This is a genomic window from Abiotrophia sp. HMSC24B09 (genome assembly GCF_001815865.1).
Taxonomy (GTDB): domain Bacteria; phylum Bacillota; class Bacilli; order Lactobacillales; family Aerococcaceae; genus Abiotrophia.
In genome coordinates this window covers 1-56,613 of record NZ_KV822211.1, presented here as the reverse complement: position 1 = coordinate 56,613, position 56,613 = coordinate 1, and the positions used below count along the sequence as shown (strand labels likewise).

Here is a 56,613-nt window from a genome sequence, read left to right as displayed (position 1 = left end):
AGATCATGAGACTTGGTTAACGGAGATTAATGGCATTCAAGAGCAATTTGTGACCGCTATGGATGATGACTTTAATGCTTCTAATGGGATTACGGCTCTATTTGATTTGGTCAAGTCCCTGAATCGCTACCTGGACCTAGAATTAGTGAGCCAAGCTGTTCTGTCACTTTATGACAAAGTCCTACATGATTTATTAGCAGTATTTGGCTTGGATTTAGAAGATAAAAGCAATAGTATTGATCAGGAAATTGAGGCGCTGATTGAGGAACGCCGTCAAGCCCGGGCCAACAAGGATTTCGCCCGTAGCGATGCGATTCGTGATCAACTCAAGGAGCAAGGCATTCTCTTAGATGATACGCCTCAAGGTACGGTTTGGAAGCGAGTGAATCGATGAATCAAGTAGATCAATTAAATGGTGCTGCCCTGGCCTATATTGGGGATGCCATCTATGAGGTTTATGTCAGACAGCATGTCATCGCCTCTGGCTTGACCCAGCCCAATCGTCTGCATCGGGCAGCGACCCGATATGTAGAGGCCAAGGGCCAGGCTTATGCCATGCAGTGTCTGCGGGACCAAGAGACCTTAAATGAAGAGGAATTAACCATCTATAAGCGGGGGCGCAATCATAAGGCTAATACCAAAGCCAAGAATGCTAGCATTGGCGATTACCGCCAGGCAACAGGCTTTGAAGCCCTACTTGGCTGGCTTCATCTCTCCGGGCAAAGTCAGCGTTTGGAGGAGTTGATTGCCCAGTCTCTAGCCCTGATCGATCAGAGAGGACAATAGAATGAAATATGATACAAGTCGGTCGCGCAAATCAACTAGCAAGCGACAAACGCATAAAAAGAAATATGATGAAACAACAGACAAGAAAATAGAAAATAATCAAGAAGTATCTTCCCAAGAGGAAATTATCTTTGGCAAACACGCGGTAATGGAAACCCTTAAAAAAAATAAGGGGATAAATAAACTTTTTTATCAAAAAGGGCTGGCAGATTCTAAAATAAGTAGTATAATAGAATTAGTAAAAAACCACGGCGGAATTTTTCAAGAAGTTCCGAAAAGTAAACTGGATGAATTGACCCAAGGTGCTAATCACCAAGGGTTGGTTCTCACCGTGCCTCCTTTTGATTATCAGACCATAGAAGACTGCCTTGCCTTGGCCGAAAGCAAGGGCCAGCCTCCTTTCCTACTGATTCTTGATGGGATTGAAGATCCTCATAATTTGGGGTCCATTCTTCGCACGGCGGATGCTTTTGGTGTCCACGGAATCATCATTCCTAAGCGTCGCGCAGTCGGTTTAACAGGCATTGTTGCCAAGACATCCACAGGGGCTATCGAACATGTGCCCGTTGTTCGTGTTGCAAATATCGCTCAGACCATTGAACTGCTACAAAATCAAGGAATCTGGGTCTTCGCCACGGATATGGCGGGAGAAGATGTGCGCCAGTGGAATAGTCAAGGGCCTTTAGCGATTGTCATTGGGAATGAAGGTCAAGGGGTCTCTCCTCTTGTGAAGCAAAAAGCAGATGGCATTGTCACCATCCCAATGGTGGGACATGTCCAAAGTCTTAATGCTAGCGTGGCAGCAGGCGTATTGGTTTATGAAGTTGCCCGGCATCGGATGAATTAGGGGAATCACTAGATGAAAAGACAGGCCTACCTTTTGGTGGATGGCTACAATATGATTGGTGCGTGGCCACACCTGTCGCGTCTTCAAGTGGTTAATATCCAAGAAGCGCGGGATCGACTAATAGCTGAACTGGCCAGTTATGCCAGGGTGAGACAGGTCCAAGTGATTGTGGTCTTTGATGCCCAATTAGTACCTGGACGAGCGACAAGGCTTGAGCAGTCTGGAGTGCAAGTGGTTTTTACCGAGGAGAACGAAACGGCAGACTCGTATATTGAGAGGGGAGTAGGAGCCTATATCCATCCGTTGAACCGCGTAACGGTGGCGACGAGTGATATGGCTGAGCAATGGACTATTTTTCAACAGGGAGCCCTTCGTATGTCGGCTCAAGAATTATGGCTTGATTTGAAGTTAGCCAAGGAAGAAATGACTGCAGATGTCGAACGTTACTATAGTAGACGGCTCCGCCGGCACAGCCCGTGGAGCGCAAAACAATTGGCGAAACTCGATCAATTGCGCAAAACACTTTAAACATATGGGATAAACCTTTTCCTTCTCCCCTATAATAACCTTTATAGAGGAGGAAACACCCATGGATTTTCATCAGTACGAAGACACAGAGTTGCCAGCACTAGATCAAGCAGTTGCAGCACTCAAGGCAGATTTTGATGGCCAACAATTTGAACAATTGTTGCGCCAGTTCAGTCCTTTGATTAGAAGTTGTTATTTGATGAGTAAGTCTGCCTATCTTGATTATGCAGACTTCCAACAAGAAGCTAGAGTTACTTTGTGGAAGGCCATCTTCACTTATAATGGTGGAATTCCCTTCAAGAGTTACTTTAAAATTGTCCTTATCCGACATTTTAGCCATTTATATCGTTATGAATCGGCTCATAAACGTGTTCAAGCATCCGATTGTGTTTCTCTGGATGTGGATGACTATGTGAGAGAACAACTAGAGGCACATTTCGATCCTTTGAGTCCCCTAGCCCAAGGTCATGATGTGGCACCAGAAGATTGGTGTCTGGCACGTGAAGCCTCCGATGGTTATTTTTCAAGTTTGTCTGATTGGGAAAAAGAGGTTCTCTTAGCTTGCCTAGATGGCATGAGTGTCGAGGAGATGTCTCAGGTCAAGGGCAAGTCCCAACGTTCTTGTCAAAGTGCCCTAAGCCGCTGTCGTAAAAAACTAGAAGATTTCTGCAAGAGGCTTGACAAATAGCCGGGAACTGCCTATCATTAAAAGATGATATAGCATCAAAAGGAGGTAGTTGCCTTGGCTCAAAAGAAAGGTGCCTTAGCCTGTAGTGAATGTGGTCAACGTAATTACCACATGACACCCACGCAGATGGGACAGTCGCAACGCTTAGAAATCAAGAAATTCTGCAAGTATTGCAACAAGCATACCTTGCATAAAGAAACTAAATAGAAGGGTATTAGAGCATGGGATACATTAAGAACGTCGGAAAAGAAATGAAACGTGTGACTTGGCCAAGCTTAGGTGAAGTCAACAAATATACATGGACAGTCATCATTATGGTCGTTTTATTAGGCCTCTACTTTGGTGGCATCGACTTTGGCTTGTCCAACTTACTCAATTACTTCTACGCCCTCTAAGCGAGCGAGAGGTAGGCACTTAGATAGAAAAGCTCAATCCGCTTGGAGAATCTCTCTAGGCGGATTGATTTACTTTAGGGAAAAGGACGGTGGTGTCATGACACACGATGAACGCTTAGAACAACATATGTATGCTCTCTTAAGCCAACGAGGCGTGACTATTAAGGATATTGCCCACATTGTCTACGACTTACAAGTAGATTATGTGCCCCATATTACCATTGAGCAATGCCAAGCCCACGTTCAAGAAGTCCTCAAGAAACGCGAGGTTCAGCACGCAGTAGTCACTGGTATTGAGTTAGATATGGCGGTAGAAGCGGGCCACTTCTCGCCTATTTTGCGAGACATTATTGCCCGCGATGCGGGTCTTTATGGCATTGATGAGATTCTGGCCCTGTCCATTGTCAACGTCTACGGGTCGATTGGCCTGACCAACTTTGGCTATGTAGACAAAATGAAGACCGGCATCGTCAAAGAACTAGATTCCAAGACGCCTGGCCGGGTCAACACTTTCATTGATGACTTGGTAGGCGCCATTGCAGCCGCTGCTGCAGCTCGGATTGCTCACGCAGGTTTAGAGAGAAATCAAGACTAGCCACTAGGCCAAATGCCCAGGGAAATTCCTTGGGCCGGGTCTTGTCTCAGTGGCCGCCCTTATGTTATACTAAGGCTAACGATAGCGACCTACCCAATGTAGGTTTTTTATTTTGCCGGTTCAAATAAAAGGAGTAGACAGATGAGTAAAGAATGGTATGTATTACACACGTACTCAGGGTACGAAAACAAGGTCAAAGAAAATATCGAGATGCGGACGGAAAGCATGAACATGCAAGACCACATCTTCCGTATTGCGGTACCTGAAGAAGAAGTGGTTGAGAAGACCGATGGCGTAGAGAAGAAAAAAGTCGAAAAGACCTTCCCTGGCTATGTCCTAGTAGAGATGGAAATGTCTGATGAGGCTTGGTTTATTGTTCGTAATACACCAGGTGTAACTGGTTTTGTTGGTTCTCATGGTGCCGGCTCAAAACCATCCCCGCTCTTGCCAGAAGAAATTGCGGCTATCTTGGGTGATGCGCCAATGCCAAGTCAACGTGTAGAACTCAATGTTGAAGAAGGCGACTATGTGTCCATTATCGATGGGGCTTTCTCTGGCCTATCTGGTCAAATCGAGGAAATCGACCGTGATCATGACAAACTCAAAGTAGTGATTGAAATGTTTGGTCGTGAGACAGTGGCGGAATTAGACTTCGTGCAAGTTAAAAAAGAAGATATTTAATCAAGGTAGAGACTAGGAAATAAGCTTCCTAGTCTATTTTTTTGTGGGGTGAGTGATGAAGTCTTAACAAAATTGGCCAAATGCCCAGCTTAGACTCGTCAAAGAGCCTCACGTGTGCTATACTATCTCCCAATAAGGGCTTTTAATTCCATCCCGTGAGGTGGAGAAGGCTAAATCACTTTACCGAGCCCTTGGAATAAATTCAGAGGGCTCTTTGTCATGTCTTGGAGCCCGGAAAAGAGGTTATGATGGAACTACAAACGTCCAAAGTCCGCATGCTGCTTGATGTCGAGCAGAAGCCGCCTTTCCTACAAGGGCTCTTGTTGAGCGCCCAACACGTCTTTGCTATGTTTGGGGCGACCATTCTGGTGCCCCTGATTCTGGGGATGCCGGTTTCGGTGGCGCTCTTTGCCTCAGGGATTGGGACCCTCATCTACATGGTCTCAACCCAGTTCAAGGTGCCGGTCTACCTAGGGTCGTCCTTCGCCTTTATCCAGGCCATGGCCTTCGCCAATAGTCAGATGAATGGCGATGTCTCCGCTGCCCAAACTGGGGTGGTGCTAGTTGGACTAGTCTATGTTGGAATGGCCCTCTTGATTCGGGCAATTGGAACTACTTGGATTGATCGCTTATTGCCACCTATTGTGATTGGGCCCATGATTATGGTAATCGGTTTGGGCTTAGCCAACTCAGCGGTTAAGAATGCTGGTTTTGTGGAGGGGGGCGACATCAAACATATCCTGGTCGCCCTTGTTACCTTCTTAATCACGGCCTTCATTAATACCAAAGCCAAGGGTTTTCTCAAAATCATTCCTTTCCTCTTTGGGATTATTGGGGGCTACTTGGTGGCCGTTGTCTTTGGTTTGGTAGACTTTAAGCCAGTCCTAGAGGCAGCTTGGTTTGAAGTGCCACATCTCTATTTGCCATTTGAAACTGGGGGCTTCTTCAGTCGCTATCACCTCTACTTTGGGCCAGAGACCTGGGCGATTTTGCCGGTAGCGGTCGTGACCATTGCTGAACATATTGGGGACCATACAGTGTTGGGGCAAATCTGCGGCCGTAAGTTCTTGGAAAAACCAGGCCTCCATCGGACCTTGATTGGGGATGGGGTGGCGACTGCTGTGTCAGCCTTTATCGGTGGCCCGGCCAATACCACTTATGGCGAGAACACTGGGGTGGTAGGGATGACCCGTATCGCTTCCGTCTCTGTCATTCGTAATGCTGCTCTCTTTGCTATCGGGCTTAGCTTTATGGGCAAATTCACGGCCATCATCTCCACCATTCCTAAACCCGTATTAGGTGGTATGGCCATCCTACTCTATGGGGTTATTGCTTCTAACGGTTTGAAAGTGCTGATTGAGAAGCAAGTTGACTTCCACCAAGTCCGCAACTTGATTATCGCCAGTTCCATGTTGGTGCTAGGCTTGGGAGGCGCGGTTCTCAAATTGGGGCCGGTGACCTTATCTGGCACTGCCCTCTGCGCCTTGGCGGGCGTTCTGCTCAACTTAATCTTGCCACACGAAGAAAAATTCCAAGACCAGAAGGTTGAAGAATTACTTGGTGAAGCGTAAATAAGGAGCTCCCTTTCCAGGGGGCTTTTCTTGTGCGGAAAAAGCCAAGTATGAGCAGAATCTTGCAGAGCAAAAAAATCTCTCGAAATCAGGCCTTAAGGCATTGCATATTTGCTGGAGTATGCTATAATAGTACGGTGCGCAAAGTACGCACACTGAGTGGGAGGAGGCTTAGGCTTCCATGAACCACATCACGAACCAAAAATTAAGGAGGAATGTTTCGTGGCTAAAAAAGTCGTAAAACAAGTTAAATTACAAATCCCAGCCGGCAAAGCAAGCCCTGCTCCACCAGTAGGTCCAGCGCTCGGTCAAGCACAAGTAAACATCATGGGGTTCTGTAAAGAGTTCAACGCTCGTACACAAGATCAAGCAGGCTTGATTATTCCTGTTGTTATCTCTGTATACGAAGACCGTTCATTTACTTTCATCACCAAAACTCCACCAGCTCCAGTATTGTTACTGAAAGCTGCTAAAGTTGACAAAGGTTCAGGTGTACCTAACAAAACTAAGGTTGCCACTGTAACCAAAGATCAAGTACGAGAAATCGCAGAAACTAAAATGCCAGACTTAAATGCAGCCAATGTTGAAGCTGCAATGCGCATGGTTGAAGGTACTGCTCGCTCAATGGGGATTACAGTCCAAGACTAAGCACAATGTAGCTTCTCAACCCGAATTCTATCGGGTGTGGGAGGTCAAACCGTTATAACCACAACATAGGAGGAAGAAAAATGGCTAAAAAGAGCAAAAACTTACAAGCGGCTCTTGCAAAAGTAGACCGCAACAAAAAATACGAAGCTAACGAAGCTGTTACCTTAGCAAAAGAAATCGACTTCGCTAAGTTCGACGCTACCGTTGAAGTTTCTTACAACTTAAACATCGACGTTAAGAAAGCTGACCAACAAATCCGTGGCGCAATGGTATTGCCACACGGGACTGGTAAAACCAGCCGTGTAGTTGTAATCGCGCGTGGCGAAAAAGCTAAAGAAGCGGAAGCAGCAGGTGCTGACTTTGTTGGTGAAGCAGACTTAATCCAAAAGATTTCTGACGGTTGGTTAGAATTCGACGTGATGGTCGCTACCCCTGACATGATGGGTCAAGTGGGTCGCCTTGGTCGTGTCTTAGGGCCAAAAGGCTTGATGCCAAACCCTAAAACCGGGACTGTTACCATGGACGTAACCAAAGCCGTAAACGACATCAAAGCTGGTCAAGTAACTTACCGTGCTGACAAAGCTGGTATCGTGAACGTGCCAATCGGTAAAGTATCTTTTGAAGACAACAAATTGGTTGAAAACCTCAAGGCGCTTCACGAGCAAATCTTGCGTGTGAAACCAGCCGCTGCTAAAGGTACTTACATCAACAACTTGACTTTGAGCACTACTTTTGGTCCTGGGATCAAGTTGGATGTTACTTCTCTCTAATTTTTAGCGAGAAATCCGCGAAGAGGCTTGACATGATGGCCCTTCTTCGCTACAATAACATACGTTAATATAACGACCGAAGACAGTAAGTGGCGCAGGCCTTAATTTCTTACCGAGGAAGTTCCACGAATGGAAGCTATCTCTATGTCTAAGGTGACATAGAGATTTTTTATGGCAACATAAGAATCTCTATATCAAACTAGCGGAGGTGAAATTATGACAAAAGCAATTCTCTTGAAAAAGCAAGAAGAAGTTTCAAAAGTTGCTGAAGAACTCAAATCTGCAGCATCTGTAGTCGTTGTTGACTACTTAGGCTTAACCGTTGAACAAGTGACTAACTTACGTAAAGAGTTGCGTGATAACGGCGTGCAAATGAAGGTTGTGAAAAACACCATCTTACGTCGTGCTGCTGCTCAAGCTGAAATCGAAGGCTTGGATGCCCACTTTGTAGGCCCAACTGCTATCGTGTTCAGCGAATCAGAAGTTGTAGCGCCAGCGAAAGTTATCGCAGAATTCGCGAAGAAAGCTGAAAAGCTTGAAATCAAAGGTGGCTTAATCGAAGGGAAAGCAGCTTCAGCAGAAGACGTGAAGGCTCTTGCAGCTCTTCCAGACCGCGACGGCATGCTCTCTATGCTCCTTTCTGTACTGCAAGCCCCAGTACGCAACACTGCATTGGCTATTAAAGCTGTTGCAGAAGCAAAAGAAAGTGCAGCTTAATTACACAATACTAAACTTAATGGAGGAAATTAATCATGGCATTAAACATTGAAAACATTATTGCTGAAATCAAAGAAGCAACAATCATCGAATTAAACGATTTAGTAAAAGCAATCGAAGAAGAATTTGGCGTAACTGCAGCAGCTCCTGTAGCAGTAGCAGCAGGTCCAGCAGCAGCAGCTGAAGAGAAAACTGAATTTGACGTTGAATTAACTAACGCAGGTGCAGGTAAGATCAAAGTTATCAAGGTTGTCCGTGAAGCAACTGGCTTAGGCTTGAAAGAAGCTAAAGAATTAGTTGACGGCGCACCATCTGTAGTCAAGGAAGGCGCTTCTAAAGAAGACGCAGAAGCTTTGAAAGCTGCCTTGGAAGAAGTTGGCGCAACTGTAACCTTGAAGTAATTTTCAAGCTCAGAAATAAAGCTAGAAACTCCGTTTTATCGGAGTCTCTAGCTTTTTTGTTTTGTCCATAAATACGTTAATAAATATATTGCTTCTGGTTACATACGCTTAAGAGAGTTTATGAATTCAAAATGCCACCTTTACTATCCTTTTATGGATATTGACAAACGGGAGTTTTAAGGATAAAATGCAAAACAAGATATCGCACTGAATATATATGGGCCTTATTAGGAAAGGGCGGGGTGACAGATGAGGAAAATAAGTAAATTGTTTGTTGGAAAGTTTAATTTAGTTCTGGCTTGCATCCTATTTTCTATTTTACTTTCCTTCGATGGTATCGGGGGACCATACTTTTTAGGGCGCTTTACCGACTTTCTGACAGTGGGAGATTACGTTTCCGGGACTTGGACAACAGTGCAGTGGCTTGCTTTTCTCATGCTAATTGCCCTTTCGCAGGCCTTGCAGCGTTACTTCCTAGCTAAAATTCGGACCCAAGTTAGGATTGAGTTAAAAGCGCAAGAATTGACTAAGGCCAGTGCTAGACCGCGATTGGGCGCTGCCAGTGCCTATCTGGCTAGTATTACGACCGAGGTGACGCAGATTGATGAGCGGATAGTCGCTAGCCTCTTGACATTTGTCTACTGTCTTTTGCAGACGGCGGTTACTTTTAGCTTCTTAATGATGCTTGATGTACCAGTAGGGCTGATTTTTGTTGGGCTAGGATTTATACCTGTCTTGGTACCGCGCCTCAGCGCCAAGTGGCTCAAAGAGGCCACTGTAAACTGGCAAGGAGAAAACCAGCGTTTCGTCAATCAATTGGATGATTTTCTTAAAGGGCGTAAACTCCTAAGTCGTTTTCAGGCACTACTACCGGGACAAACGCGTGTTATGTCCCAATTGAATCATTCAGAGTCAGCCTATCTCCAAATGGAGCTCAAGCAACAAATAGCCAATACCTTGGTTAGTTTACTCTATGTTGGTGCCCTTTTGGTGGGTTTGCTACTAGGCATTCAATCTGTCATGGCAGGTCGTCTAACGGTGGGGGCGTTGATTACCATTTACATGGCGGCAGATCGGGTGATTTCTCCCCTAATGACCTGTATTCAACTTTATAATAATATGTCCGCAACACAGCCACTCCTAGACAAGATAATGCAACCAGTTCAAGTCGAAAAGTCGCACCTAGAGTTAGTGCGTGGTGAAAAGCAAGCATTGATTCAGGTGCAGGATGGGACAGTTGGTTATCCAAATCGTCCTTTGATTAAAGGCTTGAATCTCCAGTTGAACTTGGGAGAAAAAATCCTCCTGCAGGCTCCATCAGGTTCGGGTAAGTCAACCCTTATCCAGACTCTGATGGGCGAAATCCCACTGCTGGAAGGCAAAGTGAGTCTGAATCGAGATGCATTACCATCGGATGAAGGATCTTGGTTTGGTATGGTGGAACAAGCGCCTTTTGTTTTTAATCTGACTTTAGGAGAAAATTTAAGTTTAGGACTAGATTACAGGTCAGAGGAAATGGAAATGGCCTTACAAGCTGTAGGATTGGCGAAGTTTGCTGATCCAGAATCTTTGGCTAGAGTTTTGGGTGGTGACCAACAAATTTTGTCGGGCGGTGAACTCAAGCGATTAGAGGTTGCACGTGCGCTCCTCTTCAAAAAGCCTATTTTGCTAGTGGATGAGGCTCTTTCAGGACTTGATGCTCAAGCTGCAGAAGCCTTAAACCAAGTTTTACGTCAATATCCCGGCTTGGTTATTGACATTGAGCACCATATTACGCCAGACCTCATTTCCCAATACGACCGCGTCCTTACCATACGCGATGGCTACTTAGAGGAAATTAGGGCATAGCAAAAAACCATTATATCATATATGATATAATGGTTTTTTGTGTGTGGATCGCTATTTATATCATCATAGGACAGCTTTTAGCCTTGAAGCTAGGTGAATAACTGTAGTCGCGTCAAACATCATGCCATTGGAAGGTTGAGGATGGCAGGCGTATGAGAAGCGCTTGGAGCGTCGCGACTTAGCGATTCCATAGCCTGACAAGGAGGAAGACTGGCGGATAGCCAGGCTAAAGCCGGTCCCCTTCCAAGGGCATGACGTTTGCTTGAGCGACTACTGTTATTCACCGTTTGAAAAGCTAGTATCTATTTCTAATCCTTAGAACAGTCTTTGTTGAATATTCTGGGTAACGTCGTTGCGCTCATTGTAATAAGCCGCCAGCAAGGTGGTCTGGTTCTCATTGACCTGGTCGGCCGCCGTATCCTCGGCTGTGGTCAAAATTTCTTTAGGGAAGTAGAGACGCAAATCGCCGCGCTGCTTGCCGGCTAGGGAATTGACTAGGGGACTAACTTGAGATAGCTCAACAATCTGCCCCATCTTGGTAATGAGCTCAATCTGGGTGCGTTTGCTAATCTGACCTACACGATAATAGTCATAAGGCAGGTCAAAACTAGAATTCTCCGCGAAATAATAGTAAGGGTCATAGCCCAGACGGACTAGTTCTTGGTCGATGGCAATAGTCAGTTCGGTCTTCTCTTCGGGACTGGTCAGAACTGATTTGAAAGGTTTGCGGGTCAGGAAGCGATTAGCCAAATCTGCCAGCAAGATATCCTCTTCGTCTAGCCAGTGGTTGAAGTAGCTGCTGAGGATGTGGTCGTCCAGTCGCAAGTAATCAGATAGGAGCCAGTCCCCTCGCAGGAAGGGCTCTAGGAAGCTAATTTGGGTCTTCATCTGGTCCGCTTTTTCCAGATAACAGGTCTTAGCGCGGGTCAGTAGGCTGTGGAGGACCATTTCCATGCCGCGGGAGACGGAGTGGAAGTAGACCTGCATATACATTTGATAGCGACTGACGATATAGTCTTCAATGGCGTGCATGCCCGAGAAGTCGAAGACAATGCCGTTTTTGAAGGGACGAATCACCCGCAAAATCCGCGTCAAATCGAAAGTGCCGTAGGAGACGCCAGCATAGTAGGCATCGCGAAGCAGATAGTCCATGCGGTCGGCATCAATCTGACTACTAATCAGTTGGACCACCTGTTGGTTAGGGTAGGTCTTATTAATGACACTGGCGACCTTAGCCGGGAATTCTGGGCCAAGTTGTAACAGTACCTGATGAATTTCAGTTTCAGGCGAGGTGATAATACGTTGAGTAATCTCCTCATGGTTGGTATGGAAGATCCCTTCGAATGCATGGGAGAAGGGACCGTGGCCAATATCATGGAGTAAGGCAGCGCAGAGGGCGACCAAGCGCTCAGAGGCCTGCCATAGGCCGTCACCCGGCGTTTGGGACAGGTATTGGCGTTCGAATTTGTCGACTATGAGACGTGTGATTTCATAGACGCCTAGAGAATGACCGAAGCGCGAATGTTCTGCCCCGTGGAAGGTGTAGACAGAACCGCCCAATTGCTTAATGCGGCGCAGGCGTTGGAATTCTCGCGTATTAATCAGATCTAAGATAATCTGGTCTTGGATATGGATATAGCCATGTACCGGGTCGCGGAAGACCTTCTCACGGCTGAGTTTTTGGGCCTCAACGGTCCCATCAAAGTTAAACATGGCATAACCTCCTTAGCTATCTTGCGTGCTATTGACTTCTGATTTAAGTGATTGGGTACGGGCCAAGGAAACTTGGCGCATTTTGTTAAAGATAGGCACTAGGTCAGGATCTTGATAGTCGCCTGGGACTAGTTTTTGATAGTGGCTAATCAGCTGGATCAACTCTTCTTGGTAGGACTGGCGGTCAAGTGGTTGACCACAAGCATGAGCCAGTGTCGTCATGACCGCTGGGTCTACTTGGGGATAGCTGTCGTCCGCTCCAGCTGCCTGGTAAAAGCCCGCCATGAGTTGGGCGCGAGCAGCTTGGTCACCCGCTACACTGATATAAGCCGCAGTCGTCAGACCGGTCTTAAAGCGACGTTGGGCAATGCCCCCGATTTTCTGGCCCCCCACGACCAAGTCATAGGTACCAGGGCAGTAGGATTGGGCGATTTCATAGGCTTCAAGCTCAAGGCCATAAGGTATCAGGGACAGTCCAATCAGGGCCACCATCTGTTCATAGGCGGCATCAATGGATAGGGGGAAGTGGGTCAGGTCGCTTGCCAAGCCAATATTCAGGATGCCTGGATCACAGACCACACCCAAACCACCATGGGGCCGGAGGGCGTAGTCGAAGCCTTGCTCTTCTAGGTAGGCCAAACCAGCCGCTAAGTTAGGCAGGCGGCTATCTTTGGCGCCCAAGAGGACAGTGGGACGATCAATGGAATAAAAGTGAACGAGGCCCTGAGGCTGGTCCCCTTGTAAATGAGGGAGCCAACGAATGAAGCTGTCCTGATAGGCCAAACTATCGCTTGCCGGTAGCGCCGGATCATGGCTAGCATCGTCGAAGTAACGCCATTCATGCTGTGATAAATACGGAAATTGTGGCAATGCCATTCTGCCCTCCCCCTTTCTTGTCAAAGTTGCCCTCCTAAATGCCGATGAGAGCGATTGCTATGGTGTTATTATAGCACGATTTGCGGTATAATGACTATATAGAACCATTCGAGAGGCCCATCTTGTGACAGAAAGTGAACAAGTGGCCAGAAAGGACCTTCATGAGACGTGTAAGCATTGACCTTCAGGTCGAACAACAAATTATTTATCCAGATAGTCAGCAGGTAGAACGTTATGACCACAAGACCCAGGCGGTCCTCTTAGAGCTAGAATCTTTTACCAAGCTGACCTATCAAAATCTCAATCAAGAACCTGTTGAAGTCAAATGGCTACCCCAAGCTGATGGGAGCACCCAGATTCAAGTCAGTCAGGCCCAGGGGGTGTTGCTCTTCGCGCCAGAACAAGAAACCATGACCAACTACCAGACTCCTCAGGGCAGCTGGCCTTTGAGTGTCCATACCCAGCACTTGCACTGGCATTTTGAGCCGGCGGATCAAGCAGGAAAAATCCGCTATGCCTTGACCGTCGACTATCAATTAAAAAATGATCAAGAATTGCTAGGAAACTATCGTTTTCGATTGATTTATGTCGCTTAAATAGGTAATATATAAGAGTATACTAGGGAGGGTGTGTCAAACCATGATTTTGAAACAATTTGAAGGACAAGACCGCAAAGATTTATCCATGATTGAAGTTGCTCACGCAATTTTAGAACAAAAAGGTGATGTGGTAGACTTTACGGAATTACTGATTGAAATCCAAAACTACTTGGAATTATCAGAGTTAGAGCTAGAAAGCCGTATGGTCCGCTTCTATACCGACTTGAATATCGACGGTCGTTTTATCTCCTTAGGGGAGAATCGTTGGGGCTTGCGTGGCTGGTACCCAATCGATGCAATCGATGAAGAAATTATCTCTAGCGCTGAAGCTGAAGATGATCGTCCAGTTAGCCGTCGTAAGAAACGTAAATACAATGCCTTCTCTGAAGGAGACGACATGATCGACTACAACGATGATGATCCAGAAGATGCAGATGATATCTACGATACTGATTTAGACGATTACGGTGATGTGGATGAGGAAGATGAGGATGACGACGATACTCGTGGTCTAACCCTCATTGAAGACGATGCCGTTGACTTAGACGACGAAAGTCAAGAGTTGGGCGAATACGCTTCTGACCTCTCTGATTTCGGCGACGATGACCTAGATTTAGACGGTGATGCTTCCTTCGAGGCTGAAGATGATGAAGCCGATGACTTCGAATCAGAAGACGAAGAATACGAAGAAGAGTTACAAGACGAAGAAGAATAAACTTGACGCGGTCAGAGCTTTAGCGTAATATTTTATGTGGGCCCCCTAAAGCTTTTTAGGGGCAACTGACCGAGTGAGCGCTCCCTGTTCCTAGAACGGGGAGCGATTTTCATTTAGTAAATAGACAAGGAAAAGGAGTAGTGACATGACAAAGTATATTTTTGTAACAGGCGGGGTAGTTTCCTCTATTGGTAAAGGGATTGTAGCAGCTTCCTTAGGGCGTCTGCTCAAGAATCGTGGCCTCAAAGTAGCCATCCAAAAATTCGATCCTTATATCAATGTGGACCCCGGCACCATGAGTCCTTACCAACACGGGGAAGTCTTTGTCACCGATGACGGGACCGAGACAGACTTGGACTTAGGTCACTATGAGCGTTTCATCGACATTAACTTGAACCAATATTCCAATGTCACTACCGGTAAGGTCTATTCCGAAGTGCTCAAGAAAGAACGTCGGGGTGACTATCTCGGGGCAACGGTTCAGGTGATTCCGCACATCACTAACGAAATCAAAGATAAAATCCGTCGTGCAGGTGAATTAACCGATGCCGATATTGTCATCACTGAAGTAGGGGGGACAGTAGGGGATATTGAGTCCCTACCATTCCTTGAAGCCTTACGTCAAATGAAGGCCGACATGGGTACCAACAATGTGCTCTATATTCACACCACCCTCATTCCTTACCTCAAGGCAGCGGGCGAGCTCAAGACCAAGCCAACTCAACACAGCGTCAAGGAACTGCGGAGCTTGGGGATTCAGCCTAATATCTTGGTAGTCCGTACCGAAGAAGAGTTGCCAAGTGGTATTAAGGACAAGCTAGCCCTCTTCTGTGACGTTAAACCTAATGCTGTGATTGAGTCTCGCGACGTCGAGACCCTCTATACGATTCCGCTTAATCTTCAAGCGCAAGGCATGGATGATTTGGTACTGGACCACTTTGGTATCCAATGTCCAGAAGCAGATATGACCGATTGGCGTGCGCTAGAAAATAAGGTGCTCAATCTTAAGGGTAAGGTCACGGTCGGTCTAGTCGGTAAATACGTGTCCTTGCCAGATGCTTACCTATCCATTGTGGAAGCACTCAAGCATGCAGGTTATGCACACGATACTGAGATTGACATTCGTTGGATTGATGCCGAAGAAGTGGATGATCAGAATGTCGCGGACTACTTGGCTGATGTCGATGGCGTCTTAGTACCAGGTGGCTTCGGTAGCCGAGGCCTAATCGGAAAAATCGCAGCCATTCGCTATGCTCGCGAACACAAATTACCATTCTTCGGGATTTGCTTGGGTATGCAATTGGCCTGCATCGAGTTTGCCCGTAATGTGGTAGGCATCCATGATGCGGATACAGGTGAAGAAAATCCAGCTTGCCCACACAAAATTATCGATCTCCTGCCTGACCAAGAGGCAGAAGGCGACTTGGGCGGCACGCTGCGTTTGGGTCTCTACCCTTGCCGCTTAGTAGAAGGGACCTTGGCTCATCAACTTTATGGCCAAGAGGTGGTTCAAGAACGCCACCGTCACCGTTATGAGTTTAATAATGCCTACCGTGAGCGTTTAGCAGCAGCAGGCTTGACTTTCTCAGGCCTGAGCCCAGATGGTCGCTTGGTGGAAATTGTCGAAATTAAAGACCACCCATTCTTTATTGCGGCGCAATTCCATCCGGAATTTATTTCTCGTCCTAACCGACCACAAGCTATTTTTGATGGTTTCGTGGCAGCCTGCCAAGCGCAACAAGCATAGTCAAGGACCGCACAAGTTTTCAGAGCTTGTGCGGTTTTTGTCTGAAGATGCGCGGTGCCTGACTAGACAAGAGGCGAACTTGTGAATAAAACGCTATGGCGCAGTTTCTGGCCTTGGCTAGGGGGAAAGACTAGCCAAGGCAGTGAAAATGGAGTATAATAAAAACATAAAATAATCCAATTCAAGGAGGCATAAACATGAGTCGTTTAGTAAGTATGACGGAAATGTTGAAGAAAGCAAAAGAAGGTCATTACGCTGTTGGTCAATTCAACATCAACAACTTAGAATGGACCCAAGCGGTATTACAAGCTGCTGTAGAAAACAATTCACCAATTATCTTAGGGGTTTCTGAAGGTGCTGGTAAGTACATGGGTGGCCCTGTTGCTGTTGTCGGCATGGTAAATGGTTTGTTGGAAGCAATGGATGTAAAAGTACCAGTTGCTTTGCACTTAGACCACGGTTCATCTGTTGATGTATGTAAACAATACATCGATGCAGGTTTCTCTTCCGTAATGTTCGACCACTCTCACTACCCAATCGATGAAAACATCGCTTTAACCAAAGAAGTAGTGGCTTATGCTCATCCTAAGAACGTTTCTGTAGAAGCAGAAGTTGGTACAGTTGGTGGTACTGAAGATGGCGTAACCGGCGGGATCAAATACGCTGATTTAGAAGAATGCAAACGCATGGTTTCTGAAGGTCAAATCGACGCTTTAGCTGCTGCTTTAGGTTCAGTTCACGGGACTTACGCTGGCGAACCTGTATTAGGTTTTGATGAAATGCTTGCTATCTCTGAAGCAACTGGTGCTCCACTTGTACTCCACGGTGGTTCAGGGATTCCAGAATTCCAAATCAAGAAAGCAATCGAACGTGGTCACGCTAAAATCAACGTGAACACTGAATTGCAACAACAATGGACAGCAGCTGTTCGTGCTAAATTAGCAGCTGACTCAGAAGTCTATGATCCACGTAAAGTCATCGCACCTGGTAAAGAAGCCATTGTGAAGACAACTAAAGAAATCATGGACATGTTTGGTTCAACAGGCAAAGCCTAAGACCAGTAAGTATCATGTAGGGACTGGGATTTCGATTCCAGTCTCTTTTTTGCTGATAGGGCAAGGAGACACGAGTTCATTTGTTGCCGGAAAGCCCTGAGAACGTAATCTGATTGTTACGGTATAGGGCTAAGATTTCCCTTATAATAATAAAATAACAAGTACAAGTAGGTGGCAAGATGAAAGGACAACATATACGAGGCCTGAATGGCATAAAGGGTTTGGCTATTCTGATGGTCATTAGCTATCACCTCTTTCCGAGCGTGACCAGCGGTGGCTTTCTCTGGGTCAATAGTTTCTTTGTCCTAGGGGGCTTCTTCCTTGCGCGAAGCATGGAGAAAATCCAAGAAGGTAATCGGCCACATGCCCTGAGAAACTATGTCTTAAAAACAGTCCAACGGCTTTGGTGGCCACTCTTGGTCTTTATTTTAATCCTATTGGCCTATCTGCTAGCCTTTGATCGACGAGAGCTGACTTATGACCGAAGCGACATTCTATCTAGTCTCTTCTTCTTCAATAATTACTTCCAGATTAGCGCCGGCCGGTCCTACTTTACTCAGATGGCTGGGACCTCGCCATTTACCCACCTCTGGTATAATTCGCTTTATGTCCAGTCTTTCCTAGTCGGAGTGGCTGGTATCTGGGTGACCCAGAAAGCCTACTTTTCGGCCTACTATAAGGCAGCCTTTTGGCTGGCTCTGATGAGTCTCAGTCACACATTGACCTTCTACCTCTACCAACCATCAGGGGATCCCTCTCTGGTTTATTATGGTTTGGTGACCCGCTTTGCTAGTGTAGCGGGTGGGATTGCCCTGGCTTACTTATTGCCAATTTTCCTTAACGCTTGCTATCGCTATCAGCACAAGCAAGCCATGCTTAACATTCTGGCCCTGGTGTCAGTCGCGCTCATGCTAGTGCTTAGCTTTACTGCATCAGACCAGGCAGGTATTACCTACTATCTCTGGTTACCAGCCTTCAACATCCTGACCATGTTACTAGTGCTGGCCTTAGTAGGAGGGGCAACCCTAGGGCGTTTGGTCTTTGATTGGGGCTTTTTGACCCATTTTGGTCGTCGCTCCTATTCCTTCTACCTCTGGTACTATCCGCTCTTGACCGGCCTGCTCAAGGCGCTACCTCATACCGCCTGGACAGCTATCCTGGTCTTATTGGTCATCCTACTGGCTAGCGAAATCTTCTACTGGCTAGTTGAAGGTCGCGCGCCTCAGCCTGTCTGGACTTGGGGCAGTCGCTTCAAGAACGCCTGGACGCGCTTAAGACAAGGGGCGTGGCGTTGGCCAGACTGGCGTAAGGCTAGCCTAGGGCTAGTGGGTGCCCTTATCTTAGTCGTCGGCCTCTTGCTAGCGGCTGACTATCAACGCTTTGCCTTGTTTGAATTGGAGTACTTGGCCTTTACTAACAAGACCCATGTTCAAAAAGCCATTTATCCTGGGACTGAAGCTATGGATGCCCTACAGACCGATCTCAAGTCAGTGGACACGACCTTTAAGACCGACTATGTGACGCCACAGTCTCACCAAACCATCCTTGATAAGGCCATTAAAGCTAGTCAGGTTAATGCCGAAATGCAAGCCTTTTTTGAGGAGAACAAGGAAGTTTTAGAGCAAGCCGCTGCCCTTAATCCAGAGCTTGTGGCTATGCTGTCACCAGTTGAAATCATCTATGCGACTACTCAAGAAGTATCGCTCTTTGGTGACTCGGTGGCCTTGCTTAACTCATCGACCTTCTCTGATATCTTCTGGCAAGGCAATACCTACGGTAAGGTCAGCCTGTCCGTCTATAACGGAGCGCAAGAAATTCTACAGGACCGTGTTTGGTCGGGTCTAGTTAAACCTAAAGTGGTTATCCAACTTGGGGTTAACGGGGGCTTAGATACTGATTCAATGGATCAGCTCATGGCGATTTTACAGGGTAGAGAAGTCTATTTTGTAACCGTCCATAACGCGGATGGTGAAGACACGGAAGTGAATAGCTATATTAAAGACACTGCCCGTCGCTACCCAAATGCCCATGTAATTGATTGGCAAGCCTATCAAGTGGGACATCCGGAATGGTATGTGTCAGATGGCGTCCACCACAATGAAGTCGGCACCCTGCACTATGTGGCCTTTATCGCTCGTAGTCTCTATCAACAACGTTAAGACTCATCTAACCAAGCTGTCTTCTGTACAGCTTGGTTTTTTATGTGAGCCATGGCAAGAGGGCTAAGACTAGATAGTAGGCGAGGGCAATGGCTGGGACAAAGGGAATAGGTTGGTGCCAGCGCCTAGGCCGACTGCCAACCATCAAAAGACCAAGCCCGGCTGCCAGTCCCAAGAGCCAAGCTAGCGCCCTGAGTGGAAGAGACAGCCAGAGCAGGCCCAGTAATTTGATATCAGCTCCGCCAAGCCAATGGGGATGCAAAATTTGGAGTAAGATGAGAAAGCCCAAGGCAAGGACAATCACCAGCATCTTCCAGCCATCCCAAGTTTGATAAAAGGCAAGGAAGAAACTAAAAGGTAGGCAAGCAAGCTGTAAGATATCCGGCACCCAGTAAGCCCAGAGGTCGCAAGCAGCCATCACAGCAAGCAAGACGAGTAAGATACTATATAAGCAGATTCGAGTAGGAGACCAGGCCTGATAAGCAGCCATCAAGACCACGCCGATAGCTAAGCTGCCTCCCACCAACTCGCTTTGCCAGTAAATCGATGAGATTACTTGGTGACAGTAAGGGCAACGGGAATGGAGGCGGGCTTGGGAAATCAGGGGGATGAGCTCTTTCCAGGAGAGAGGATGATGGCAATAATCGCAAGAGGAACGAGCCCGCCAATTAAAATGGTCAAAAACCAGTTGGTGGGCCAAACAAGGCACAAAAGAACCTAGGCAAGCCCCCAAACAAAAGGCTAAGATAAATCGCATATAGAGCACCTCCTTATATACTATATAGACTGAAAATGGAATGAAACACTAAAACTCAGCAAAAATTCTGAAAAAATTTAGGCTATGACTTGACTAAAATGTAAATCTAAGCTATGATATATGAGTCGTTACAAGAGTCATTAGCTCAGTTGGTAGAGCATCTGACTTTTAATCAGAGGGTCACAGGTTCGAGCCCTGTATGACTCATTCTTGCTTTTAGCAAGCTGTAGCCGGCTTAGCTCAGTTGGTAGAGCATCTGAATCGTAATCAGAGGGTCGAGGGTTCAAATCCTTTAGCCGGCATCGCCAACTTGCGGAAATAGTTCAGAGGTAGAACATCACCTTGCCAAGGTGGGGGTCGCGGGTTCGAATCCCGTTTTCCGCTTATGATAAGGCTAGAATCTTCTAGCAAAGCCCAGAGTACCGTCTTGTATGGTGCTCTGTTTTTTGTTTGCTGGATTAGGGTATAAGGAAAGGAGCCAAGGGACTGCCAGGCCAACGCTCGTGCCAGCCAAGAAGTCGCGATTGAGCTTTGGTTCGTCCATCTTGCTTTTTGAGTCAGCTTTTGCTAGAATAAGAGTAGGCAATGGCGGCGTCATGAATCGAGTCAGGACCGGAAGGTAGCAGCTATAAGTGACAAAGCCATGTGCTTATTTTTTTACCCATCAAATACTATCAAAATCGCCCATTATATCATATATGATATAATGGGTTTTCTTTTAACCTGCCAGTAGTTATATTTAAGGCACAAATCATGAATTTAGTGTCCAAAATATCACGTATTTTGACCAACTTCTACCCTATTTATCTATAGAATAGATAAATAGGGAAAGGAGTTTTAGTGCTAGGCAGATTTAAGCAAGTTGCCTTGATTTTCTAGGGCCATACCTAGCGAATCAAGGGCTACTTATGCTATAATAGATAGGAAATATCTGTGCCCAAAAAGGAGGGTGGACAATGAGTTATCAAGCCTTATATCGGGTCTGGCGGCCCCAAAGTTTTGACGAGTTAGTGGGGCAACCCCTAATTGCCGAAACCCTAAAAAATGCGGTCAAGAACCAGCAATTAAGCCACGCCTATTTGTTCACCGGGCCACGGGGAACAGGGAAGACCTCTGCGGCCAAGATTCTGGCCAAGGCAGTCAATTGTCCACATCAGACAGATGGCAATCCCTGCAACCAGTGTGAACTTTGCCAGGCCATTACAGCTGGCCAATTAAGCGACGTTATTGAGATTGACGCGGCCTCCAACAACGGGGTTGAGGAAATCCGTGACCTAAGGGACAAGGTGCGCTATGCGCCCAGTCAAGCGACCTACAAGGTCTATATCATCGACGAGGTCCATATGCTAACCACCGGGGCCTTTAACGCCCTGCTCAAAACCCTGGAAGAGCCACCGGCTCAGGTTCTCTTCATCCTAGCAACGACGGAACCCCATAAGATTCCCGCCACTATTATCTCGCGGACTCAACGCTTCGACTTCGGCCGGATTAGTCAGGCTGATTTAGTCGGCCGCATGCAGTATATTCTGGAACAAGACGGGATTGACTTTGAAGCCGAAGCCCTGGCAGTGATTGCGCGGGCCGCCAATGGTGGGATGCGGGATAGCCTGAGTTTGCTGGACCAATCCCTATCCTATAACCGTTCAGCGGTGACCGTTCAATCGGCCTTGGAAGTGACGGGGTCCTTGTCTCAGCTCGTCTATATCGATTATCTGACTGCCCTGCAAGCCCACGATGGGCCTAAGGCCTTGAGCATCCTGCAGGCCAGTCTTCAAGAAGGCAAGCAGGCCAACCGCTTCGTGGAAGAGTTAATCCTCTTCTGCCGGGACCTCTTGTTGACCTTGAATTCCAAAGACAACTTCACCCTCCTGACCCAAGCAGAACTCAAGCCTCTGCGTCAGGCTGGGGACAATCGCTTCTATTACAATCTAATTGAAAGACTGAATCAGGCCTTAAATCAAATGCGTTTTGCTACGCAGGCAGACCTCTTCGTAGAAGTGGCTACCATTGAATTGGCTCAAGAGGTCTCAAATAAGCCGGTAGCTTCTGGCCCTGAGTCAGGCGCCGTGGCCGACCTTGTGCGTCAGGCGCAAGCCCTAGAGGCCAAGGTTAGCCAATTAGAAGCTCAGTTGCAGGCGGGAGCTCCTGCTCAAGCAGTCCCTAGCCCTCAAGCCCCAGCAGAGGATGACCAACCACGGGTACCGCGCGAGCGTCCTGGTGGACAGCGTCAAGCCTATCATTTGGACACGGATGCCGTCTATGCCGTCCTCAATGAAGCCACACGTCAAGACGTCAGCCAGCTCAAAAGCGGCTGGGCTGCTTGGCTAGAATCCCTGCCACCACAAGACCGCGTGCGCTTGACGGGGGCAGAGGTACAGGCAGCAGGTCCTGAACGTATTCTCTTATCCTTCAAGAGCCAGGACTTCTGTGGCCGGGTCCAACAAGATGCGGACTTCGTCCAAGAACTTAGCCGCCAACTGGCCCGCCACTTTGACCGGCCGGTCGCCCTAGCCTTTGTCTTACAGAGTGAATGGAGTCAGGTGCGCCAGACCTATAAGGTCCTCTATGATCAAGCGGGCGGCCCAATCAAAATTGGTGCCGTGGTAGAACCTATTAGGCTAGCCCCTGAAGCAGAGTCTATAGAAGCTGAACAAGCCAAGCCACAGTCAGACGACTTCCAAAGCCTAGAGCAAGTCATGATGGACTTGCCAGAAGCGCCAGAGGCAAGTGAGCCAGGCACCGATTTGTTTGGCCTGCCAATGGAAAGGCCAGAGCCCGCTCAGCCACTAGTGGACCAGGAGGACTTGCCGACGGTTGATCCTGTCTTCGCACAGGCACCAGATCAGGACAACCTCCCACCTGTTGTCAGCCAAGCCTTGGCCCTCTTTGGTCAAGATGTGGTCGACATCGATTACGAAAAATAAAGCAAGCATTAAAGGAGATATAAAGATGCGTGGAATGGGAAATATGGGCAACATGCAAGGCATGATGCAAAAAATCCAAAAAATGCAAAAAGAAATGACCAAGGAGCAAGCGGCCATTGAAGCTACTATCTTTCAAGCCCAAGATGTTAACCAACTAGTAACGGTTAAAGTCAACGGCAAGAAGGAATTGGTAGAATTGGACCTAGCGCCAGACTTGGTAGATCCAGATGATATCGAGATGTTACAAGATTTAGTGATTGCAACAGTCAACGATGCTTTGAAGCAAGTAGACCAAGCGACGGAATCACGCCTAGGTAAATACACCCAAGGCATGAACCTACCCTTCTAGCCTATAAACCATCAAAGGAGGTGGCCACCCAGTGCAATACCCTGCACCTATCGCGAAGTTAATCAATAGTTTTACCAAATTACCGGGTATTGGAGCCAAGACAGCGGCTCGGTTGGCCTTCTATGTCCTTGACATGAAAGAATCCGACGTGACCGAGTTCGCTCAAGCCCTGATTCAAGTCAAACGTGACTTGCGTTTCTGCCCGACTTGCGGCAATATCACGGACAGCGAGCTTTGCGTCATCTGTTCCGATCAAAGTCGTGACAGCAAGACGGTCCTAGTGGTAGAAGATGCCCGGGATGTCATGTCCATGGAGCGAATGCATGAATATCATGGCCTCTACCATGTCCTTCATGGGGTCTTATCACCTATGGAAGGCACGGGGCCAGAAGATTTGAATATTCCTTCGCTCCTGCGTCGTTTGCAGGAGACGGAGATTGAAGAAGTCATTGTGGCCACCAATGCCACGGCTGAAGGGGAAGCGACCGCCATGTACTTGGCCCGCTTGCTTAAGCCCGCTGGTATTAAGGTGACCCGCCTAGCTCACGGTTTGGCGGTAGGCAGTGACATTGAATACGCCGATGAGATGACCCTCTTCCGGGCCATTGAAGGGCGACGTGAATTATAGTGGAAAGACAAAGTGAGGAGAAGGCATGTTTCCAGGAAAGTTTATAACCCTTGAAGGTCCTGATGGGGCCGGCAAGAGCAGTGTGATTGCGGAGTTAACCGCCTATTTAGAGGGCCAGGGCCATCAAGTCCTGACCACTCGTGAGCCGGGGGGCGTGCCCATTGCGGAGGAGATTAGACGGGTTATTCTAGATGTGGATCACACTGCCATGGACCCGCGGACAGAGGCCCTCTTGTTTGCGGCAGCCCGCCGTCAACACTTGGTCGAAGTGATTCTACCAGCCTTGCGTCAAGGTAAAATCGTTCTCTGTGACCGCTTCGTGGATTCGTCCTTGGCTTACCAAGGCATGGCCCGCGATATTCCGGTGGATCTAATCTGGTCCATTAACCAATTTGCGGTAGAAGATCAACTGCCGGCTCTGACCCTCTTAATCGATGTGCCAGCTGAGGTGGGCCTAGCCCGCATTCATCAGGCTCGTGGTCAGCGCCAGTATGATCGCCTAGACCAAGAATCCCTGGACTTCCATAACCGGGTCCGCCAGGCCTTCCTAGATTTGGCCCAAGCCTCGCCAGAGCGCATTAAGGTCATTGACGGCCAAGCGCCACTAGACCAGGTCGTGGCTGCTTGTATTGACGTTCTACATCAACATGCCCTCTAGAGACAGAGAGGAGAAGGAGTATCATGATGAAATTAATTATTGCCATTGTTCAAGATCAAGACCAAAACGAATTGAGCCGCGCTTTCTATGATGCCAATGTCCGTGCCACCAAGTTATCTACCACCGGTAGTTTCTTACGGGCCGGCAATACTACCTTTATGATTGGGATTGAGGAAGAACGGATTGAGGAAGTCTTGAAGATTATTGACCAATGTTCTAAGGCGCGTGAACAATATGTCAGCGCTCCGCTCCATTTGGATATGGGACTAGACTCAGCTGTTAACCTACCTGTTAAAGTTGAAGTAGGGGGCGCGACCGTCTTCGTCTTACCAATCGAAAGCTTCCACCAATTCTAGGTGGCGACTGGTATGGCTACCTATAGCGTCGAAGCCCTCAAGGCTTATTTTGCCCAGCAGGTCCAGGAAGGCCACCTAGCCCACGCCTATCTGCTGACAGGTGGGGACATAACTAGCAAGCGAGCCGTCATAACGGCCCTAGCCCAAGATTATTTCTCTAGGGATAGCGCTGGCGACCCAACGACCATCCGCCAACGGATTGCCGATAACCAGTATGCCGATGTCTATTACTTAGAGGCTCAAGGCCAGACCCTCAAGGTCGACCAGGTCCGCGAGCTCAAGGAATGGTTGGGGCAGAGCCCGCTAGAAGGGCGGGGTAAGTTTGCTATTATTGAGCAGTCCGAACGCCTCAATGCCTCTTCGGCCAACGCCCTTTTGACCATCTTGGAGGAGCCGGTGGCCAATGTCTATCTCTTCCTCTGGAGCCCAAGTGCTAACTTGCTCCTGCCGACTATTTTGTCACGGGTTCAAGTCCTGCATCTGGAGGCGCCAGACCGCCAAGCCCAGGCAGCGGACTGGGAGGCTCACGGCGTCTTGCCCGTTCACGCCCAGATCCTGGCAGGCTTCAGAGAGGAAACCGTGGCTCGCTGGACCAGCGATTATGAGGCGACCCAGTTTGAGCAGGCTATCAAGACCTGGAACGGCTGGTATCGCCAGCTAGTGATGGGCGACCCTATGGCCTTTGTGGTTCTGCAGACCCGTCTCAAGGGAGACCTGACTCAGCAGGGTGGCTTGGACCTGGCAGATTATTGCCTGCGTCTGACCCATCAGCTCTTAACCAAGGCAGCAGCCTATGATTTCCAGGGGCATTTCTTGACCGAATTGGCCAAACAAGGCCTGCCTAGCCAGGCTGACCTCTTGCGGCTTAATCAGCTCTTGCTAGAAGCTAAGCAGCGGATTTTGGCTAATGTATCCCCTCAGTTGGCTTTAGAACAGTGCGTCTTACGATTTAAGGCGGGGCGCTAAGCAAGCCAATTCACTCTTATTGATAACGAAAGGATGTTGTGCTAATGGATGAGTCAAACTTGACCCAGATTCTGGCCCTAATGGATAGTCAGTTTAGCCAATTAAGTGATACCATGGCGCAACTCAAGCACCAGGTAACAGAACTTTCCCATGAAAATAATCGTCTTCGCATGGCCAATGCCCAGCTAGCATCGGTCGTCAGCGAAGCCAGCCCGCCCCTGACGGATTTGCCCCCAGAGCAAGAAGACAAGCATCCGGAGGAGACTAGTCAAGTGGCGCCAGCCAAACGGCAACAAGCGGGGCGCGAGCGCCTGCAGACCTTCTACCAGGAAGGCATCCATATCTGCCATACCTTCTATGGTATGAAGCGGGAGCCAGGTGAAGAGTGTATCTTCTGTCAGAATCTCCTGGATAGTTTCCAGCGCGACAACCACTAGGAGGTCCCTATGACAGACGCGACTGACTTACTTAAGCCCGGCGAGCGCCTAGACTATCTAGCCCGCGAGAAATTATCGATTATACAAAATCCAGACTACTTTGCCTTCTCAGTCGATGCCATTCTATTGGCCCATTTTGCCAAGGTGCCACGACGCCAGACGGCCAGAATTCTGGATCTCTGTAGTGGGACAGGGGTCATTCCCTTCCTGCTCAGTGCCAAAACAGCCGGTCACATCGATGCGATTGAACTGCAAGAGGCCCTAGTGGACATGGCCCAGCGCTCTTGCCAGCTCAATGATCTGACGGACCGGCTGACTTTTCGCCAAGGGGATGTCAAAACCATGGCGGCGGCGCGCCCCCTCTATGATGTTGTAACTTGCAATCCTCCTTATTTCTCGGTCACTAACAAACAGACCCAACACCACCTGACCTCCCATGCCATTGCCCGGCATGAGGTCTACTTGACCCTGGAACAATGGGTGGCCCAGGCCAAGCGCCAGCTCAAGACGCGGGGCAAGCTCTTCTGTGTCTATCGGCCAGACCGCCTAGATGACTTGATGGAGACCTTGCTAGGGGCGGGCTTTAGTGTTCATCGCCTGCAATTTGCCTATGGCAAGGCCGACCAGGTGGCCAAGGTGGTGCTGGTTGAAGCCATTTATGCGGGTGGGCGCCAAGGTCTGAAGGTGGAGCCGCCGATTGTCATTTATGGGTCGGATCAGCAATACACCCCAGAAATGAAGGCAATTTATTATGGCGACTAAACAGTATTTTTTCTATGTGCTCTACTGCGCGGACCATACTCTCTATACCGGCTATACGGTGGACTTAGAAGCGCGGACTGCCAGTCATAATGCTGGCAAGGGCGCTAAATATACCCAACAAGCCAAGCGCCGGCCGGTTCGCTTGCTCTATGCGGAAGAGCGGCCGAGCCGATCTCTGGCCATGCGGGCAGAGGCGCGTTTTAAGCGACTGACCCGATCCCAGAAAGAAGACTATCTCTTCCGCCATGGCTTGACGTCCTTATCGGCTAGCCAACCCTTAATTATCCCTTTGGAGGTGCAAGATGGAACAACGGAGCTTTGAGTCCCGGGCGGGTGGCACCCTCTACTTGGTGCCAACGCCGATTGGTAACTTGGAAGACATGACCTTCCGGGCCATTCGACACCTCAAGGAAGCGGATTTGATTCTGGCGGAGGATACCCGCAATACCATTAAACTCTTAAACCATTTTGAGATTGAGACGCCTATGCAGAGCTTCCATGAGCATAGCCAGGCTGACCGTCTCCAGCCCTTGTTAGAACGTTTGGCGCAAGGTCAGGATTTGGCCTTGGTGTCAGATGCCGGCATGCCCCTGATTAACGACCCGGGTCATCCCTTGGTGGATGCCACCCTTAGCCAGGGACTGGCAGTGGTAGCTCTGCCGGGCGCCAATGCGGCCCTGACAGCCTTGATTGCTTCGGGCTTATCCTGCCAGACCTTCACCTATTACGGCTTCTTCCCACGGGATAAGAAAGGCCAGGTTGCTGTCTTAGATCGAGTGGCAGGCCAGGATTCGACGGCCATTTTCTACGAGTCGCCCCACCGCATCAAGCAGGCTCTGCAGGCCATTCGCCAGGGATTGGGGCCGGATCGAGCCGTGGTCATAGCTCGGGAGTTAACCAAGCGTTATGAGACCTATATTCGAGGCAGTGTACATCAAGTACTCATGAGCCTAGCGGACCAGGAAATCAAGGGCGAATGTGTCCTCTTAATCGCTGGCGGGGGTAAGGTCGAGACGGGCCCTGAGCTAACGGCAGAGACCGATCTCAAGGTCTTGGTCCAAGACCTCATGGCCCAAGAAGGCGTCAATGCCAAGCAAGCCATTAAGCAAGTGGCCAAGACTTACGGACTGAAAAAACAGAGCGTCTATCAGGCCTATCACGACCTGACTGACTAATAAAGGAGGAAGACTTATGGCATTAAAAGATGAAGATTTCTTATTGAAAAACGATAAAGACTTAGAGGCTGCCATGGCCAAGTTAGGCTTAGTCCTAAATGAAGAGAAGAAGGAATTCGTCGATCCTACCGACCAATTCGCCTTTGACCCAAGCGCCTTAGAAGATGACCAGGATGACCAAGCCAAAGGCAAGGACCATGGACGCAAGTAAAAAACGTTGCGCCTGGGCCACCAATATGCCGGATTATTATCAGGCCTACCATGACCAGGTTTGGGGTGTGCCTCAGCACCAGGATTTAGACCTCTTCAAATGGCTAGTCCTGGAATCCTTCCATGTGGGCTTGTCCTGGCGCTTGGTCCTATCCAAGGAGGCCAACTTTGCCCGTGCCTTGGAAGGCTATGACTATGGCCGTATTGCCCAGTATCAGGAAGAGGATGTCGAACGGTTAGCCCAGGATGCGGGGATTATCCGCCATCGGGGCAAGATTCGAGCGACCATTGCCAACGCCCAGGCCTTTCTCAAGGTTCAGGCCGAATGGGGCAGCTTCGATGCCTATATCTGGCACTTTACGGAGGGCCAGGTGGCCTTTCCACCCCCAGGGGAGCGGCCGACCCGAAGTGATCTAAGCGATCGCATTACCAAAGACCTCAAGAAGCGTGGCTTCAAGTTTTTAGGCAGTGTGACGGTCTATTCCTATCTACAAGCCATCGGCATGGTCAATGACCACGAGCCAGAATGTTTCTGTTATCAAGCAGTGCGCTAGCCCTTGAGGGTCGGCGCTTTTTTTGCGAACAAATTTTCGCACCTAGGAGACTAAGTGTGCTATAATGGGTAGGGTAAGATTGAACCAGAGGAGAAAGACAATGGCCAAAGATAAAATTGTAATCAAAGGGGCACGGTCCCATAACTTAAAAAATATTAACCTAGAGATTCCTCGTGACCAGCTGGTCGTAGTGACGGGTCTATCTGGATCAGGTAAGAGCTCCCTGGCCTTTGACACTCTCTATGCAGAGGGCCAACGCCGCTATGTGGAGAGCCTGTCGGCCTATGCCCGCCAGTTCCTAGGTCAAATGGATAAGCCGGATGTGGACTCCATCGAGGGTTTGAGCCCGGCTATTTCCATCGACCAGAAGACCACTAGCCACAATCCGCGGTCAACGGTCGGGACGGTAACTGAAATTAACGACTACCTGCGTTTGCTCTATGCTCGAGTTGGGGTACCTTACTGTCCTCATCACCATATTCCCATCCAACGCCAGTCCGTTGAGCAGATGGTCAACCAGGTCCTAGACCTGCCTGAGCGCACGCGTATCCAAATTCTGTCCCCTCTGATTCGTAATCAAAAAGGCCAGCATCAGAAGACCCTAGAGAAGATTAATAAGGACGGTTTTGTCCGGGTGCGAGTGGATGGTCAGGTTTATGATGTCACCGAAGTGCCTGAACTAGCTAAAAATAACAAGCATAATATCGACGTCGTGGTGGACCGGGTCGTCATCAAGGATGGCGTCCGCTCCCGCCTCTTCGATTCCATGGAGACCGCCCTCAAACTATCTGAAGGCTATGTCATCATCGATGTCATTGATGGTCAGGAATTACGTTTTAATGAACACTTTGCCTGCCCGCACGGCGACTTCCAGATGGGCGAGCTGGAGCCTCGTCTCTTCTCCTTCAATGCGCCTTTTGGTGCCTGCCCAAGCTGTGATGGTCTGGGTTCCCGTTTAGTAGTAGATGAGGCCTTGGCCATTCCCGATGAAAATCTCACCTTGGAAGAAGGAGCCTTTGTCGCCTGGAATCCAATCAGTTCCAACTACTATATGTCCATGATGCGCCAATTCTGTGAGCAGGAAGGGATTCCCATGGATGTTCCTTATAAGAAGCTCAAAAAGTCCCAGCAAGCAGACCTTAAGTATGGGGTCAAAGACGGTCGCAGCTTCAAATTCACCTACACCCCAATGTCGGGCACCGGCACGCGGACGGTTGATACGGTCTTCGAAGGGGTCATTACCAATATGGAACGCCGCTACAACGATACGGGTTCCGACTATACCAAGGAAGTCATGCGCCAGTACATGGTCGAGCATATCTGTCCGGCCTGCCAGGGCCAACGTCTCAACCCAACAGCCTTGTCAGTTCGGGTAGGGGACCTCAATATTGCCCAAGCTACTGAATTGTCTATTAGTGATGCCTTGGCTCACTTCAAGAGCCTGACCTTTGGGCCGGCAGATGAAGTCATTGCCAAGCCCATTATCAAGGAAGTGACCGATCGCCTAACCTTCCTCAATAATGTGGGGTTAGATTACCTGACCCTGAGTCGGGTGGCTGGTTCCTTGTCAGGTGGGGAAGCGCAACGTATTCGTCTGGCTACCCAAATTGGCTCCAATCTTAGTGGGGTCCTCTATATCTTGGATGAGCCTTCTATCGGTCTCCACCAACGCGATAACTCCCGTCTGATTCAGTCTCTGACACAGATGCGGGACTTGGGTAATACCCTGATTGTGGTGGAACACGACGAAGAAACCATGATGACAGCCGACTATATTATCGATATTGGGCCGGGTGCCGGCGAGCACGGTGGCCAAGTGGTTGCATGTGGGACACCAGAAGAGGTCATGAAGAATCCAAATTCCTTAACAGGTAAATACCTGTCGGGTCAGGAGAAAATCGCCTTGCCAGCCAGCCGTCGTCAGGAAGACAAGGGCTGGGTAACCGTTACGGGAGCTAGCGAGAACAACCTGCAGAATGTCACCGCCAAATTCCCATTAGGGCGCTTTGTAGCAGTGACGGGGGTTTCGGGTTCAGGTAAATCCAGTTTGGTCAATGCCATCCTTAAGCAAGCCTTGCTCAAGGAGCTGACTAAGGCTAAGACCCGTCCAGGTAAGTTTAAGTCAATCAAGGGTTACGAAAGTTTAGACAAGATTATCGACATTGACCAGAGTCCGATTGGCCGGACACCACGCAGTAACCCGGCTACCTATACAGGAGTCTTTGACGATATACGGGATCTATTTGCCCAGACCAATGAAGCCAAGTTGCGCGGTTATAACAAAGGGCGCTTCAGCTTCAATATCAAGGGCGGGCGTTGTGAAGCCTGTGCCGGTGGTGGGATTAACAAGATTGAGATGCACTTCCTGCCAGACGTCTACGTACCTTGTGAGGTTTGTGGTGGCCGTCGTTATAACTCTGAAACCCTGGAAATCAAGTACAAGGGCCTTAATATCACCGAAGTGCTAGACCTAACCGTTGAAGAAGCGGTGGAGTTCTTCGCTGCGATTCCAAAAATTAAGCGCAAACTCCAAACCTTGCTAGATGTGGGTTTAGGCTATATTAGCCTGGGTCAGTCTGCCACTACACTATCAGGTGGGGAGGCTCAACGCATGAAGTTGGCGGCCGAATTGCAGCGGGTTTCGACCGGCAATACCTTCTATGTCTTGGATGAACCAACGACCGGGCTTCACGCCCACGACATTCGCAAGCTGCTAGAGGTCATCGACCGCCTAGTCCAAGCGGGCAATACCGTAGTGGTGATTGAACATAATCTGGATGTCATTAAGACCGCCGATTATGTCATCGACCTTGGGCCAGAGGGTGGGGTTCGCGGTGGTCAGATTATCGCCACTGGGACACCGGAAGAAGTAGCCAAAGTCAAGGGCTCCTTCACCGGCCAGTACCTCAAACCATTATTGAAAAAATAAAATAAGACTGGGACATTTGTCCCAGTCTTATTTGTTTATTTTACGTTCCCTATTTATTAGTGTTACACTAATAAATAGGGTTTAGCGCCATGATTTTTACGGTCTTACTTAGCCGTTTTTCACAAAGTTGGGTGAATTTCACAAGAACGTTCGTCTTTTGACTGAAAAAGCCTGATTTAATAGGCTTTTGCTTGGCGGTCTCGTCATATCTTCAATATATAATAATTCATATTTTTCCTTATAACTTAGAATAAGTCATGCGCTTAAAGCGGCTGAGACCTGTCAGGCGCTCTTTTCATCCCTAGGTCCGAGCAAATATCGGTCCTAGGCCCTATGTCAAACGAGTGGAAAACTGGCATAATAAGGGTGTAGTAGTTAAGAAAAAAGCCCTCATTTAAGGAGTGAGAGATATGAATGAGAAAGAAAGAATCATTGAATTAGTCAAACAACAAGTCATTACCATGGATGAAGCCCTTCGCCTCCTCGAGGCTTCGGCCCAAGCAAAATCAGCTGACCAAGCAGAGGAGCCAGCCGACGCTCAAGACCAAGCCCAAGTGACGGACCAGGAAGCTCCAAGCAAGCAAGAAGCGCCAGCTGACCAAGAACCTGAGCAGGACAAGAAGGCGGGCTTCGACCCAGAACAACTCAAGGCTACCGTCCAAGAAGCCATCGACAAGAGCCTCAAATTTGGCCAAGAAATCATCTATAGCGTCCAACAAAGCCTTGATGACAAACAAGAAAATAAGCCTGAAGACAGCAAGTCAGCAGAGCCAACCCAAGAAGCCTCTGAACCAGAAGCTTCCATCAGCCAGGAAGAGGCAGAAGCAGCGGCGGCCAAGCGCCAAGAATTAGAGGAAAGCCTGGAAAAAGAAGGCCAAGCCCTCCTAATCGCTAAGCAACGCTTAAGAGAGTTCGAGATTCTAGCAGAATTAGACGAGCTCAGTGAAGAACTCCAAGCCCAAAAAGCCCAAGTGGCAGCAGAAGTCCTGGAGCGCGGCCAAAAGATTGACCAGCTCCAAGAAGAACTCAAGGCCTACAAGCCAGAAAGTTCGGCTTCAGAGCCCTTCAGCCAACGACTCAACGATTTCGTTCGCCAAGTCAATGAAGGCAGCCAACGGGCAGCCGACCACGTCAGTCGGGCAGCGGATCAATTCGGTCAGAAAGCCGACCGTGCCGGCCAACGTATTGATAACGAAGCCAACCGCCTAGGCCGGGTCATTGGCCAAGTGGTGAGCACAGCCTTTAAGGCAGCGCGTGAAGGCATTCGCGTAGGCGTGCGGGCCTACGGCCGTTTAGGCAATGAATGGGAGCATACCTTTAACTTTGACGCTAAGGACCTAAAGGTGTTAGACTTTAAGTTATCACGAGGCGATGTCAAAGTCACTCGCGCCCATGTGGATCAAGTCTCAGTCAATGTCAAGGCTAGCTTCTTCGGTAAGATTCCAAATCCTAACCTAGAAGATTTCCAAGCCCACAGTATCCTCTCCCTAGACGACGGCAACTTGATCCTGCAAGTAACTGACGACCATATGTCAGCGGATATTGAAGTGACCCTGCCAGACCAAGACTTAGAGACCGTTCGGATTGAGACCACCCAAGGGGATATTGAGCTAGACGGTGTCCAAGCTAAGGAAATCTATCTGACGACTGTCAATGGGGATGTTGACCTGTCCGATGTGGCGGCAGACTTATTAGACTACCATTCAACCAATGGGGATTTAGACTACCGCCAAGCAGAGGTCAAGCGCCTCAACTTAGAGACAACCAACGGCGACTGCCGCGTGGTGGGAGCCATTGGCGATGTAGCCGCTAGCCTAATTAGTGGCGACCTGCTCTTAACCAAGCGTGATGAGACGCCGGCTGCCATGAAGGTCAGCACGGTCAGTGGCGATGTGAAAATCGCTATTCCGGCCAACTTAAGCCTAGAAGGCAGCGCCCAATCTAGCTCAGGCGACGTGGAACACCGTATCGGCCACCTAGACGTTGAAACCCACCGTCATCACAGCCTAGAATTCCAACGGCTGATGACCAACCAAGAACGCCCTGTTCATTTAGAAATTAACACCGTATCAGGCGACATTCGCCTCAAAGATACCGATTTATAGGAGGAATTTATCATGAAACGATTAACTCGCAATAGCCGTGAAGGAATGTTTTTAGGCGTTTGTGCCGGTATTGCTGATTATTTTGGTATAGACCCAACGCTTGTGCGCCTAGTCTGGGTGATTTCCGGTCTTTTAGGTGGTGTGGGCTTGTTCGGCTACTTGATTGCGGCTTTCATCATGCCAGAGGCCTAAGCTTAAGTAAGGTAGAAAGAAGGAAGGACTATGAAACGACTATATAAATCTACCCGCGATCGTAAGGTAATGGGGGTCTGCGGGGGGCTGGGAGAATATCTAGGTATTGACCCTACTTTCCTTCGCCTAGTGTGGTTTGTCCTCATCTGGCCAGGTTGGGGGGCACCTTTCCTCATTTATTTGGTCTTGGGGATTATTCTGCCAAGTGACTATACGGTTGCCAATGGCCCTACCAGTCGCTCTAGCCACCGCGAACAGGAAAGAGACCGTTATCGCCAACAGGCTAACCGGGCAAGAGAGGAACTTAATGATTTCCTACGTCGCTATCAAAAAGGCGCAGCAGGTCGCGATGCTAAGACAGAGACTAAGCGTCGTGATGTGACGCCTAAAGACGACTGGAGTGATTTCTAATGCGTCGGATTTTATTGAATACCCTACTCTTTATGGGCTTGGCCCATGTTATGCCGGGTGTCAGCGTTACGGGCTTTGGCGGGGCCTTAATATCAGCCTTTGTCTTCGCCCTCTTAAGCGTGACGGTAAAACCTGTCCTAGAATTCTTTGCCTGGCCCCTCAACTTCTTGAGTTTGGGGCTAGTCAACTGGTTGATTGCCGGCTTTATCCTACTTTTAGCTAGCTGGTTGCCAGGTGGCCTTACCATTAGCTCTATCTGGAGCGCTATGTTGGTGGCTGTTGCCCTTTCCCTAGGCCAAAGCTTAGTTGGCCTGGACAGTCCCTATCATGATTAAGACCCACAAAAGACCGCAGACCGGATGGCTGCGGTCTTCTGCTTAGGGTAGTAAATTCAGTCTTTTCAAGGGTCTGTCCGGGCAAACGAAAAGATAGGAATTCTCCGCCGTCTATGTTAAGATTAGGAGGTAAAAGTCAATGAGGAGGCAACATTTTCATGTCCAGCAGTGTAACCGTCAATGAACTCGTAAAAACCTTAAAAATTCAATATGCCTTTGGGGAAGATTATGGTTCTCGTCAAATATATACTAGTGAAGTATCCCGGCCAGGTTTGGCCCTAACAGGCTTTGTGGAGGACTATCCCTTCGAGCGAATCCAGTTGCTTGGGCGGACAGAGCTTCTCTATCTAGCAAGTTTGCCAGAAAACGAGCGGACTTTGGCCTATGAATCTCTCTGTAACGAGGAAACGCCAGCCATTATCTTCGCACGGGACATGTCAGTGCCGGAAGATTTGATTACGGTCGCAGATAAGTATCATATTCCAATTTTGGTGGCACGATCTAAGACTACCCGGGTCCTAGCCAACTTGACTAACTTTTTAGAAGGTCGCTTGGCTGAGCGCTTGGCTAAGCACGGTGTCTTCGTGGAAGTATTCGGGATGGGGGTACTCTTGACTGGGGGTAGCGGTGTCGGTAAGTCGGAAACGGCCCTAGAATTGGTCCAACGCGGCCATCGTCTGATTGCCGATGACCGAGTCGAGCTCTTTATGATTGATGAATTGACCCTAGTTGGTGAAGCCCCTGAAATCCTCCAAAACCTCTTGGAAATCCGTGGTTTAGGCATTATCGATGTCATGTCTCTTTACGGGGTAGCAGCCATCCGTCGCTCTAAACGTTTGGAATTGATTATTAACCTAGTGCTAGATGACGGCAAGACCGAATACGACCGTCTGGGCTCACAACGTGAATATGAACAAATCTTTGAAGTCAACGTACCACGTATCCGCATTCCGGTTAAGACTGGGCGGAACTTGTCGGCCATTGTCGAATCAGCAGCCATGAACTTCCGGGCTAACCAAATGGGTTATGATGCGACGACTACTTTCAACCGTAAACTAGACGCCCTTATCAAGAAGAATCGGGTTGATGACTAGATGCCAGTTTTAGCCATTGATCCCATTGCCTTCCGCTTACTAGGCTGGCCCGTCCACTGGTACGGCCTCTTGATTGGCTTAGGTATGGTCCTATCCTATCTCTTAGTCATGCGCGAGGGGCGCCGTAAGGGCCTGTCAGAAGATTATCTGTCGGATGCCTACTTTTGGACCATTATCTTAGGCCTGCTAGGGGCGCGCGCCTATTATGTGCTCTTCCGTTTGGACTACTACCTAGCCCATCCCGACCAAATCATTCAGATTTGGCATGGTGGGGGTGCCATCTATGGGGCCATCTTGTTAGGGACGGCCACCATTATCTATGTGGCAAGGCGCTATCAGCAAGACCTCATTCTGACCTTGGATGTGGCAGCGCCAGGCATTATGCTGGCCCAAGCCATCGGGCGTTGGGGCAACTTTGTTAACCAAGAGGCCTATGGGCCAGAAACCAGCCGCGCCTTCCTAGAAGGCTTGCATTTGCCGGCCTGGCTCATTGACCAAATGCAGATTCAAGGCCATTATTACCAGCCAACCTTCCTGTATGAGTCGCTGTGGAACCTACTTGGTTTGGCCCTAATCTTTATCTTGCGACGACAAAAAGGCTTAGTCAATCGTGGCGAATTAGCGGCCGGCTACTTCGTCTGGTACGGCCTAGGCCGCTTCTTCATTGAAGGTCTACGGACTGACAGTTTATACTTGGGTCCCTTGCGCATTTCGCAGGGGGTGTCCGCCGTCATGGTAGTGCTGGGCTTGGCCTGGATTATCATCAGACGGCGAGGGGGTCACAGTGTGGCCTATTCAGATTTCCAATTAGAAAAGAGGTAAGGACATGAAAATTGCGGTATTAGGTTCAGGTTCCTGGGGAACTGCCCTAGGCCAAGTCTTGGCTGAAAATGGTCATGAGGTGGTCTTATGGGGACGTGAAGACCACATCGCGGACGAAATTAACCAAGCCCATACCAATAGCCACTTCCTGCCAGGCATTAACTTGCCGACGACTATTGTGGCGACAACGGACTTGAAAGCAGCCTTGGATCAAGCCGCTGTCTTGCTCTTCGTCTTACCAACCAAGGCTATTCGCTCGGTTGCTCGGCAGGTAGCGAGCTATCTCAGTCAGTCAGACGCCCACCCCCTCCTGGTGCATGCCACTAAGGGGCTGGAGCAGGGGACCCATTTGCGGGTCAGCCAGATGATTGAAGAGGAAATTCCGCGCCAAGACTACCAAGACTTGGTTGTCTTGTCAGGCCCAAGCCATGCCGAGGAAGTAGCCCGCCATGACCTGACGACCGTAACGGCCGCTTGTCCCAATTTGCAAGCAGCTGAGAAGGTGCAGGCCCTCTTTAAGAATCACTACTTCCGCATTTATACCAATACCGATGTGGTAGGCGTGGAAATGGGCGCGGCCCTCAAGAATATTATTGCCCTAGGTGCCGGTGTCCTAGCGGGTGCTGGCTACGGCGACAATGCCAAAGCTGCCCTGGTAACGCGTGGTCTGGCTGAAATTTCCCGTATGGGCATTAAGTTGGGGGCAGACCCGCTGACTTTCGTTGGTTTGAGTGGGGTTGGCGACCTAGTGGTCACCTGTACCAGTCCCCACTCCCGTAACTGGCAGGCAGGGAATTTGCTAGCCAAAGGTTACAGCAAGGAAGCCATCGAAGAAGAAATTCAAATGGTAGTTGAAGGGATTGCTACCTGCCAGTCAGCCTATGAACTGGCCAAGGAATCCGGTATCGAAATGCCAATTACCGAGGCCCTCTATGGTCTCATTTATGAAGGTGCGCAGGTCAAAGAAGGTCTGCTTCGCTTGATGACGCGCGACGGCAAGCAAGAAGCCTCCCTGTCTCAAGCGCATTATTAAGAGAGTGAATGATAGAATGGAAAAAGAATTAATTGTAACAGATGTCGTCGTGATTGGCGCTGGGCCGGCTGGCATGACCGCCGCCCTCTACGCTTCACGTGCTAATCTCAAGACCCACATGATTGAAAAAGGCGTTCCCGGTGGGGAAGTCAACAACACGGCAGATGTGGAAAACTATCCTGGTTTTTCACTGGTTTCTGGCCCAGAATTGGCTCAACACATGTACCAAGGGGCTATGCGATTTGACGCGGTCCATGACTACGGCGATGTGAGCCATATTGAAGTAGTAGGCGACCTTAAGCGAGTGCATACCAGCTCTAAGGTCTATGAGGCCAAGGCTGTCATTGTGGCGACCGGTTCTTTCCACCGCCACCTTGGCGTGCCTGGTGAAGAAGAGTTGGCTGGCCGTGGCGTGTCCTACTGTGCGGTCTGTGACGGTTTCTTCTTCCGCGATAAGGAAATTATCGTAGTCGGCGGAGGTGACTCGGCCGTTGAAGAAGCCCATTACCTGACTCAATTTGCTAGCAAGGTCACGGTTATTCACCGTCGTGACGAGCTCCGAGCGCAGAAAGTCCTGCAAGACCGGGCCTTTGCTAATCCTAAGATTGAATTCATCTGGGATAGCGTGGTGGAGGAAATTCTAGGGATGGATGCGGTTGAAGGCGTGCAAATTAAGAACGTCAAGACTGGCCAAACTAGCCTCGTAGATGCTCAAGGGGTCTTTATCTACGTTGGTTTAGTGCCTAACTCGGAAGCAGTTAAAGATTTGGGAATTACCGACCAAGAAGGCTGGATCATCACGGATGATCATATGGCCACTAGCCTGTCAGGCGTTTTTGCAGCCGGCGACGTTCGTCAAAAGCACCTGCGTCAGATCGTAACAGCCACCGGCGATGGCGGCACGGCTGGTTTCCAAGCCTACCAATACATTGAAAGCCTTAAAGACTAAGCTAAAAAGCCCTGCACTGATAGACAGTGCAGGGCTTTTGTTTGAGCTAGTGCTCTACTCCGGAAAGTGGACCACTGGCTCCCGGGAAATCGCCGAAAATGGGTCAAAAGCTAGGAAAGGCTTCGAGCCAGTGGCCCACTCTGTCAAGTGGACCACTAGCTCCCGGGAAATCACCAGAAACGGGTCAAAAGCTAGGAAAAGCTTCGAGCCAGTGGCCCACTCTGTCAAGTGGACCACTAGCTCCCGGGAAATCACCAGAAACGGGTCAAAAGCTAGGAAAAGCTTCGAGCCAGTGGTCTACTCCGGAAAGTGGACCACTAGCTCTCGGGAAATCGCTGGAAACGTGCCAAAATTCAGGAAAAGCTTCGAGCCAGTGGACCACTCCGGAAAGTGGACCACTGGCTCGGTCAAAAGATAGGGCTTAGGGCAGATTTCATGATATCCCGAGATGGCTCAGCCAAAAACCTAGGCCTAGAGCCGCTAGCTCTCCATTAACCAAACCACACAAAAAAGGACTGGTCGTCAATCCCAGTCCTTTTGCCTTAGTCTTAGGCGGTTAATTTAGCGATGTCTGCTTCAATCTTAGCAGCCTTAGCTTCTACTTCTTCATGCGAAGCGCCTTGGGTGCCTAGATAGAGCTTGATTTTTGGCTCGGTACCACTTGGACGGAATGCTACCCAGCTGCCGTCTTCCAAGACATACTTGAGGGCATCAGATGGTGGGAAGGTCAAGGTTTCAACCGTGCCATCAGCTAGAGTGCGTGTGCCAGCTAAGTAGTCAGCCGCGCTCACCACTTTGAGGCCGCCCATTTCCTTAATCCCTTCGGTCCGGATTTGCTGCATGATGGCTGCCATCTTAGCTTGCCCAGAGAGACCTGGGAAATCCACTGCGATGGTTTTTTCATAGAAGTAGCCGTATTTTTCGTACATGCTTTCTAAGACATCCGCCAAGGTACGGCTCGCTTTCTTGTGGTAGGCGGTCAATTCAGCCAAGACTACCAAAGCCTGGATAGCATCCTTGTCGCGCACAAATGGCTTAATGAGGTAACCGTAAGATTCTTCAAAGCCCATGAGGAAGGTCTTAGAACCTGTTTCTTCATATTCTTGAATCTTCTCAGCGATAAACTTGAAACCAGTCAGTACTTCGACCGCTTCTAAGCCATAGTGAGATAAGATGGCGTCAGCAAAGTTAGTCGATACGATAGACTTAACCGCTACCCCGTTCTTAGGCAGTTGGTTGAGTTCTAACTTAGCGTTCAAGATGTAGTCCAACATGAGAGAAGCGATTTGGTTCCCGGTCAAGAGTTGGTAGTCACCCTTGCTAGTGCGAACCTTAGCACCGAGACGGTCAGCGTCTGGGTCAGTCCCTAAGAGGATATCCGCTTCTACCTTCTTAGCTAATTGCTCAGCTAAATCAAAGGCCGCAGCAGATTCAGGGTTAGGAGACTTAACAGTTGGGAAGTCGCCGTCTGCTTTGGCTTGTTCTTCTACCACGTGAATGGTGTTGAAGCCTGCTTGGTTGAGGGCTTTGAGACCTAGGTACATACCAGTCCCGTGAAGTGGAGTGAAGACGATGCTGACTTGGTCCGCCATTTCCTTGACTAATTCAGGGTTGATGGTGACAGCCTTCATTTCTTCTAGGTAAGCTTGGTCCACACGGTCACCGATGATTTCTACGACGCCGCTACCCAATAATTCGGTCTTGTCGCCCACTTCAACCGTTAGTGGGTTTTCCACTGCGCGAACAAATTCTGTTAATTTATCTGCATCTTCTGGTGGCATTTGCCCACCATCCTCGCCGTAAACCTTGTAGCCATTGTAGGCTGCTGGGTTGTGGCTGGCAGTAATCATAATCCCAGCGTAGGTGTTGAGGTAACGCACGGCGAAGGATAATTCAGGTGTTGGCCGTAGGCTCTCAAAGACATAGCTCTTGATGCCGTGACGGCCCAAGACCAAGGCAGCTTCCATGGCGAATTCAGGAGAATAATGCCGTGAGTCATAGGAAATCGCAACCCCGCGGTCTTTAGCCGCTTGGCCAGCTTCTTCGATTAATTGGGCTAAGCCTTCTGTTGCTTGGCGAACGGTGTAGACGTTCATGCGGTTAGGACCTGCCCCTAGGACACCACGCATACCAGCCGTCCCGAAGCTGAGGTTAGCACCAAAGGCATCCTTTAAGGCTTCTTCGTCTTGGTTATTGGCTAACTCTTCCTTGAGAACAGGATCAAGGGCGTCGTAATTTTTCCAGAGGTTTAATGTTTCTTGCCATGTCATAGCATTACCACCTTTCAGTATTGCGTCATAAGAGAAATGAAACCTAGTGAGAGGCTCCTCACTTTATGCTAATATTCTACCATGAAATGTAGACGGTTACTAGTGGGGGTAGGGATTTGGAACGAAAATTTAGCGATAGCACTAAGGTAAATGTCCGGGTCTAGCAGGAGGTTAGCACCCAGAAAGTTTTGTAAATCCCCCTAAAGGCCCCAAGACCGGCAGAATGGAGCGCTTGGCTCCTAGGTCGCTTTTCCCGCCTAAGCGTGGTATACTAAGATGGAGTATAGCGATGATTCCACAAAGAAAGAGGCGATGATATGGCAGACACACTCGAACTAGTCATTATTACAGGGATGAGCGGCGCCGGTAAGACGGTTGCGGTCCAAAGTTTTGAAGATTTAGGCTATTTCTGTATCGATAATATGCCCCCAACCCTGCTCCCAACCTTCTGGGAACTGGTCAAGGAATCGGGAAAAATCAGCCGGATTGCGCTTGTCATCGACTTGCGGAGCCGGGACTTCTTTAACGAAGTCGACAGCCTGATTGCAACTTTAGATAATACCCAGTTAGTGACAACCCGCATTATTTTCTTAGATTCTAGCGATTCGGTTTTAGTATCTCGCTATAAGGAGACCCGCCGCAATCACCCACTGGCCCCAGATGGCCGAGTATCAGAAGGGATTGCGAGAGAACGCGAGTTGCTTATGGACTTGCGCACCCGCGCCCAAATTATAATCGATACTTCCGATATTTCCCCACGTCAGTTGCGCGAGCGCCTGATTAAGGACTTCGCCACTAAGGATTATCAGACCTTCCATGTGGAAGTCATGTCCTTTGGCTTCAAGTACGGGGTGCCCATTGATGCCGATATTATCTGGGATGTGCGCTTCCTACCTAACCCGCACTACATTCCGGAATTGCGTCCGCAGACCGGGATGGATGCGCCAGTTTATGACTATGTCATGAAGCAACCCGAAACCCAGGCCTTCTACAGCAAGCTCATTGATGTCATTGAGTTCTGCCTGCCAGGTTACAAGAAGGAAGGCAAATCCAGTGTGACCATCGCCATTGGTTGTACCGGCGGTAAACACCGGTCCGTAGCCATTGCTGAGCGGATTGCCAACCACCTTAAGACAGATAATTATGCGGTTAATATTTCCCACCGTGATTATATGAAGAAGAAAGAGACCGTGAACCGGTCATGAGCGAGACCAAATCGCACCGCTATAAGGTAGCAGTCATCGGTGGTGGGACCGGATTGCCTGTTATCTTGCGGGGGCTCAAACGAATTGACGCCGACATTACAGCCGTTGTAACCGTGGCGGATGATGGCGGTAGCTCAGGCGCGATTCGCGACTATATTGATGTCGTCCCTCCGGGCGATATTCGTAACTGTATGGTGGCCTTGTCCGATGCCGATGAGTTGCTGTTGAACGTCTTCCAGTACCGTTTTAACACGGATGATGACTTCTTGGCTGGTCACGCCATCGGCAACTTACTCATTGCCGCTTTGAAAGAAATGCGAGGTTCCTTGACCGAGTCCTTAGACATTCTATCCAACTATATGAAGGTTCAGGGCCAGATTCTGCCGGCAGCGACCGAGCCCCTAGTCTTGCACGCCCTCTTCGAGGATGGGACCATTGCGGTCGGCGAGTCTAAGATTGCCCGTCATCGTAAGAAGATTCAACAAGTCTTAGTGACCACCATGCAAGGGGAGCCGGCCATTCACGCGACACCTCATGTTGTGGAAGCAATTGAACAGGCAGATTTGATTGTTCTGGGGCCAGGTAGTCTCTATTCCAGCATCCTGCCTAATCTCATGATTGAAGAAATCGGCCAGGCCATCAAACGGACCCAGGCGGAAGTCGTCTATATCTGTAACATCATGACCCAGTTAGGGGAGACCGAGCAATTCTCGGATGCTGACCATGTCCGGGTCTTGCATGAACATTTGGGTCAGGCCTTTATCGACACGGTCCTCGTGAACATTGCCGAGGTGCCTCAGGATTACATTGACAATCAACCTAATGAAGAGTACCTGCTTCAAGTTCGCCATGACTTTGAAGGCATGCGCAAATTGGGTTGCCGCGTCATTTCCAACAGCTTCCTCAGCATGAAAAATGGCGGTGCCTACCATGACACCGAATTAGTGGTGGAAGAACTCCGCCATCTCATGGAGACTCTCAAACTTAATCGCCGTCTTAACCGTCAGGCGACACAAGTCTAAGGGCTCGCACACTTTAAGTCCAAGCAGAAAGGAGGGTTCTCATGACCTTCGCATCAGAAGTTAAGAAGGAATGTACCCTCTTAGAGGTCCACAAGGAACACGCCAAGGCGGAACTTGCGGCCCTGATTCGGATGAATGGGGCAGTCAGCCTCTATCAACAGAAGTTTATTCTTAATGTTCAGAGCGAGAACGCGGCCATTGCCCGCCGTCTCTACAGCCTGCTCAAGCAGTTCTATCACACTGAGAGTGAACTTATGGTTAGACGTAAGATGAAGCTTAAGAAGAATAATGTCTATATTGTCCGTTGCCGCCAGAATGTGCGGGATATCTTGGAGGACTTAGGCATCTTCGACGGACTCATGATTAACCATCATATCGCGCATGACATTATGAACAATGAGCAAAAGGAACGCTCCTATTTGCGGGGTGCCTTCCTAGCAGCTGGTTCCGTCAACAATCCGGAGAATAGTCGCTATCACTTGGAAATCTATTCCAACTACGAGGAGCACAATGAGGACATCTGCAAGATGATGAATCATTTCCACCTCAATGCACGGACCATCGTCCGTCGCAACGGCTATATTACCTACCTTAAGGAAGCTGAGAAAATTGCCGAGTTTCTGGCTATTATCGGTGCCAACCGGGCTATGTTGCGCTTCGAAGATATTCGCATTGTTCGTGACATGCGTAACTCCGTTAACCGTCTGGTCAACTGTGAGACGGCCAACCTCAACAAGCAAATCGATGCCTCACAACGGCAGATTGAAGCCATTCGTTACCTAGCCGACACGCGGGGGCTGGATAGCCTACCTGATAAGTTGCGGATTATGGCGGAATTCCGTCTAGATCACCCCGACCTCAGTTTGGGTGAGTTAGGCCAATTAATTCCAGGTGGTCCTATTTCCAAGTCGGGTGTCAACCATCGTCTCCGCAAGTTAGTGGAACTAGCGGAAAGTCATGCTTTATAGCAATCTACCCCTATCCTAGCGATAGGGGCTTTTTTTGTAGACTAGCTGAGGCTAGTCTATTTTTATATATAAAATCCTATATATACTCTTTGCAAGGCAAGGTTGGTAAACCAGGGCTCGCTTGTAAGCATTATAAAATTTCAACCTTTTATCTCCAAAACCAGTAAAAAACCGAGTCCCAAAGCCTATATATCTATGAAAGGCAAATTATTTTCTGGAGGAATACCTATGAATCAATTGTTGCTTGTTGGACGTTTGACCCGTCCTGTCGAAGACCGTCAGGTGGGTGACCATCGGGTGGTCAATAATTGCCTAGCCGTCTCCCGCCGCCATCGCGACCGCAATGGTGAGCTGCAGACCGACTTCATTCCCATTGTGGCCTGGGACTATTTAGCGGACCTCTTAGTCAAATACGCCCAAAAAGGCCACCGCATCGGGGTGGTAGGGCGGATGGAATCCCGTCACTACACCAATAATCAAGACCAAAAAGTCTACATCCTAGAATGCCATGTCCAAGATATTACCCTGCTTGAGAGCAAGAATGGCAGTGCCGGCAAGGCTAGCGGCCAGAATCACAGCACCCCTAAGGGCCAGGAAGACTACGACGCTATCCGGCGCCAGTATGAAGTGCCCAGTCAAGAACAATTGGATATGCGCCAGCTAGCGGGTTTTAAGGCTTAAGACCTCAGATTACGCCAGTCTTTATGACAATTTTGCGACTAGGTAAGCTCTACCATTACATTTGCTAACTTTTGGTATATAATAGGAGTGAAACCAAGAGTTAGGAGGTCGTCGAATGAACGTATTAATGATTGAAGATAACGAATCTGTCTGCGAAATGATGTCCATGTTTTTCGAGAAGGAGCAATTCCAAGGCCACTTCTACCATGATGGCTTAGAAGGGTACAACGCCTATGCGGAGTCTCCAAGTAAGTGGGACATTGTCTTGCTAGACATTAACTTGCCGTCTATGGATGGCATCACCATTTGCCGGAATATCCGCAAGATTTCTAAGGAAACACCTATTATTATGCTGACTGCTCAAGATTCAGAGAGTGACCAAGTCATTGGCTTGGAAATGGGGGCTGACGATTACGTCACCAAGCCTTTTAGCCCCTTGACCTTGATGGCTCGCATGAAGGCCCTCTACCGTCGTAGTCAAATTCCTGGTACTGACCACAGTCAAACTCAGGAAGAAGAAGGATTCGATGTAGTGACCAAGAGCGTCAAGATCAATACCGTGACCCGGGAAGCCTACTATAATAACCAGCTGATTGAGAACCTGACACCTAAGGAGTTTGATTTGTTGCTGACCTTTGTGCGCTCGCCTAAGCGGGTCTTCAACCGTGAACAGTTGCTTAAGCAGCTCTGGGAAGATCCTTTCTATGGCGACGAGCGGACCGTCGATGCCCATATTAAGAAATTACGGCAGAAGATTGAAGTGATTGGGCCGCAAATTATTCAGACTGTCTGGGGTGTCGGCTACAAGTACGAAGATCCAGGTGATCATTAATGCGATTTAGATTTCTCTGGCAATTAATTGCCGGATTTCTGCTGGTCATGCTGGTGACCTTGGCCCTATCGGCCTCACGGATTAGCAACTATATGAATCAGCAAATCCACAGTGAAGTCGAGACGCGCCTATTGAATTACGGTAGCAACATTGTCAGCAATAACTTCTCCCGTGAGGATATTAAGAAAGTAGACCAACTACTGGCTTCGGACAATATCTCCATTCAGGTCTACCTGGCCAATGGGAGCATCATCTACCCAACCTACCGCCAGGAGTACCGGGCTAATCTGACAGATAGCGAGTTGCGGGCCATTCGCCAAGGGCAGAACCTGCCTTTGCGTGTGACCTATCGCCCAGACCAAGGGAAAATCACGCGTCTGGCCACCGTCTATCTGCCGCTCAACCGCCAGGCTAGCGACAGTGCCCAATTTCCGGCCGGTTTTATCAGCCTGAGCGAGCCGATTGAGAACCTGGAGACCCGCCAGCAAGAAGTCTACAACAATATTATCTTCTCCTTCGGGATTGCAACCGTCATTGGTCTGGGAATCAGTGTGGCCTATGCCCTTTTCCAGACCCGCAAGATTCGGCGCTTGCAACAAGCCACTCGCCAGATTACGGCGGGCAACTATGATGTTCAGCTTAATATTAGTAATAAGAGTCGAGACGAGTTCGGTGACTTGGCCCATGATTTCCAAGTCATGACGGATTCCTTGGCAAAATCTCGCGAAGAGATTAAGCGCCAAGAAACCTTAAGACGCCAATTTATGATGGATGCGGCCCACGAGATGCGGACGCCGCTGACTACCATGAGTGGGGTCATCGAAGGGCTCCAGTATGATATTTTCCCTGAGCCCCAGCGCAAACGTAGCCTAGAATTGCTGGCTACCGAGACCCAACGGCTCATTCGCTTAGTTAATGAGAATCTGGACTACGAAAAAATTCGGACCAACCAGATTAGCCTTAACAAGCAGACGCTCAAGGCCTATGATTTGCTTTGCCAGATTCGGACCCAGCTAACCGCTAAGGCCCAAGAAAAGGGCGACCGCATAGTACTGGATGCGCCTGAGGATCTTCTGATTTACGGGGACCGAGACCGGTTGGTTCAGATTATCATTAACCTGGTGACCAATGCCATCCAGTTCTCAGAGAATAGTGATATCACCCTCTGGGGGCGCCAAGACGGAGGCTTTACCGAGCTCCGCATTATGGACCAGGGGATTGGGATTGATGCCAAGCAAATTGAAGACATCTGGGAGCGATTCTACAAGGTGGACATTTCCCGTAAGAATACCAAGTTCGGTGAATCCGGGATTGGTTTAGCAGTCGTTAAGTCCCTAGTCGAAGCCCACGGCGGCACCATTCGGGTCGAAAGTGAGCTAGGTCAGGGTTCGACCTTCATTATTCGCCTACCGCTAGAAGCAGCGGAATCCGGAGACCAGGCCCAAGAGCCAGCTCCAAACAAAGTCAAGAAAAATCTGGGGAGCTTCCTGATTGGTAACAAGAAGGCTAAGTCAGAAGACAAGTAAGTCCCCACAGAAAGGAAGCCTGTCGTGACTAAGACCATCGTCTATCTGGCCCACCCTGATGTGGCCGGCTCTAGTAGCCAACAATTTCTACAACAATCAGGTTTGGCCCTGACTGAGGTCAGCTATGTCGATTTGCAGGCGGAATATGAGGCCAATGGCCAGCAATTTGATGCCAGTGTGGAATTGGCGCGCCTCAGTCGCTATGACCGGGTGATTTTCCAGTTCCAACTCTACTGGTACCAGGCGCCAGCCATCCTCAAAATCTGGCTGGATAGCGTCTTCGATATGTCCAAGGCCATGCAGGCCGCCATGTCTCGCCTCGCTCAGATGGAAATGGGCTTGGTGGTCATCGCAGGTGTTAAGGCTAGCCGCTATCAAGTCGGGGGCCGGGAAGGCTTTAGCCTGTCTTCGCTCTTGTCGCCTTATTATGCCTGGGCTAAGCATTTTGGTTTAGCGCCCTTGGCCTATTTCCCGGTTCATCAGTTCCACTATCTGACCGAGCCCCAGAAGAAGCAGCTGCTAGTTCACTACGCCTGCTACCTTGAGACGGGGAAGGTGGATGACTTCGATGCCTTGCAGACCTTTGTCTTGGATCGACTAGCCGACTTGGACTTGTCCCTGTCGCTTGAAAGCCAAGCAGTCTATGACCAGTTCCGTGAGGACTTGAGTCAAAATCGAGATGAAATCCAGGAGCTGCAGGCCCTGAATAAGGAGGGTTAGCTTCTTATGAATCCCTATCAAGACTATATCCAGGACTGGCAGGCACAGGCTCCTGACTATCCCAGTCAAGCCTTGCTGCAAGTCGCTAGCGACCTCTATCAACAACAAGAAGACCGTCTGCGCCAGCTAGAAGGCCAATTAGATGGTAGCATGTGGAGTCCTAAGGACTGGCAAAATTAAGTTAAGATCCAGCCCCGCCCCCTGACGAAAAGGAGGCGGGGCTTTTGCTATTCTCCTAAGCGTCAGGCGACCGAGTGCTGACCTGATAACAAGTTGTCGCTCCTGACCTGAGAACCTTTCCCCAAGACTTGCGACAGGGGGGCTTTTGGTGGTATCATGGACTGTGGCACAAAATGCAATGAAGGAGACAGACAACATGACACAAGAAATCACGACCCAGGTAAGATTTTGGGGAGGACTTGATACCATAGGTGGTAATATTGTCAGTCTAGAAGCGGGCAACTACCGTATTCTGACAGATTTTGGCGCCTTATTCGGAGCAAGCTTGGAAGAGTTGAAACAAGTCGACTTGACCCCAAGCCTGCTGGAAAAGGGACACCTGCCGGCCATTGATGGCCTCTACACCCGCCAACAACTAGGCGCAAGTGACCTAGCAAGCTATGAGGAGACCGATATTAAGACCATTGTCTGCCTATCCCACCTCCATCTAGACCATATTGGGGGCTTCGGTCAGTTGCCTGAGGACCTACCCATCTATGCCCTAGAAGACAGTGTTTCCTTCTACCAACGTCTAGCAAGCGACGACTTGCTGCCTGACTTCAAGGTTAATTGGCAAGCCGTTCAATCAGAGGCACCTTTCCAATTTGGGCCTTTCACCATTGAGTTTGTGGTCAGCGACCATGATACCATTGGGGCAGCTAGCATCTTCATTACCGGGCCAGACCTTAAGGTGGTTAACTCAGGTGACTTCCGCTTAACTGGTTTCCATCCGGAACGCGTCTTACACTGGGCGCAAAAAGCCCGTGACTTCCAGCCTGACCTCTTCTTAGTTGAAGGGACAACCTTCAGCTTTGACCCAGGATCACGCGATGACCGGATGCAACTATCAGAGGACCTAGCTTCCCACGTATCCTCAATCTCAGCGAGCAATGAAGCCAAGTTTCTCAAGGACTTTACCCAAGTCGTAGAGCAAGCTGGCAATCAGCTAATTGCACTCAATGTCTATCCACAAAATATTGAGCGGCTAGTTTATATGGCGCGAGCGCTCAATCGCGCAGGACGGACGCTGGTCTTGGAGCCTAACTACTACCGTCTCTTGCGGCCTTACATGGCGCCAGAGGCAGCCTTGGCAACCATCAACTGGGATGGTGACAGCAAGCTGCCAGCTCAAGATGTCTTGACCTGGGATCAAGTGCAGGCAGCACCTGCTCAATATGCCGTTCAAGTTGACTATGAGCAACACCATGATTATATCTTCAGCCTATCGGAAGGTATCTACATTCACTCTAACGGGGTGCCGCTAGGAGCTTATGATGCGCGTTACCAACCTTGGTTGGAAGGTATCGTCAAAGCAGGCTGGCAATTCTATCATGGCCATGTGTCTGGCCATGCCTCTACCCAAGACCTCTGCTTGGTCAACTATGTGGTAGGCGCTAAGCTAGTGGTGCCATGGCACAGCTTTAAGCCAGAACGTTACGCAGAAGCCTTAGTCGATTTAGGGCTGACCCCATGGTTACCAAGTCTAGATACCACTTATTCGGCTGACCAGATTAAGGGCCTAGCTGACTAAAAAAGCTTTTATTAGAATAGCATGAAAAACGCAAAAATTGAGGGAAATATGATGCGATTTATGCTATAATTCATGCTAGAGCAATAAGCTCCCAAGCACTTATTAAGACTGACAAAAATGAGGAGAATCAACGTGCAAGTTAGATTTGAAGACGTGACCATGCAGTTCGAACAGAAGACTGTTTTGGACCGGATTAATTTTACATTGCCTAGCCAGCAACTTATTTCCTTCTTAGGACCTTCTGGCTGTGGTAAATCTACAACATTATACTTAATTTCAGGGTTACTGAACGCAACATCAGGTAAGATTTTCTTCGACGATAAAGATGTAACTAAATTAGACCCAGTTAAGCGTCGGGTAGGCTTAGTCTTCCAATCCTATGCCCTCTATCCACACTTGACGGTCTTGGAAAACATCATGTTCCCGCTCAAAATGGAAAAAATGCCAAAGGCTGAGCGCCGCGAACGTGCCATCGAAATGGCAAAATTAACGCAAATTCAAGACCAACTAGATAAGTACCCACGCCAGTTGTCAGGGGGACAACAGCAACGGGTGGCCATCAGCCGGGCTATGGCTAAATCACCTTCCATCCTACTTATGGACGAGCCTTTATCTAACTTAGACGCTCGCCTGCGGATTGAGATGCGTGAAGAAATTCGCCGTATCCAACAAGAGACAGGGGTTACCACTGTCTTCGTTACCCACGACCAAGAAGAAGCTTTGTCTATCGCGGACAGCGTCATGGTCTTGGAAAAAGGCGAGATTCAACAAGTAGCGGACCCAGTCAGCCTCTACCAAACACCTAGCAACCTCTTCGTGGCTCGCTTCATCGGGTCACCAATCATCAACACCTTTGCTAAGGGCTCTGCAGCCCTTAACCCTAACAGTGCCTTTGCAGAATTGAACTGGGCAACTATCGGGGTCCGTTCCGAGCACTTCCGTCCTGGGACAGCCGATAACTACTTAGTCCGCGGGAAAGTAGTCCGCGTGGAAGCAGTAGGTAAGGATATTACCGTTCACTTGGAATGGGAAGGCGAACGCTTCGTCGTTTCCAACTTAGACGGCGATTTAGAAGTAGGCCAAGAAGTTTACTTGCAAGTGCCTGCTGAACGCCTACTCTTCTTCCAAGAAGACCAACGTCGCATTCTGTCAGAAAGCGAGCGTGAGGGCTAGATGAACCGCAAACCTACTCTCAAGAGTAGCCTCCAGGCCCTACTCTATTTAGCGCCGGCCTTGGTGTTCATGACAACCTTCACCATTATTCCGATTATCCGCTCCTTCATGATGAGTTTCTATGAAAACTACAAGTTGCGGAATATTACTAAGAACAAGCCAGTGGTCTGGTCTCTGGATAACTTCCAGAAGATTCTGGCGGATCCTAAGTTCTACCTAGCGCTACAAAATACCGCAACCTATGTTTTCTGGGTGGTGCTCTGTTCCATCACAATCTCAGTTACAGTAGCGGTCTTACTCAATCAGATTCCGGTCCTCAAAGGGCTCTTCCGAACTGCCTACTTCTTGCCATTCGTTACCTCAACGGTGGCCATCTCCGTGGTTTGGTCTTGGCTCTATCACTCAGAGTACGGACTACTCAACTACCTCTTAGGTTTAGTAGGGATTGACCGTATCAACTGGCTCAATGATCCTAAGACAGCCATGACGGCTGTCATCATCATGGCCATCTGGAAGAGTCTGGGCTTCAATATCCTGCTGACCCTGGTCGGCTTGGGTAACATCAACGAGACCTACTACAAGGCAGCTCAAGTTGATGGGGCCAACGCCTGGAAGAGATTCACCAATATTACCTTACCGCTCTTACGACCAACCCTCTTCCTCTTGTCAACAGTCGGCATCATCAATGGCTTCAAGGTCTTCGATGAAGTCTTCGCCCTCTTCAATGGGCGTCCTGGACCAGGTGGTTCAGCCATGACCGTTGTCTACTATCTCTTCGATCAGTTCTATGTTCAATTTAACTACGGGATGGCAGCTGCGACCGGGATTATCCTCTTCGCCATTGTCCTCGTTATTACCGTCTTCCAGAACATAGGCAACAAATACTTCGAGAAGCGGGGAGGTTAAGACATGGCACGCACAAAACGCATTCAAACAATTCTGCTCTATGTCATCTTGACCTTGGGCGCGCTGGTCATGATTCTGCCATTCTACTGGATGGTGGCGACCAGTCTGAAGTCAGGGTCCGAAGCAATCTCCGTACCGCCAACTTGGCTACCACGGAACTGGCTCTTCTCTAACTATGGCCAAGCCCTGGAGAAAGCCCCATTCGGCCGCTACTTCCTTAACTCGGTCTTTGTTACAACTGTGACGACCGCCGGGGAACTCTTCACCTCAATCCTAGCAGCTTATGCCTTCGCTAAGCTCAAATTCTGGGGTAAAGACATCCTCTTCTTACTCTTATTGGCAACCATGATGGTGCCAGGGGAATTGATGACCATTCCAAACTTCGTGACCTTGTCAAGTTGGAAATTAGTCAACACCTACTGGGCCTTGATTATTCCTTGGTTCGCCTCTGTCTTCTCGGTTTTCACCTTGAAGCAAAACATTCAGACGATTCCAGACGAGCTCTACTATGCTGCCAAGACGGATGGCGCCAGCGACTGGCAATTCCTCTGGGAAATGGTTGTGCCACTGTCTAAATCATCCATTATCGCCGTGATGATTCTCAAGGTCATCGGTTCATGGAACTCCTTCCTCTGGCCAATGATCGTCACCAACTCGGCACCTGACTTACGGACTTTACCTGTTGGACTCCAAGCCTTTACCACTGAAGCCGGCACCCAATTCGAACTCTTGATGGCGGCGTCGACCCTGGTAATCTTGCCAATGGTGATTATTTACTTATTGTTGCAGAAATACATTATTCAAGGTATTTCACGTTCTGGCTTGAAGGGCTAGCCCCTCAATGCTTTCCCATTAACTATTTGGAGGTAACATCTAGTGAAAAAAATCAAAGTGCTTTTCGCATTATTACTCTCAGTAGTCTTAGCATTCAGTGCTTACGCACCATCTGCTCAGGCTGCTGACAAGGTTAAAGTAACTTTCTGGCATGCAATGAACGGTCCTCATGCTGAGGAATTAACCAAACTCGTTAAGGCCTTCAACGAATCTCAAGACAAGTATGAAGTTGAAGAAACTAGCCAAGGGAACTACAAAGCCTTACAACAAGGGGTGATGGCTGCGGCTGCCTCTGGCGACCTACCAACCATGACTCAATTAACTGCATCTAGCTTCTCTGGCTTCAAGTCAGAAGGCCTCTTAGCTCCATTAGATGAATTCTTAACTGCTGACAATGGCTTCACTGAAGAACTTAAGAAGGACATCTACCCAGGTTTCTTAAAAGGCGTAACCGTTGAAGACAAGATCTACGCATTACCATTTTCTAAATCTGTACGTCTCATGTTCGTTAACCAAGACATGCTCAAACAAGCAGGTAAAGAAGTACCTAAGACTTGGGCTGAAGTCAAAGAATTAGCAGCTGCCCTCAAAGAAAAAGGCGTTGATAAGCCAGCCTTAGGTTTGGAAAATGGTCTATCTATTGAAGTGGAAACCATGGCTCGCCAAAACGGCGCAACTTGGGTTTCTGACGACTTGAAGACAGTTGACCTCACTTCTGACAAAGCCATCGAACCTATCCAATTCATCAAAGACATGGTCAAAGACGGTTCAGCACGTTTGGCCGGTGAAGACAAGTACATGTCAGGTCCATTCGCAGCTGGCGGTTCTGCAATCTACATTGGCTCATCTGCGGGCTTACCTTACGTAGTCAAGGGTGTGCAAGAATCAGGTATCAACATTACCACTGCGCCAGTTCCAACTTTCGGTCAAGGCAAGCAAATGACCCTCTTAGCAGGGAACGACTTAGGGGTCTTCGAAGATGCTTCTGATGAAGAAAAAGCAGGGGCTGTAGCCTTCATGTCCTTCCTCCTCAAGGCGGAGAACACTGCAACTTGGGCATCTAAGACTGGTTACCTACCAATCACTAAGTCTGGGACTAACTCAGAAATCTGGACTAACTATGTCAAAGAAAACCCACTTGTTAAGGCAGCATCTGACGAATTAGAGTACGGCTTTACGGCTCCAATCTATGAAGGTTCTGCTAAAGCCTTTTCTGATTCAGAATTAGCCTTGGAAAACATCGTCGTTAACGATGCGGACATCAAGACTGAAATGAAGAAGTTAGAAGATCTAATCAAGGGCTACTTACACCTATAATCAGCCTGATCAATACAATAAGTAAATAAGTCAAACGAGAGACTGGGACTAACTTCCTAGTCTCTTTTTTATGTGTTACTGGCAGTATCATCCCAGGTAGAGATTTGCATATTATAATAGTAGAAAGAAATGATGGCAGCATCTTCCATCAATGGCCTAGGGCCAGCTAGTGGGTTTGCGGGATTAAGTAGCTTGCTAGTAATAGGAATCGTCTTATATTGCTTCATATATGGTAGAACTGGTCGCCGGTCCCAAGCAACTTTTTTAGTGGTCTATGTAAGTCAGATACTAGATGGCACAGACTATGAAAACCGCTAGTAATAGGCGTTGGCTTGCTTAGCATGTCATAAAAAAAAAGACATGACGTGACATTGTTAACAATATGCGAATGATTCTGAAAATATCGCAATTTCCTCTATACAAATGAATCTCGGTTTGATAGAATATACTTGGTACTAAATGCCATAAAAACATCCTAAAAAAGCATTGTCTTCCCTTGAGTAAGTAGCGTCTAGAGGGAGGGTGTGATTTAGGGGATAGGAGTGATAAATTGAATAAACGTAAGCTACATAATCTTCTGATTGTCTTACTGATGGTTCTACAAGTCTTTGTTAGCCCACTTTCTGCTTTTGCGCAAGATGCGGCAACACCAGTAGCACCAGCGGCAACAGAAGCAGTCCAACCGGCAACAGAGAACGGGGAGGAAAAACAGGAGGCGCCTGCCAAAGAAACTGAACCAGCTGCAACAGCTGATCCAGAGGCAGAGCCAGAACAACATTTCCCACAAGCACAAGTTCAACCAGCTCAATATGAGTTGACTACTGGCTTTACCATTAACACTAACCCGGTTAAAAATGACGCTAAATACGGGGAAGGTAAATTCTATATTGCCCCAAGTTACAAAATTCCAAACAGCGTAACCTTGAAGAATGGCGACACCATTGTTTATACAGTGCCAAGTACCTTCAAAGTTGAGCAAACTGGCCCAACTAACATTACCGCTGGGGGCGAAGTTGTAGGGACTTTGGTAACAGATCCAGCTACCAATACTGCAACTATCACTATCACTAACGAAGCTTATTACGCAAAACTCAACGAAGACAAGACAATTGCTGTCCAATTCACGGCAGTTTGGGCGGATAGCGTGCCAAAAGATGTTCCACAAACCTTTGAAATGCCAGGGGCTGGGACTTACACCTTGACACGTATCGTTGTCGATGAAGACCCAACTGGTTACACCAAGTGGGGCGTACAAAACGCAGCCAACCCAGAATTAATTGACTGGCGTATTCGTATTAACCGCTACGCTAAACCAGGCGTAACTAATGCGGTTATCAAAGACACTATCCCTGAAGGTCAAGAATTTGTTGGCCCAATGACTGGTTACTACTTCAGCGACTGGAACAATGGGATTCGGGTAGACTCCTTTGACGGGACTACGATTACAAATGAAGATGACAACCACTTCACAGTTATCCCTAACAAGGGTGGTAGCTTGGATGGCCGTGGTCTCTTCTTAATCTACCAAACTCGTGTTACTGAACCAGTTGACCCAGTAACCAAGCGTGCTAAAAACCATGTAAGTTTCTCTTCTGATACAGATAAGCAAGAATTCGACGGTTTTGCACCATTAACAACTACTGATGGTATCGGTACTGGTGCTCGTTCTGACGAAGTAATCTTCCAAGTTAACAAGAAATTGGAAGGTCGTGCTCTGAAAGCTGAAGAATTCGAATTCGAATTAGTAAACTCAGCAGACAACTCAGTAGTTGCAAAAGCTAAGAACGACGAAAACGGTCTTGTTAAATTCAAGAAAGTTAAGTTCAAGGCAGCAGGTGACTACACTTACAAGATTCGCGAAGTAAAAGGCGCTTTGGCAGGTGTCACTTATGACCAAAACCCAATCACAGCAACTGTTAAGGTAGTTAACAATGCAGGTGCTAAGACTGCCACAGTTACTTATGACCGTGAAGCCTTCACTAACACTTATAAAGCAGCATCTGCAAGCCTAGTAGTGAAAGCTACTAAGACATTGACTGGTGGCACTTTAGCAGCTGATCAATTCACCTTCGAATTAGTAGACAAAGCTACTGGTTCAGTAGTTCAAACAGCTAAGAACAAAGCAGATGGTACTGTTGAGTTTCCAGCAGTAAGCTTCGACGCAGCAGGTAACTACACTTACACTATTCGTGAAAAGAATGAAGGTGCAGCAGGTTACACCTACGACGCTAAAGAAGTAGAAGTGGCTGTATCAGTTGTTGATAATGGTCAAGCTCAATTAGAAGCAACCGCAACTTACACACCAGAAGCAAGCTTCAGCAACACTTACAAGGCAGCGGCAGCAAGCCTAGTAGTGAAAGCAAGCAAGACATTGAACGGCGGCACTTTAGCAGTTGATCAATTCACTTTCGAATTAGTAGACCA

At 48.7% G+C, this 56,613-nt stretch carries 60 protein-coding genes, 3 tRNA genes, 1 other RNA gene and 1 other annotated feature (1 of these 65 only partly in view); of the genes, 60 read left to right on the top strand and 4 right to left on the bottom strand.

Translation table 11 applies throughout. The features are described 5' to 3' along the window. The 15 genes from cysS to HMPREF3093_RS07830 form a co-directional block, all read left to right on the top strand. Window positions 1-394 carry the 3' end of a cysteine--tRNA ligase gene (cysS, locus tag HMPREF3093_RS07900; RefSeq protein ID WP_070756443.1) on the top strand. The gene continues 1,031 nt to the left of window position 1, outside the view, so the window shows 394 of its 1,425 coding nt (coding positions 1,032-1,425); its start codon lies beyond the left edge, outside the window; its stop codon occupies window positions 392-394. After that, window positions 391-786: a Mini-ribonuclease 3 gene (locus tag HMPREF3093_RS07895; RefSeq protein ID WP_070756442.1), complete on the top strand. Its 396-nt coding sequence runs from the start codon at window positions 391-393 to the stop codon at window positions 784-786. The genes cysS and HMPREF3093_RS07895 overlap by 4 nt, the downstream gene beginning before the upstream one ends. Before the next feature lies 1 nt (window position 787). After that, the gene (gene rlmB, locus HMPREF3093_RS07890; protein ID WP_083316325.1) at window positions 788-1,633 is read left to right on the top strand and encodes a 23S rRNA (guanosine(2251)-2'-O)-methyltransferase RlmB; all 846 of its coding nucleotides are present in this window, start codon (window positions 788-790) and stop codon (window positions 1,631-1,633) included. Between the two features lie 12 nt (window positions 1,634-1,645). Continuing rightward, window positions 1,646-2,161 (top strand): YacP-like NYN domain-containing protein, encoded by a 516-nt coding sequence (locus HMPREF3093_RS07885; RefSeq protein WP_070756441.1) that lies wholly within the window; start codon window positions 1,646-1,648, stop codon window positions 2,159-2,161. A 61-nt stretch (window positions 2,162-2,222) separates the two neighbouring features. Further along, window positions 2,223-2,849, top strand: a complete 627-nt coding sequence (locus HMPREF3093_RS07880; RefSeq protein ID WP_070756440.1) for an RNA polymerase sigma factor — start codon at window positions 2,223-2,225, stop codon at window positions 2,847-2,849. Between the two features lie 54 nt (window positions 2,850-2,903). After that, on the top strand, window positions 2,904-3,056 hold the full coding sequence (rpmG, locus tag HMPREF3093_RS07875) for a 50S ribosomal protein L33 (RefSeq protein ID WP_070756439.1): 153 nt from the start codon (window positions 2,904-2,906) through the stop codon (window positions 3,054-3,056). 14 nt (window positions 3,057-3,070) lie between these two features. Beyond that, the gene (gene secE / locus HMPREF3093_RS07870; RefSeq protein ID WP_023392543.1) at window positions 3,071-3,244 is read left to right on the top strand and encodes a preprotein translocase subunit SecE; all 174 of its coding nucleotides are present in this window, start codon (window positions 3,071-3,073) and stop codon (window positions 3,242-3,244) included. A gap of 97 nt (window positions 3,245-3,341) precedes the next feature. Next, window positions 3,342-3,839 carry a phosphatidylglycerophosphatase A family protein gene (locus HMPREF3093_RS07865; protein WP_070756438.1) on the top strand — a complete coding sequence of 166 codons (498 nt, stop codon included), beginning with the start codon at window positions 3,342-3,344 and terminating at the stop codon, window positions 3,837-3,839. A 141-nt stretch (window positions 3,840-3,980) separates the two neighbouring features. Further along, window positions 3,981-4,520, top strand: coding sequence for a transcription termination/antitermination protein NusG (nusG, locus tag HMPREF3093_RS07860; protein ID WP_023392541.1), 540 nt, complete (start codon window positions 3,981-3,983; stop codon window positions 4,518-4,520). Between the two features lie 248 nt (window positions 4,521-4,768). Continuing rightward, window positions 4,769-6,091, top strand: coding sequence for a uracil-xanthine permease family protein (locus HMPREF3093_RS07855; RefSeq protein ID WP_070756437.1), 1,323 nt, complete (start codon window positions 4,769-4,771; stop codon window positions 6,089-6,091). A gap of 222 nt (window positions 6,092-6,313) precedes the next feature. After that, window positions 6,314-6,739, top strand: a complete 426-nt coding sequence (gene rplK, locus HMPREF3093_RS07850; protein WP_035364969.1) for a 50S ribosomal protein L11 — start codon at window positions 6,314-6,316, stop codon at window positions 6,737-6,739. 80 nt (window positions 6,740-6,819) lie between these two features. Beyond that, window positions 6,820-7,509: a 50S ribosomal protein L1 gene (gene rplA / locus HMPREF3093_RS07845; RefSeq protein ID WP_070756436.1), complete on the top strand. Its 690-nt coding sequence runs from the start codon at window positions 6,820-6,822 to the stop codon at window positions 7,507-7,509. A 58-nt stretch (window positions 7,510-7,567) separates the two neighbouring features. Further along, window positions 7,568-7,689: a sequence feature (ribosomal protein L10 leader region), on the top strand. Window positions 7,690-7,725: 36 nt separating this feature from the next. Continuing rightward, window positions 7,726-8,226, top strand: a complete 501-nt coding sequence (rplJ, locus tag HMPREF3093_RS07840; RefSeq protein WP_070756435.1) for a 50S ribosomal protein L10 — start codon at window positions 7,726-7,728, stop codon at window positions 8,224-8,226. 35 nt (window positions 8,227-8,261) lie between these two features. Then, window positions 8,262-8,627, top strand: coding sequence for a 50S ribosomal protein L7/L12 (rplL, locus tag HMPREF3093_RS07835; protein WP_023392535.1), 366 nt, complete (start codon window positions 8,262-8,264; stop codon window positions 8,625-8,627). A 267-nt stretch (window positions 8,628-8,894) separates the two neighbouring features. Next, on the top strand, window positions 8,895-10,475 hold the full coding sequence (locus HMPREF3093_RS07830; protein ID WP_070756434.1) for an ATP-binding cassette domain-containing protein: 1,581 nt from the start codon (window positions 8,895-8,897) through the stop codon (window positions 10,473-10,475). 315 nt (window positions 10,476-10,790) lie between these two features. On the opposite strand, the gene HMPREF3093_RS07825 is transcribed toward HMPREF3093_RS07830, so the two are convergent. Beyond that, window positions 10,791-12,188, bottom strand: a complete 1,398-nt coding sequence (locus tag HMPREF3093_RS07825; RefSeq protein ID WP_070756433.1) for an HD domain-containing protein — start codon at window positions 12,186-12,188, stop codon at window positions 10,791-10,793. Between the two features lie 12 nt (window positions 12,189-12,200). Next, complete coding sequence (locus tag HMPREF3093_RS07820) at window positions 12,201-13,064, bottom strand: lipoate--protein ligase family protein (RefSeq protein ID WP_083316323.1); 864 nt, start codon at window positions 13,062-13,064, stop codon at window positions 12,201-12,203. Window positions 13,065-13,225: 161 nt separating this feature from the next. On the opposite strand from HMPREF3093_RS07820, the gene HMPREF3093_RS07815 reads away from it, so the two are divergent. The 5 genes from HMPREF3093_RS07815 (at window position 13,226) to HMPREF3093_RS07795 (ending at window position 19,339) form a co-directional block, all read left to right on the top strand. After that, a complete protein-coding gene (locus tag HMPREF3093_RS07815; protein ID WP_070756432.1) occupies window positions 13,226-13,660 on the top strand; it encodes a DUF1934 family protein in 435 nt (144 codons plus the stop codon). Between the two features lie 43 nt (window positions 13,661-13,703). Further along, window positions 13,704-14,378, top strand: a complete 675-nt coding sequence (rpoE, locus tag HMPREF3093_RS07810; RefSeq protein ID WP_070756431.1) for a DNA-directed RNA polymerase subunit delta — start codon at window positions 13,704-13,706, stop codon at window positions 14,376-14,378. Window positions 14,379-14,523: 145 nt separating this feature from the next. After that, entirely contained in the window at window positions 14,524-16,125 is a 1,602-nt protein-coding gene (locus HMPREF3093_RS07805) for a CTP synthase (protein ID WP_070756430.1), read from the top strand. Between the two features lie 197 nt (window positions 16,126-16,322). Then, a complete protein-coding gene (gene fba, locus HMPREF3093_RS07800; RefSeq protein ID WP_070756429.1) occupies window positions 16,323-17,180 on the top strand; it encodes a class II fructose-1,6-bisphosphate aldolase in 858 nt (285 codons plus the stop codon). Window positions 17,181-17,359: 179 nt separating this feature from the next. Further along, the gene (locus tag HMPREF3093_RS07795; RefSeq protein ID WP_070756428.1) at window positions 17,360-19,339 is read left to right on the top strand and encodes an acyltransferase family protein; all 1,980 of its coding nucleotides are present in this window, start codon (window positions 17,360-17,362) and stop codon (window positions 19,337-19,339) included. A gap of 40 nt (window positions 19,340-19,379) precedes the next feature. On the opposite strand, the gene HMPREF3093_RS07790 is transcribed toward HMPREF3093_RS07795, so the two are convergent. After that, a complete protein-coding gene (locus HMPREF3093_RS07790) occupies window positions 19,380-20,096 on the bottom strand; it encodes a prepilin peptidase (RefSeq protein WP_070756427.1) in 717 nt (238 codons plus the stop codon). Window positions 20,097-20,230: 134 nt separating this feature from the next. Here HMPREF3093_RS07790 and HMPREF3093_RS07785 point away from each other — a divergent pair. From HMPREF3093_RS07785 to HMPREF3093_RS07655, 26 genes are all read left to right on the top strand, one after another. Next, a tRNA-Lys gene (locus HMPREF3093_RS07785) sits at window positions 20,231-20,303 on the top strand. Window positions 20,304-20,325: 22 nt separating this feature from the next. Further along, window positions 20,326-20,398, top strand: a tRNA-Thr gene (locus tag HMPREF3093_RS07780). A 10-nt stretch (window positions 20,399-20,408) separates the two neighbouring features. Beyond that, window positions 20,409-20,480: transfer RNA gene (locus HMPREF3093_RS07775), tRNA-Gly, on the top strand. A gap of 190 nt (window positions 20,481-20,670) precedes the next feature. Then, an RNA gene (ffs, locus tag HMPREF3093_RS07765) (signal recognition particle sRNA small type) lies at window positions 20,671-20,756 on the top strand. Between the two features lie 296 nt (window positions 20,757-21,052). Continuing rightward, window positions 21,053-23,020, top strand: a complete 1,968-nt coding sequence (dnaX, locus tag HMPREF3093_RS07760; RefSeq protein WP_070756425.1) for a DNA polymerase III subunit gamma/tau — start codon at window positions 21,053-21,055, stop codon at window positions 23,018-23,020. Window positions 23,021-23,045: 25 nt separating this feature from the next. Further along, complete coding sequence (locus tag HMPREF3093_RS07755; RefSeq protein WP_211234432.1) at window positions 23,046-23,369, top strand: YbaB/EbfC family nucleoid-associated protein; 324 nt, start codon at window positions 23,046-23,048, stop codon at window positions 23,367-23,369. Between the two features lie 31 nt (window positions 23,370-23,400). Then, complete coding sequence (gene recR / locus HMPREF3093_RS07750; RefSeq protein WP_070756424.1) at window positions 23,401-23,997, top strand: recombination mediator RecR; 597 nt, start codon at window positions 23,401-23,403, stop codon at window positions 23,995-23,997. 25 nt (window positions 23,998-24,022) lie between these two features. Further along, complete coding sequence (tmk, locus tag HMPREF3093_RS07745) at window positions 24,023-24,655, top strand: dTMP kinase (RefSeq protein WP_070756423.1); 633 nt, start codon at window positions 24,023-24,025, stop codon at window positions 24,653-24,655. 26 nt (window positions 24,656-24,681) lie between these two features. Beyond that, window positions 24,682-25,011: a cyclic-di-AMP receptor gene (locus tag HMPREF3093_RS07740; protein WP_070756422.1), complete on the top strand. Its 330-nt coding sequence runs from the start codon at window positions 24,682-24,684 to the stop codon at window positions 25,009-25,011. A 12-nt stretch (window positions 25,012-25,023) separates the two neighbouring features. After that, window positions 25,024-25,977 carry a hypothetical protein gene (locus HMPREF3093_RS07735; protein ID WP_070756421.1) on the top strand — a complete coding sequence of 318 codons (954 nt, stop codon included), beginning with the start codon at window positions 25,024-25,026 and terminating at the stop codon, window positions 25,975-25,977. 44 nt (window positions 25,978-26,021) lie between these two features. Beyond that, window positions 26,022-26,414 (top strand): initiation control protein YabA, encoded by a 393-nt coding sequence (locus tag HMPREF3093_RS07730; RefSeq protein ID WP_070756420.1) that lies wholly within the window; start codon window positions 26,022-26,024, stop codon window positions 26,412-26,414. A 9-nt stretch (window positions 26,415-26,423) separates the two neighbouring features. Beyond that, window positions 26,424-27,176 (top strand): tRNA1(Val) (adenine(37)-N6)-methyltransferase, encoded by a 753-nt coding sequence (locus tag HMPREF3093_RS07725; RefSeq protein WP_070756419.1) that lies wholly within the window; start codon window positions 26,424-26,426, stop codon window positions 27,174-27,176. After that, window positions 27,166-27,498 (top strand): GIY-YIG nuclease family protein, encoded by a 333-nt coding sequence (locus HMPREF3093_RS07720; protein WP_070756418.1) that lies wholly within the window; start codon window positions 27,166-27,168, stop codon window positions 27,496-27,498. Before HMPREF3093_RS07725 ends, HMPREF3093_RS07720 begins: the two co-directional genes overlap by 11 nt. Continuing rightward, window positions 27,479-28,351 (top strand): 16S rRNA (cytidine(1402)-2'-O)-methyltransferase, encoded by an 873-nt coding sequence (rsmI, locus tag HMPREF3093_RS07715; RefSeq protein ID WP_070756417.1) that lies wholly within the window; start codon window positions 27,479-27,481, stop codon window positions 28,349-28,351. The genes HMPREF3093_RS07720 and rsmI overlap by 20 nt, the downstream gene beginning before the upstream one ends. Window positions 28,352-28,367: 16 nt before the next feature. Continuing rightward, a complete protein-coding gene (locus HMPREF3093_RS07710) occupies window positions 28,368-28,562 on the top strand; it encodes a hypothetical protein (RefSeq protein WP_070756416.1) in 195 nt (64 codons plus the stop codon). After that, window positions 28,549-29,115 (top strand): DNA-3-methyladenine glycosylase I, encoded by a 567-nt coding sequence (locus tag HMPREF3093_RS07705; protein ID WP_070756415.1) that lies wholly within the window; start codon window positions 28,549-28,551, stop codon window positions 29,113-29,115. Before HMPREF3093_RS07710 ends, HMPREF3093_RS07705 begins: the two co-directional genes overlap by 14 nt. Window positions 29,116-29,215: 100 nt before the next feature. Continuing rightward, the gene (gene uvrA / locus HMPREF3093_RS07700) at window positions 29,216-32,044 is read left to right on the top strand and encodes an excinuclease ABC subunit UvrA (protein WP_070756414.1); all 2,829 of its coding nucleotides are present in this window, start codon (window positions 29,216-29,218) and stop codon (window positions 32,042-32,044) included. A 410-nt stretch (window positions 32,045-32,454) separates the two neighbouring features. Beyond that, the gene (locus tag HMPREF3093_RS07695; protein WP_070756413.1) at window positions 32,455-34,149 is read left to right on the top strand and encodes a DUF4097 family beta strand repeat-containing protein; all 1,695 of its coding nucleotides are present in this window, start codon (window positions 32,455-32,457) and stop codon (window positions 34,147-34,149) included. A 12-nt stretch (window positions 34,150-34,161) separates the two neighbouring features. After that, on the top strand, window positions 34,162-34,341 hold the full coding sequence (locus HMPREF3093_RS07690; RefSeq protein ID WP_143227693.1) for a PspC domain-containing protein: 180 nt from the start codon (window positions 34,162-34,164) through the stop codon (window positions 34,339-34,341). Window positions 34,342-34,371: 30 nt separating this feature from the next. Beyond that, window positions 34,372-34,752, top strand: a complete 381-nt coding sequence (locus HMPREF3093_RS07685) for a PspC domain-containing protein (protein WP_070756411.1) — start codon at window positions 34,372-34,374, stop codon at window positions 34,750-34,752. Then, window positions 34,752-35,087, top strand: a complete 336-nt coding sequence (locus tag HMPREF3093_RS07680; RefSeq protein WP_070756410.1) for a phage holin family protein — start codon at window positions 34,752-34,754, stop codon at window positions 35,085-35,087. The genes HMPREF3093_RS07685 and HMPREF3093_RS07680 overlap by 1 nt, the downstream gene beginning before the upstream one ends. Window positions 35,088-35,245: 158 nt before the next feature. Beyond that, a complete protein-coding gene (gene hprK, locus HMPREF3093_RS07675) occupies window positions 35,246-36,181 on the top strand; it encodes an HPr(Ser) kinase/phosphatase (RefSeq protein ID WP_070756409.1) in 936 nt (311 codons plus the stop codon). Continuing rightward, window positions 36,182-37,003 carry a prolipoprotein diacylglyceryl transferase gene (gene lgt / locus HMPREF3093_RS07670; protein WP_070756408.1) on the top strand — a complete coding sequence of 274 codons (822 nt, stop codon included), beginning with the start codon at window positions 36,182-36,184 and terminating at the stop codon, window positions 37,001-37,003. A gap of 4 nt (window positions 37,004-37,007) precedes the next feature. Then, entirely contained in the window at window positions 37,008-38,036 is a 1,029-nt protein-coding gene (locus HMPREF3093_RS07665; protein WP_070756407.1) for an NAD(P)H-dependent glycerol-3-phosphate dehydrogenase, read from the top strand. A 16-nt stretch (window positions 38,037-38,052) separates the two neighbouring features. Beyond that, window positions 38,053-38,985: a thioredoxin-disulfide reductase gene (gene trxB, locus HMPREF3093_RS07660; protein ID WP_070756406.1), complete on the top strand. Its 933-nt coding sequence runs from the start codon at window positions 38,053-38,055 to the stop codon at window positions 38,983-38,985. Beyond that, complete coding sequence (locus tag HMPREF3093_RS07655; RefSeq protein WP_070756405.1) at window positions 38,966-39,403, top strand: hypothetical protein; 438 nt, start codon at window positions 38,966-38,968, stop codon at window positions 39,401-39,403. Before trxB ends, HMPREF3093_RS07655 begins: the two co-directional genes overlap by 20 nt. A gap of 130 nt (window positions 39,404-39,533) precedes the next feature. Here the strand turns inward: HMPREF3093_RS07655 and HMPREF3093_RS07650 are convergent, their stop codons facing one another. Beyond that, window positions 39,534-41,255 (bottom strand): phospho-sugar mutase, encoded by a 1,722-nt coding sequence (locus HMPREF3093_RS07650; RefSeq protein WP_070756404.1) that lies wholly within the window; start codon window positions 41,253-41,255, stop codon window positions 39,534-39,536. Between the two features lie 317 nt (window positions 41,256-41,572). Here HMPREF3093_RS07650 and rapZ point away from each other — a divergent pair, with 317 nt between their 5' ends. From rapZ to HMPREF3093_RS07585, 14 genes are all read left to right on the top strand, one after another. After that, the gene (gene rapZ, locus HMPREF3093_RS07645; RefSeq protein ID WP_070756403.1) at window positions 41,573-42,460 is read left to right on the top strand and encodes an RNase adapter RapZ; all 888 of its coding nucleotides are present in this window, start codon (window positions 41,573-41,575) and stop codon (window positions 42,458-42,460) included. Next, entirely contained in the window at window positions 42,457-43,482 is a 1,026-nt protein-coding gene (gene yvcK, locus HMPREF3093_RS07640; protein WP_070756402.1) for a gluconeogenesis factor YvcK family protein, read from the top strand. Before rapZ ends, yvcK begins: the two co-directional genes overlap by 4 nt. Window positions 43,483-43,523: 41 nt before the next feature. Further along, complete coding sequence (whiA, locus tag HMPREF3093_RS07635) at window positions 43,524-44,450, top strand: DNA-binding protein WhiA (RefSeq protein WP_070756401.1); 927 nt, start codon at window positions 43,524-43,526, stop codon at window positions 44,448-44,450. A gap of 228 nt (window positions 44,451-44,678) precedes the next feature. Then, entirely contained in the window at window positions 44,679-45,131 is a 453-nt protein-coding gene (locus tag HMPREF3093_RS07630) for a single-stranded DNA-binding protein (protein WP_070756400.1), read from the top strand. Window positions 45,132-45,246: 115 nt separating this feature from the next. Next, entirely contained in the window at window positions 45,247-45,963 is a 717-nt protein-coding gene (locus HMPREF3093_RS07625; protein ID WP_023391505.1) for a response regulator transcription factor, read from the top strand. Next, on the top strand, window positions 45,963-47,489 hold the full coding sequence (locus HMPREF3093_RS07620) for a sensor histidine kinase (RefSeq protein ID WP_070756399.1): 1,527 nt from the start codon (window positions 45,963-45,965) through the stop codon (window positions 47,487-47,489). Before HMPREF3093_RS07625 ends, HMPREF3093_RS07620 begins: the two co-directional genes overlap by 1 nt. A 24-nt stretch (window positions 47,490-47,513) precedes the next feature. Beyond that, window positions 47,514-48,209: an NAD(P)H-dependent oxidoreductase gene (locus tag HMPREF3093_RS07615; RefSeq protein WP_070756398.1), complete on the top strand. Its 696-nt coding sequence runs from the start codon at window positions 47,514-47,516 to the stop codon at window positions 48,207-48,209. Window positions 48,210-48,215: 6 nt separating this feature from the next. Next, window positions 48,216-48,389: a hypothetical protein gene (locus HMPREF3093_RS09835; RefSeq protein ID WP_180363290.1), complete on the top strand. Its 174-nt coding sequence runs from the start codon at window positions 48,216-48,218 to the stop codon at window positions 48,387-48,389. Between the two features lie 196 nt (window positions 48,390-48,585). Continuing rightward, window positions 48,586-49,959 carry an MBL fold metallo-hydrolase gene (locus tag HMPREF3093_RS07610; protein ID WP_070756397.1) on the top strand — a complete coding sequence of 458 codons (1,374 nt, stop codon included), beginning with the start codon at window positions 48,586-48,588 and terminating at the stop codon, window positions 49,957-49,959. Window positions 49,960-50,091: 132 nt separating this feature from the next. Continuing rightward, window positions 50,092-51,132: an ABC transporter ATP-binding protein gene (locus HMPREF3093_RS07605; RefSeq protein ID WP_070756396.1), complete on the top strand. Its 1,041-nt coding sequence runs from the start codon at window positions 50,092-50,094 to the stop codon at window positions 51,130-51,132. Then, on the top strand, window positions 51,133-52,038 hold the full coding sequence (locus HMPREF3093_RS07600; protein WP_070756395.1) for a carbohydrate ABC transporter permease: 906 nt from the start codon (window positions 51,133-51,135) through the stop codon (window positions 52,036-52,038). It abuts the gene before it with no gap. A gap of 3 nt (window positions 52,039-52,041) precedes the next feature. Further along, window positions 52,042-52,872, top strand: coding sequence for a carbohydrate ABC transporter permease (locus HMPREF3093_RS07595; RefSeq protein WP_070756394.1), 831 nt, complete (start codon window positions 52,042-52,044; stop codon window positions 52,870-52,872). A 42-nt stretch (window positions 52,873-52,914) separates the two neighbouring features. Then, complete coding sequence (locus HMPREF3093_RS07590) at window positions 52,915-54,189, top strand: ABC transporter substrate-binding protein (protein ID WP_070756393.1); 1,275 nt, start codon at window positions 52,915-52,917, stop codon at window positions 54,187-54,189. A 550-nt stretch (window positions 54,190-54,739) separates the two neighbouring features. Next, the coding region (locus HMPREF3093_RS07585) for a Spy0128 family protein (RefSeq protein WP_070756392.1) at window positions 54,740-56,613 on the top strand (1,874 nt) is incomplete at its 3' end.

Bases quoted from the DNA above. Each gene is read 5' to 3' on its own strand.
- HMPREF3093_RS07895 (WP_070756442.1), top strand. From the start codon at position 391: ATGAATCAAGTAGATCAATTAAATGGTGCTGCCCTGGCCTATATTGGG.
- rlmB (WP_083316325.1), top strand. From the start codon at position 788: ATGAAATATGATACAAGTCGGTCGCGCAAATCAACTAGCAAGCGACAA.
- HMPREF3093_RS07885 (WP_070756441.1), top strand. From the start codon at position 1,646: ATGAAAAGACAGGCCTACCTTTTGGTGGATGGCTACAATATGATTGGT.
- HMPREF3093_RS07880 (WP_070756440.1), top strand. From the start codon at position 2,223: ATGGATTTTCATCAGTACGAAGACACAGAGTTGCCAGCACTAGATCAA.
- secE (WP_023392543.1), top strand. From the start codon at position 3,071: ATGGGATACATTAAGAACGTCGGAAAAGAAATGAAACGTGTGACTTGG.
- HMPREF3093_RS07865 (WP_070756438.1), top strand. From the start codon at position 3,342: ATGACACACGATGAACGCTTAGAACAACATATGTATGCTCTCTTAAGC.
- nusG (WP_023392541.1), top strand. From the start codon at position 3,981: ATGAGTAAAGAATGGTATGTATTACACACGTACTCAGGGTACGAAAAC.
- HMPREF3093_RS07855 (WP_070756437.1), top strand. From the start codon at position 4,769: ATGGAACTACAAACGTCCAAAGTCCGCATGCTGCTTGATGTCGAGCAG.
- rplA (WP_070756436.1), top strand. From the start codon at position 6,820: ATGGCTAAAAAGAGCAAAAACTTACAAGCGGCTCTTGCAAAAGTAGAC.
- rplJ (WP_070756435.1), top strand. From the start codon at position 7,726: ATGACAAAAGCAATTCTCTTGAAAAAGCAAGAAGAAGTTTCAAAAGTT.
- rplL (WP_023392535.1), top strand. From the start codon at position 8,262: ATGGCATTAAACATTGAAAACATTATTGCTGAAATCAAAGAAGCAACA.
- HMPREF3093_RS07825 (WP_070756433.1), bottom strand. From the start codon at position 12,188: ATGTTTAACTTTGATGGGACCGTTGAGGCCCAAAAACTCAGCCGTGAG.
- HMPREF3093_RS07820 (WP_083316323.1), bottom strand. From the start codon at position 13,064: ATGGCATTGCCACAATTTCCGTATTTATCACAGCATGAATGGCGTTAC.
- HMPREF3093_RS07815 (WP_070756432.1), top strand. From the start codon at position 13,226: ATGAGACGTGTAAGCATTGACCTTCAGGTCGAACAACAAATTATTTAT.
- rpoE (WP_070756431.1), top strand. From the start codon at position 13,704: ATGATTTTGAAACAATTTGAAGGACAAGACCGCAAAGATTTATCCATG.
- HMPREF3093_RS07805 (WP_070756430.1), top strand. From the start codon at position 14,524: ATGACAAAGTATATTTTTGTAACAGGCGGGGTAGTTTCCTCTATTGGT.
- fba (WP_070756429.1), top strand. From the start codon at position 16,323: ATGAGTCGTTTAGTAAGTATGACGGAAATGTTGAAGAAAGCAAAAGAA.
- HMPREF3093_RS07795 (WP_070756428.1), top strand. From the start codon at position 17,360: ATGAAAGGACAACATATACGAGGCCTGAATGGCATAAAGGGTTTGGCT.
- HMPREF3093_RS07790 (WP_070756427.1), bottom strand. From the start codon at position 20,096: ATGCGATTTATCTTAGCCTTTTGTTTGGGGGCTTGCCTAGGTTCTTTT.
- dnaX (WP_070756425.1), top strand. From the start codon at position 21,053: ATGAGTTATCAAGCCTTATATCGGGTCTGGCGGCCCCAAAGTTTTGAC.
- HMPREF3093_RS07755 (WP_211234432.1), top strand. From the start codon at position 23,046: ATGCGTGGAATGGGAAATATGGGCAACATGCAAGGCATGATGCAAAAA.
- tmk (WP_070756423.1), top strand. From the start codon at position 24,023: ATGTTTCCAGGAAAGTTTATAACCCTTGAAGGTCCTGATGGGGCCGGC.
- HMPREF3093_RS07740 (WP_070756422.1), top strand. From the start codon at position 24,682: ATGAAATTAATTATTGCCATTGTTCAAGATCAAGACCAAAACGAATTG.
- HMPREF3093_RS07735 (WP_070756421.1), top strand. From the start codon at position 25,024: ATGGCTACCTATAGCGTCGAAGCCCTCAAGGCTTATTTTGCCCAGCAG.
- HMPREF3093_RS07730 (WP_070756420.1), top strand. From the start codon at position 26,022: ATGGATGAGTCAAACTTGACCCAGATTCTGGCCCTAATGGATAGTCAG.
- HMPREF3093_RS07725 (WP_070756419.1), top strand. From the start codon at position 26,424: ATGACAGACGCGACTGACTTACTTAAGCCCGGCGAGCGCCTAGACTAT.
- HMPREF3093_RS07720 (WP_070756418.1), top strand. From the start codon at position 27,166: ATGGCGACTAAACAGTATTTTTTCTATGTGCTCTACTGCGCGGACCAT.
- rsmI (WP_070756417.1), top strand. From the start codon at position 27,479: ATGGAACAACGGAGCTTTGAGTCCCGGGCGGGTGGCACCCTCTACTTG.
- HMPREF3093_RS07710 (WP_070756416.1), top strand. From the start codon at position 28,368: ATGGCATTAAAAGATGAAGATTTCTTATTGAAAAACGATAAAGACTTA.
- HMPREF3093_RS07705 (WP_070756415.1), top strand. From the start codon at position 28,549: ATGGACGCAAGTAAAAAACGTTGCGCCTGGGCCACCAATATGCCGGAT.
- uvrA (WP_070756414.1), top strand. From the start codon at position 29,216: ATGGCCAAAGATAAAATTGTAATCAAAGGGGCACGGTCCCATAACTTA.
- HMPREF3093_RS07695 (WP_070756413.1), top strand. From the start codon at position 32,455: ATGAATGAGAAAGAAAGAATCATTGAATTAGTCAAACAACAAGTCATT.
- HMPREF3093_RS07690 (WP_143227693.1), top strand. From the start codon at position 34,162: ATGAAACGATTAACTCGCAATAGCCGTGAAGGAATGTTTTTAGGCGTT.
- HMPREF3093_RS07685 (WP_070756411.1), top strand. From the start codon at position 34,372: ATGAAACGACTATATAAATCTACCCGCGATCGTAAGGTAATGGGGGTC.
- HMPREF3093_RS07680 (WP_070756410.1), top strand. From the start codon at position 34,752: ATGCGTCGGATTTTATTGAATACCCTACTCTTTATGGGCTTGGCCCAT.
- hprK (WP_070756409.1), top strand. From the start codon at position 35,246: ATGTCCAGCAGTGTAACCGTCAATGAACTCGTAAAAACCTTAAAAATT.
- lgt (WP_070756408.1), top strand. From the start codon at position 36,182: ATGCCAGTTTTAGCCATTGATCCCATTGCCTTCCGCTTACTAGGCTGG.
- HMPREF3093_RS07665 (WP_070756407.1), top strand. From the start codon at position 37,008: ATGAAAATTGCGGTATTAGGTTCAGGTTCCTGGGGAACTGCCCTAGGC.
- trxB (WP_070756406.1), top strand. From the start codon at position 38,053: ATGGAAAAAGAATTAATTGTAACAGATGTCGTCGTGATTGGCGCTGGG.
- HMPREF3093_RS07650 (WP_070756404.1), bottom strand. From the start codon at position 41,255: ATGACATGGCAAGAAACATTAAACCTCTGGAAAAATTACGACGCCCTT.
- rapZ (WP_070756403.1), top strand. From the start codon at position 41,573: ATGGCAGACACACTCGAACTAGTCATTATTACAGGGATGAGCGGCGCC.
- yvcK (WP_070756402.1), top strand. From the start codon at position 42,457: ATGAGCGAGACCAAATCGCACCGCTATAAGGTAGCAGTCATCGGTGGT.
- whiA (WP_070756401.1), top strand. From the start codon at position 43,524: ATGACCTTCGCATCAGAAGTTAAGAAGGAATGTACCCTCTTAGAGGTC.
- HMPREF3093_RS07630 (WP_070756400.1), top strand. From the start codon at position 44,679: ATGAATCAATTGTTGCTTGTTGGACGTTTGACCCGTCCTGTCGAAGAC.
- HMPREF3093_RS07625 (WP_023391505.1), top strand. From the start codon at position 45,247: ATGAACGTATTAATGATTGAAGATAACGAATCTGTCTGCGAAATGATG.
- HMPREF3093_RS07620 (WP_070756399.1), top strand. From the start codon at position 45,963: ATGCGATTTAGATTTCTCTGGCAATTAATTGCCGGATTTCTGCTGGTC.
- HMPREF3093_RS09835 (WP_180363290.1), top strand. From the start codon at position 48,216: ATGAATCCCTATCAAGACTATATCCAGGACTGGCAGGCACAGGCTCCT.
- HMPREF3093_RS07610 (WP_070756397.1), top strand. From the start codon at position 48,586: ATGACACAAGAAATCACGACCCAGGTAAGATTTTGGGGAGGACTTGAT.
- HMPREF3093_RS07600 (WP_070756395.1), top strand. From the start codon at position 51,133: ATGAACCGCAAACCTACTCTCAAGAGTAGCCTCCAGGCCCTACTCTAT.
- HMPREF3093_RS07595 (WP_070756394.1), top strand. From the start codon at position 52,042: ATGGCACGCACAAAACGCATTCAAACAATTCTGCTCTATGTCATCTTG.